At 66.9% G+C, this 52816-nt stretch carries 63 protein-coding genes and 2 pseudogenes (2 of these 65 only partly in view); 15 read left to right on the top strand and 50 right to left on the bottom strand.

Annotation, left to right across the window (positions count from 1 at the left end; all coding sequences use genetic code 11):
• The 3 genes in view from rarD to ACP7AI_RS13000 are tightly spaced (at most 17 nt apart) and all read left to right on the top strand, a layout consistent with a single transcriptional unit that may run on beyond the window.
• A protein-coding gene (rarD, locus tag ACP7AI_RS13010) for an EamA family transporter RarD (protein WP_426167998.1) crosses the window boundary here: on the top strand, nt 1–436 show its final stretch. The gene continues 452 nt to the left of window position 1, outside the view; 436 of the gene's 888 nt are visible here — the last part of the coding sequence; its start codon lies beyond the left edge, outside the window; it ends in the stop codon at nt 434–436.
• 9 nt (nt 437–445) lie between these two features.
• Nucleotides 446–1726: a UDP-N-acetylglucosamine 1-carboxyvinyltransferase gene (gene murA, locus ACP7AI_RS13005; RefSeq protein ID WP_426167996.1), complete on the top strand. Its 1281-nt coding sequence runs from the start codon at nt 446–448 to the stop codon at nt 1724–1726.
• A 17-nt stretch (nt 1727–1743) separates the two neighbouring features.
• Nucleotides 1744–2154 carry a DUF2948 family protein gene (locus tag ACP7AI_RS13000; protein ID WP_426167994.1) on the top strand — a complete coding sequence of 137 codons (411 nt, stop codon included), beginning with the start codon at nt 1744–1746 and terminating at the stop codon, nt 2152–2154.
• Between the two features lie 35 nt (nt 2155–2189).
• Here the strand turns inward: ACP7AI_RS13000 and ACP7AI_RS12995 are convergent, their stop codons facing one another.
• The 8 genes from ACP7AI_RS12995 to radA all read right to left on the bottom strand — a co-directional run bounded on the left by ACP7AI_RS12995 (nt 2190) and on the right by radA (nt 10477).
• Nucleotides 2190–2807 carry a hypothetical protein gene (locus tag ACP7AI_RS12995; protein WP_426167992.1) on the bottom strand — a complete coding sequence of 206 codons (618 nt, stop codon included), beginning with the start codon at nt 2805–2807 and terminating at the stop codon, nt 2190–2192.
• A gap of 83 nt (nt 2808–2890) precedes the next feature.
• Nucleotides 2891–3892 (bottom strand): NADP-dependent oxidoreductase, encoded by a 1002-nt coding sequence (locus tag ACP7AI_RS12990; protein ID WP_426167990.1) that lies wholly within the window; start codon nt 3890–3892, stop codon nt 2891–2893.
• Nucleotides 3893–3969: 77 nt separating this feature from the next.
• The gene (locus tag ACP7AI_RS12985; RefSeq protein WP_426167988.1) at nt 3970–5772 is read right to left on the bottom strand and encodes a monovalent cation:proton antiporter-2 (CPA2) family protein; all 1803 of its coding nucleotides are present in this window, start codon (nt 5770–5772) and stop codon (nt 3970–3972) included.
• Complete coding sequence (locus tag ACP7AI_RS12980) at nt 5773–6207, bottom strand: iron-sulfur cluster assembly scaffold protein (protein WP_426167986.1); 435 nt, start codon at nt 6205–6207, stop codon at nt 5773–5775.
• Nucleotides 6208–6247: 40 nt separating this feature from the next.
• Nucleotides 6248–6991: a DUF4163 domain-containing protein gene (locus tag ACP7AI_RS12975; protein ID WP_426167984.1), complete on the bottom strand. Its 744-nt coding sequence runs from the start codon at nt 6989–6991 to the stop codon at nt 6248–6250.
• Between the two features lie 71 nt (nt 6992–7062).
• On the bottom strand, nt 7063–8379 hold the full coding sequence (gene cysS / locus ACP7AI_RS12970) for a cysteine--tRNA ligase (RefSeq protein WP_426167982.1): 1317 nt from the start codon (nt 8377–8379) through the stop codon (nt 7063–7065).
• Nucleotides 8379–9017, bottom strand: a complete 639-nt coding sequence (locus tag ACP7AI_RS12965) for a CvpA family protein (protein ID WP_426167980.1) — start codon at nt 9015–9017, stop codon at nt 8379–8381. Before ACP7AI_RS12965 ends, cysS begins: the two co-directional genes overlap by 1 nt.
• A 65-nt stretch (nt 9018–9082) precedes the next feature.
• Nucleotides 9083–10477 carry a DNA repair protein RadA gene (gene radA / locus ACP7AI_RS12960; RefSeq protein WP_426167978.1) on the bottom strand — a complete coding sequence of 465 codons (1395 nt, stop codon included), beginning with the start codon at nt 10475–10477 and terminating at the stop codon, nt 9083–9085.
• A 131-nt stretch (nt 10478–10608) separates the two neighbouring features.
• Here radA and ACP7AI_RS12955 point away from each other — a divergent pair, with 131 nt between their 5' ends.
• Complete coding sequence (locus ACP7AI_RS12955; RefSeq protein WP_426167976.1) at nt 10609–12111, top strand: M20/M25/M40 family metallo-hydrolase; 1503 nt, start codon at nt 10609–10611, stop codon at nt 12109–12111.
• Between the two features lies 1 nt (nt 12112).
• On the opposite strand, the gene ACP7AI_RS12950 is transcribed toward ACP7AI_RS12955, so the two are convergent.
• Nucleotides 12113–12433 carry a polyhydroxyalkanoic acid system family protein gene (locus ACP7AI_RS12950; protein WP_426167974.1) on the bottom strand — a complete coding sequence of 107 codons (321 nt, stop codon included), beginning with the start codon at nt 12431–12433 and terminating at the stop codon, nt 12113–12115.
• A gap of 117 nt (nt 12434–12550) precedes the next feature.
• On the opposite strand from ACP7AI_RS12950, the gene ACP7AI_RS12945 reads away from it, so the two are divergent.
• Complete coding sequence (locus ACP7AI_RS12945; protein ID WP_426167972.1) at nt 12551–14854, top strand: patatin-like protein; 2304 nt, start codon at nt 12551–12553, stop codon at nt 14852–14854.
• Between the two features lie 15 nt (nt 14855–14869).
• On the opposite strand, the gene ACP7AI_RS12940 is transcribed toward ACP7AI_RS12945, so the two are convergent.
• Nucleotides 14870–15808, bottom strand: a complete 939-nt coding sequence (locus ACP7AI_RS12940; protein ID WP_426167970.1) for a choice-of-anchor A family protein — start codon at nt 15806–15808, stop codon at nt 14870–14872.
• Nucleotides 15809–16080: 272 nt separating this feature from the next.
• A complete protein-coding gene (locus ACP7AI_RS12935) occupies nt 16081–16797 on the bottom strand; it encodes a hypothetical protein (protein WP_426167968.1) in 717 nt (238 codons plus the stop codon).
• Nucleotides 16798–16879: 82 nt separating this feature from the next.
• Here ACP7AI_RS12935 and ACP7AI_RS12930 point away from each other — a divergent pair, with 82 nt between their 5' ends.
• Both ACP7AI_RS12930 and ACP7AI_RS12925 read left to right on the top strand, forming a co-directional pair.
• On the top strand, nt 16880–17269 hold the full coding sequence (locus tag ACP7AI_RS12930; protein WP_426167966.1) for a hypothetical protein: 390 nt from the start codon (nt 16880–16882) through the stop codon (nt 17267–17269).
• An 87-nt stretch (nt 17270–17356) separates the two neighbouring features.
• Nucleotides 17357–17941 (top strand): PEPxxWA-CTERM sorting domain-containing protein, encoded by a 585-nt coding sequence (locus tag ACP7AI_RS12925; protein ID WP_426167964.1) that lies wholly within the window; start codon nt 17357–17359, stop codon nt 17939–17941.
• Here the strand turns inward: ACP7AI_RS12925 and ACP7AI_RS12920 are convergent.
• Both ACP7AI_RS12920 and ACP7AI_RS12915 read right to left on the bottom strand, forming a co-directional pair.
• A pseudogene (locus ACP7AI_RS12920) lies at nt 17929–18006 on the bottom strand (PEPxxWA-CTERM sorting domain-containing protein); the annotation flags it as partial. The gene ACP7AI_RS12925 and the pseudogene ACP7AI_RS12920 sit on opposite strands and share 13 nt — an antisense overlap.
• A gap of 111 nt (nt 18007–18117) precedes the next feature.
• Nucleotides 18118–19167, bottom strand: a pseudogene (locus ACP7AI_RS12915) (PQQ-dependent sugar dehydrogenase); the annotation flags it as partial.
• Nucleotides 19168–19386: 219 nt separating this feature from the next.
• Between ACP7AI_RS12915 and ACP7AI_RS12910 the strand changes: the two are divergent.
• The 6 genes from ACP7AI_RS12910 to ACP7AI_RS12885 all read left to right on the top strand — a co-directional run bounded on the left by ACP7AI_RS12910 (nt 19387) and on the right by ACP7AI_RS12885 (nt 25379).
• Complete coding sequence (locus tag ACP7AI_RS12910) at nt 19387–19962, top strand: F0F1 ATP synthase subunit delta (RefSeq protein WP_426167962.1); 576 nt, start codon at nt 19387–19389, stop codon at nt 19960–19962.
• A gap of 1 nt (nt 19963) precedes the next feature.
• Complete coding sequence (gene atpA / locus ACP7AI_RS12905) at nt 19964–21496, top strand: F0F1 ATP synthase subunit alpha (RefSeq protein ID WP_426167960.1); 1533 nt, start codon at nt 19964–19966, stop codon at nt 21494–21496.
• Nucleotides 21497–21603: 107 nt separating this feature from the next.
• Nucleotides 21604–22497 carry a F0F1 ATP synthase subunit gamma gene (locus ACP7AI_RS12900; protein WP_426167958.1) on the top strand — a complete coding sequence of 298 codons (894 nt, stop codon included), beginning with the start codon at nt 21604–21606 and terminating at the stop codon, nt 22495–22497.
• A gap of 12 nt (nt 22498–22509) precedes the next feature.
• Nucleotides 22510–23958, top strand: coding sequence for a F0F1 ATP synthase subunit beta (atpD, locus tag ACP7AI_RS12895; protein WP_426167956.1), 1449 nt, complete (start codon nt 22510–22512; stop codon nt 23956–23958).
• A 106-nt stretch (nt 23959–24064) separates the two neighbouring features.
• On the top strand, nt 24065–24442 hold the full coding sequence (locus tag ACP7AI_RS12890; RefSeq protein ID WP_426167954.1) for a F0F1 ATP synthase subunit epsilon: 378 nt from the start codon (nt 24065–24067) through the stop codon (nt 24440–24442).
• Nucleotides 24443–24518: 76 nt separating this feature from the next.
• A complete protein-coding gene (locus tag ACP7AI_RS12885) occupies nt 24519–25379 on the top strand; it encodes an enoyl-CoA hydratase-related protein (RefSeq protein ID WP_426167952.1) in 861 nt (286 codons plus the stop codon).
• On the opposite strand, the gene ACP7AI_RS12880 is transcribed toward ACP7AI_RS12885, so the two are convergent.
• The 4 genes from ACP7AI_RS12880 to ACP7AI_RS12865 all read right to left on the bottom strand — a co-directional run bounded on the left by ACP7AI_RS12880 (nt 25354) and on the right by ACP7AI_RS12865 (nt 29160).
• Nucleotides 25354–26184: an SDR family NAD(P)-dependent oxidoreductase gene (locus ACP7AI_RS12880; RefSeq protein ID WP_426167950.1), complete on the bottom strand. Its 831-nt coding sequence runs from the start codon at nt 26182–26184 to the stop codon at nt 25354–25356. The genes ACP7AI_RS12885 and ACP7AI_RS12880 overlap by 26 nt on opposite strands.
• Nucleotides 26184–26498 carry an REDY-like protein HapK gene (locus ACP7AI_RS12875; RefSeq protein WP_426167948.1) on the bottom strand — a complete coding sequence of 105 codons (315 nt, stop codon included), beginning with the start codon at nt 26496–26498 and terminating at the stop codon, nt 26184–26186. The genes ACP7AI_RS12880 and ACP7AI_RS12875 overlap by 1 nt, the downstream gene beginning before the upstream one ends.
• Before the next feature lie 10 nt (nt 26499–26508).
• On the bottom strand, nt 26509–27813 hold the full coding sequence (locus ACP7AI_RS12870) for an amidase (RefSeq protein WP_426167946.1): 1305 nt from the start codon (nt 27811–27813) through the stop codon (nt 26509–26511).
• Nucleotides 27814–27888: 75 nt separating this feature from the next.
• Nucleotides 27889–29160, bottom strand: a complete 1272-nt coding sequence (locus ACP7AI_RS12865) for an MmgE/PrpD family protein (protein ID WP_426167944.1) — start codon at nt 29158–29160, stop codon at nt 27889–27891.
• A 159-nt stretch (nt 29161–29319) separates the two neighbouring features.
• On the opposite strand from ACP7AI_RS12865, the gene ACP7AI_RS12860 reads away from it, so the two are divergent.
• Both ACP7AI_RS12860 and ACP7AI_RS12855 read left to right on the top strand, forming a co-directional pair.
• Entirely contained in the window at nt 29320–30051 is a 732-nt protein-coding gene (locus tag ACP7AI_RS12860) for a GntR family transcriptional regulator (RefSeq protein WP_426167942.1), read from the top strand.
• A gap of 81 nt (nt 30052–30132) precedes the next feature.
• Nucleotides 30133–30672 carry a hypothetical protein gene (locus tag ACP7AI_RS12855; RefSeq protein WP_426167941.1) on the top strand — a complete coding sequence of 180 codons (540 nt, stop codon included), beginning with the start codon at nt 30133–30135 and terminating at the stop codon, nt 30670–30672.
• A gap of 55 nt (nt 30673–30727) precedes the next feature.
• Here the strand turns inward: ACP7AI_RS12855 and ACP7AI_RS12850 are convergent, their stop codons facing one another.
• The 33 genes from ACP7AI_RS12850 to fusA form a co-directional block, all read right to left on the bottom strand.
• Entirely contained in the window at nt 30728–31453 is a 726-nt protein-coding gene (locus ACP7AI_RS12850; protein WP_426167939.1) for a DUF4136 domain-containing protein, read from the bottom strand.
• 98 nt (nt 31454–31551) lie between these two features.
• The gene (gene trpS, locus ACP7AI_RS12845) at nt 31552–32547 is read right to left on the bottom strand and encodes a tryptophan--tRNA ligase (protein WP_426167937.1); all 996 of its coding nucleotides are present in this window, start codon (nt 32545–32547) and stop codon (nt 31552–31554) included.
• Entirely contained in the window at nt 32544–34112 is a 1569-nt protein-coding gene (murJ, locus tag ACP7AI_RS12840; RefSeq protein WP_426167935.1) for a murein biosynthesis integral membrane protein MurJ, read from the bottom strand. Before murJ ends, trpS begins: the two co-directional genes overlap by 4 nt.
• Before the next feature lie 137 nt (nt 34113–34249).
• Entirely contained in the window at nt 34250–34744 is a 495-nt protein-coding gene (gene secB / locus ACP7AI_RS12835) for a protein-export chaperone SecB (protein WP_426167933.1), read from the bottom strand.
• Between the two features lie 77 nt (nt 34745–34821).
• The gene (rplQ, locus tag ACP7AI_RS12830) at nt 34822–35235 is read right to left on the bottom strand and encodes a 50S ribosomal protein L17 (protein ID WP_426167931.1); all 414 of its coding nucleotides are present in this window, start codon (nt 35233–35235) and stop codon (nt 34822–34824) included.
• Nucleotides 35236–35443: 208 nt separating this feature from the next.
• Entirely contained in the window at nt 35444–36490 is a 1047-nt protein-coding gene (locus tag ACP7AI_RS12825) for a DNA-directed RNA polymerase subunit alpha (RefSeq protein WP_426167929.1), read from the bottom strand.
• 108 nt (nt 36491–36598) lie between these two features.
• Nucleotides 36599–36988 (bottom strand): 30S ribosomal protein S11, encoded by a 390-nt coding sequence (gene rpsK, locus ACP7AI_RS12820; RefSeq protein ID WP_152577529.1) that lies wholly within the window; start codon nt 36986–36988, stop codon nt 36599–36601.
• A 57-nt stretch (nt 36989–37045) separates the two neighbouring features.
• Nucleotides 37046–37414, bottom strand: coding sequence for a 30S ribosomal protein S13 (gene rpsM / locus ACP7AI_RS12815; RefSeq protein ID WP_426167926.1), 369 nt, complete (start codon nt 37412–37414; stop codon nt 37046–37048).
• Between the two features lie 290 nt (nt 37415–37704).
• The gene (locus tag ACP7AI_RS12810; protein WP_426167924.1) at nt 37705–38352 is read right to left on the bottom strand and encodes an adenylate kinase; all 648 of its coding nucleotides are present in this window, start codon (nt 38350–38352) and stop codon (nt 37705–37707) included.
• Nucleotides 38349–39704, bottom strand: a complete 1356-nt coding sequence (gene secY, locus ACP7AI_RS12805; protein WP_426167922.1) for a preprotein translocase subunit SecY — start codon at nt 39702–39704, stop codon at nt 38349–38351. Before secY ends, ACP7AI_RS12810 begins: the two co-directional genes overlap by 4 nt.
• A gap of 126 nt (nt 39705–39830) precedes the next feature.
• Nucleotides 39831–40382 carry a 50S ribosomal protein L15 gene (gene rplO / locus ACP7AI_RS12800; RefSeq protein WP_426167921.1) on the bottom strand — a complete coding sequence of 184 codons (552 nt, stop codon included), beginning with the start codon at nt 40380–40382 and terminating at the stop codon, nt 39831–39833.
• Nucleotides 40383–40455: 73 nt separating this feature from the next.
• Entirely contained in the window at nt 40456–40635 is a 180-nt protein-coding gene (gene rpmD, locus ACP7AI_RS12795) for a 50S ribosomal protein L30 (protein ID WP_426168346.1), read from the bottom strand.
• Between the two features lie 53 nt (nt 40636–40688).
• A complete protein-coding gene (rpsE, locus tag ACP7AI_RS12790; protein ID WP_426167919.1) occupies nt 40689–41414 on the bottom strand; it encodes a 30S ribosomal protein S5 in 726 nt (241 codons plus the stop codon).
• 3 nt (nt 41415–41417) lie between these two features.
• On the bottom strand, nt 41418–41771 hold the full coding sequence (rplR, locus tag ACP7AI_RS12785; RefSeq protein ID WP_426167917.1) for a 50S ribosomal protein L18: 354 nt from the start codon (nt 41769–41771) through the stop codon (nt 41418–41420).
• Entirely contained in the window at nt 41771–42304 is a 534-nt protein-coding gene (rplF, locus tag ACP7AI_RS12780) for a 50S ribosomal protein L6 (protein WP_426167915.1), read from the bottom strand. The genes rplR and rplF overlap by 1 nt, the downstream gene beginning before the upstream one ends.
• A gap of 3 nt (nt 42305–42307) precedes the next feature.
• Nucleotides 42308–42706, bottom strand: a complete 399-nt coding sequence (gene rpsH, locus ACP7AI_RS12775; protein WP_426167913.1) for a 30S ribosomal protein S8 — start codon at nt 42704–42706, stop codon at nt 42308–42310.
• Nucleotides 42707–42716: 10 nt separating this feature from the next.
• Entirely contained in the window at nt 42717–43022 is a 306-nt protein-coding gene (gene rpsN, locus ACP7AI_RS12770) for a 30S ribosomal protein S14 (protein WP_426167911.1), read from the bottom strand.
• Between the two features lie 3 nt (nt 43023–43025).
• Nucleotides 43026–43607, bottom strand: a complete 582-nt coding sequence (gene rplE, locus ACP7AI_RS12765) for a 50S ribosomal protein L5 (protein ID WP_426167909.1) — start codon at nt 43605–43607, stop codon at nt 43026–43028.
• Nucleotides 43600–43923 carry a 50S ribosomal protein L24 gene (gene rplX, locus ACP7AI_RS12760; RefSeq protein WP_426167907.1) on the bottom strand — a complete coding sequence of 108 codons (324 nt, stop codon included), beginning with the start codon at nt 43921–43923 and terminating at the stop codon, nt 43600–43602. Before rplX ends, rplE begins: the two co-directional genes overlap by 8 nt.
• On the bottom strand, nt 43923–44291 hold the full coding sequence (gene rplN, locus ACP7AI_RS12755) for a 50S ribosomal protein L14 (RefSeq protein WP_152577513.1): 369 nt from the start codon (nt 44289–44291) through the stop codon (nt 43923–43925). Before rplN ends, rplX begins: the two co-directional genes overlap by 1 nt.
• A 37-nt stretch (nt 44292–44328) precedes the next feature.
• Nucleotides 44329–44565, bottom strand: coding sequence for a 30S ribosomal protein S17 (gene rpsQ, locus ACP7AI_RS12750; RefSeq protein WP_426167904.1), 237 nt, complete (start codon nt 44563–44565; stop codon nt 44329–44331).
• Nucleotides 44566–44568: 3 nt separating this feature from the next.
• Complete coding sequence (gene rpmC / locus ACP7AI_RS12745; protein ID WP_426167902.1) at nt 44569–44787, bottom strand: 50S ribosomal protein L29; 219 nt, start codon at nt 44785–44787, stop codon at nt 44569–44571.
• 4 nt (nt 44788–44791) lie between these two features.
• On the bottom strand, nt 44792–45223 hold the full coding sequence (gene rplP / locus ACP7AI_RS12740) for a 50S ribosomal protein L16 (RefSeq protein WP_426167900.1): 432 nt from the start codon (nt 45221–45223) through the stop codon (nt 44792–44794).
• Nucleotides 45224–45233: 10 nt separating this feature from the next.
• Nucleotides 45234–45929 carry a 30S ribosomal protein S3 gene (gene rpsC / locus ACP7AI_RS12735; RefSeq protein ID WP_426167898.1) on the bottom strand — a complete coding sequence of 232 codons (696 nt, stop codon included), beginning with the start codon at nt 45927–45929 and terminating at the stop codon, nt 45234–45236.
• Complete coding sequence (rplV, locus tag ACP7AI_RS12730) at nt 45929–46321, bottom strand: 50S ribosomal protein L22 (RefSeq protein WP_426167896.1); 393 nt, start codon at nt 46319–46321, stop codon at nt 45929–45931. The genes rpsC and rplV overlap by 1 nt, the downstream gene beginning before the upstream one ends.
• Nucleotides 46321–46599 carry a 30S ribosomal protein S19 gene (gene rpsS / locus ACP7AI_RS12725; protein WP_426167894.1) on the bottom strand — a complete coding sequence of 93 codons (279 nt, stop codon included), beginning with the start codon at nt 46597–46599 and terminating at the stop codon, nt 46321–46323. Before rpsS ends, rplV begins: the two co-directional genes overlap by 1 nt.
• A 6-nt stretch (nt 46600–46605) precedes the next feature.
• Nucleotides 46606–47442 (bottom strand): 50S ribosomal protein L2, encoded by an 837-nt coding sequence (gene rplB / locus ACP7AI_RS12720; protein WP_426167892.1) that lies wholly within the window; start codon nt 47440–47442, stop codon nt 46606–46608.
• Between the two features lie 4 nt (nt 47443–47446).
• Nucleotides 47447–47764: a 50S ribosomal protein L23 gene (locus tag ACP7AI_RS12715; protein ID WP_426167890.1), complete on the bottom strand. Its 318-nt coding sequence runs from the start codon at nt 47762–47764 to the stop codon at nt 47447–47449.
• Nucleotides 47757–48380 carry a 50S ribosomal protein L4 gene (gene rplD / locus ACP7AI_RS12710; RefSeq protein ID WP_426167888.1) on the bottom strand — a complete coding sequence of 208 codons (624 nt, stop codon included), beginning with the start codon at nt 48378–48380 and terminating at the stop codon, nt 47757–47759. Before rplD ends, ACP7AI_RS12715 begins: the two co-directional genes overlap by 8 nt.
• Before the next feature lie 5 nt (nt 48381–48385).
• Complete coding sequence (gene rplC / locus ACP7AI_RS12705; protein WP_426167886.1) at nt 48386–49138, bottom strand: 50S ribosomal protein L3; 753 nt, start codon at nt 49136–49138, stop codon at nt 48386–48388.
• A gap of 97 nt (nt 49139–49235) precedes the next feature.
• A complete protein-coding gene (gene rpsJ, locus ACP7AI_RS12700; RefSeq protein WP_426167884.1) occupies nt 49236–49550 on the bottom strand; it encodes a 30S ribosomal protein S10 in 315 nt (104 codons plus the stop codon).
• A 148-nt stretch (nt 49551–49698) separates the two neighbouring features.
• On the bottom strand, nt 49699–50889 hold the full coding sequence (gene tuf / locus ACP7AI_RS12695) for an elongation factor Tu (protein WP_426167882.1): 1191 nt from the start codon (nt 50887–50889) through the stop codon (nt 49699–49701).
• 105 nt (nt 50890–50994) lie between these two features.
• On the bottom strand, nt 50995–52816 hold the 3' portion of the coding sequence (gene fusA / locus ACP7AI_RS12690) for an elongation factor G (protein ID WP_426167880.1). Its footprint extends 251 nt past the window's final position; 1822 of the gene's 2073 nt are visible here — the last part of the coding sequence; its start codon lies beyond the right edge, outside the window — the gene reads right to left on this strand; the stop codon is at nt 50995–50997.

Genomic DNA, 52816 nt, shown 5'->3' with positions numbered 1-52816 from the left:
GGTCAGCCTGGCGCTGGCGCTGTCGTTCGCGCTCTACGGCCTCATCCGCAAGCAGGCCGCCGTCGATGCGATCACCGGCCTGTTCGTCGAAACCGCCGTGCTGGCACCGCTGGCGCTCGGCTGGCTGCTGACTCGGCCCAGCGGCGGTCTCGACCTGCCGCCGGCGACCGTCGGCGTGCTGGCGGCGGGCGGCCTCGCCTCGGTGTTGCCGCTGATGCTGTTCGGCTTTGCCGCGCGCCGGCTGAAGCTGTCGACCATCGGCCTGATGCAGTATCTGGCGCCGACGATGGTGTTCCTGCTGGCGGTGTTCCTGTTCGGCGAAACGCTCGACCCGTGGCGGCTGGTGGCCTTCGGCTGCATCTGGCTGGGTCTTGCCATCTACAGCGCGTCGCTGCTCCGCCCGGCGCCGCTTTCCATCGTGCGGGACACTCGCTAGACCCGAAACATGGATCAGATCGTCATTCGCGGTGGCCGCCCGCTCAAAGGCCGCATTCCCATCTCCGGCGCCAAGAATGCCGCCTTGACGCTGATGCCCTGCGCGCTGCTGACCGACGAGCCGCTGACGCTGCGCAACCTGCCGCGCCTCGCCGATATCGATACTTTCGGCCACCTGCTCAACAACCATGGCGTGTCGACGACGATCGAGGGCACCCATCCGGAGGAGTTCGGCCGGGTGATGACGCTGCGCGCCAACCGTATCACCTCGACGGTCGCGCCCTATGATATCGTCAGGAAGATGCGCGCCTCCATCCTGGTGCTGGGCCCTCTGCTGGCCCGCGCCGAGGAGGCGACGGTGTCGCTGCCCGGCGGCTGCGCCATCGGCAACCGGCCGATCGACCTCCACCTGAAGGCGCTCGAGCATCTCGGCGCCGAAATCGAGCTCGCCGCCGGCTATGTGAAGGCGACTGCAAAAGGGGGCCTGCCCGGTGGCCGCTATGTCTTCCCGCTGGTCAGTGTCGGCGCCACCGAAAATGCCGTGATGGCAGCCGTCCTCGCCCGCGGGCCGTCGATCCTCGAAAATGTCGCCCGCGAGCCCGAGATCGTCGACCTGTGCAACTGCCTCGTCGCGATGGGCGCACAGATCGACGGGATCGGCACCGAGACCCTGCGTATCGAAGGCGTGCGCGACCTGCACGGCGCCACCTATGCTGTCATGCCAGATCGCATCGAGGCCGGCAGCTATGCCTGTGCCGCGGCGATCACCGGCGGCGAGGTCGAACTCGTCGGCGTGTCGGAATCGGTGCTCGGCTCGACGCTCGAATCGCTGCGCGAGGCCGGCGTCGAGATCACCCCGACCAAGGGCGGCCTGTCGGTGAAGCGCCTCAACGGTCTCCACGGCGTCAACATCTCGACATCGCCCTACCCCGGCTTCCCGACCGACATGCAGGCGCAGTTCATGGCGATGCTGACGGTCGCCGACGGCGCCTCGTTGCTGACCGAGACGATCTTTGAAAATCGCTTCATGCACGTGCCCGAATTGGCGCGCATGGGCGCCGATGTGACGGTGCGCGGGCGTTCGGCCGTGGTGCGCGGCGTCGGCGCGCTGCACGGTGCCCAGGTCATGGCGACCGACCTGCGCGCTTCGATGAGCCTGGTGCTTGCCGGGCTGGCGGCATCGGGCGAAACCACCGTCAGCCGTGTCTATCACCTCGACCGCGGCTATGAGCGGCTGGAGGAAAAGCTGTCGGCGGTGGGCGCCGATATCGAGCGCATCTCCGACGGTTGATGCGCGTAAGACCCGGCATGTCCCTTCCCGACGAACGTTTGACCCTGCTCGGCCAGGATGCCGGCGACCTGCCGGCGCTGTCGGCACTGCTGCAGGATGCGACGGTACGGGTGCCCGATGTCGGGTTCGACCGCCGGTCGCGGCGGCTGGCGATCATCCTCAACCGCTATCGCTGGGAAGCCGGCGGCGGCAGCCGGGTGCGGGCGGCGCTGCGGCTGGAGACGGTGACCGCGGTGCATCGGCAGCATTGGCCGGCGACGACGGACGCGGTGCTCGACCTGCTGGCGCTGACGCAGGACGGCGATTTCCTGGTGCTGACCTTTGCCGGCGGGGCGGCACTGCGCGCCCGGGTGGAGGTCGTCGAAGTCGTGCTCGAGGATATCGATGCGCCTTGGGCGACGACCCGCCGGCCACAGCACGCGCCATAGAAAATCCCCCGGCATCGCTGCCGGGGGTTCGTCGATCACTGTTGCGTCGTGACCGTGGTGGTCGTCTTCGTCGCCGGCTTCTGCGTCGTCTTGCGATAGGTCTTCTTCGTCTGCGTCACCGCGGCGGGCGCTGCCACCGTCGCTGCGCTGGCGACGGTCGTCGTCGTTGTGGTGGTCGGCGGCGTTGGGGCGACGACGGGAGGGGCGACGACGGGGGCCTGCATCGCCATGTCGGCGCGGGCATTGGCCAATGCGGCCTGCTCGGCAGCGGCGGCGGCCGACTGCTGGGCCGCAGCGGCGGCGGCTTCGGCATTGCCGACGGCAGCGCTGGCGGTGGCAGCCTTGTTGTTATTGGTCATCGCGATGGCCTGGTCGGCGAGGATCGCCGCCTGGTTGGCAGCGGCGACCGATTCCTCCTTCTTGCCCTTCGACAGCAGATATTCGGCGTCGTTCAGCGTCGCCTTGGCGCGGGTCTGCAGGCCGAGCGCCTCACCCGAGGCGCCGATCGAATCGCCGGCCGAAATCTTGCCGCGCGCTTCGGCGATGGCCTTTTGCGCATTGTCCTTCTGGCCGGCATGGGCGACGCCCGGCAGGGCCAGGGCGAGCGTGGCCGAGATGGCGATGCCGCGCATGATCTGATTGATAGAACGCATGGAATGTTCCTTCCGTAACCGTATTGGTCGCGGCAGAAACAATTGCCCGGCGGTGCTGGTTCCGCCGGGCGTTCACACAAACCTTACAGTTTGACCAGCATCTTGCCGGTATTGCCGCCCGAAAACAGGCCGGCAAAGGCATCGGGCGCCTTGTCGACGCCGTCCATAACCGTCTGCTCCCAGGCGAGCTTTCCGTCGGCGATCCAGCCCATCATGTCCTTCAGGAACTGCGGGCGCAGCGCGGCGAATTCGGTGACGATGAAGCCGCGGATGCGCAGCGACTTGCCGACGACCTGGATGATGTTGCGCGGGCCGGGGGTCGGCTCGGTGTCGTTGTAGCTGGCGATCATGCCGCATTCGGCGAAGCGGGCGCCGGGGCGTGCCATTTCGATGGCGACTTCCAGATGCTCGCCGCCGACATTGTCGAAATAGACGTCGATGCCCTTGGGCACCGCGGCGCGGACCGCATCGAGCAGGTTGCCGCAGGTCTTGTAGTTGATGGCATGGTCGACGCCGTGCGCGCGCAGCCAGTCGCACTTGGCATCGCTGCCGGCGGTGGCGACGACGGTGCAACCCTTGATCTTCGCCACCTGGGCGACGACCGAGCCGACGGCGCCGGCGCCGCCCGAGACGAACACCGTGTCGCCTTCCTTGGGCTGGCCGATCTCGAGCAGCCCGGCATAGCCCGTCAGCCCGGGCATGCCGAGGACGCCGAGGAACGCCTCGTCGGGAACATTGGCGACGCGCGGCAGCCGCTCCAGCGTCGATGCCGGCGCAGTGAAGGCCTCGCGCCAGCCGAAGAACGACGACACCAGGTCGCCCTTGGCAAAGCCTTCGGCATTGGATTCGACGACTTCGCCGAGCGCACCGCCCTGCAGGACTTCACCGACCTGGAACGGCGGTACATAGCTGGGGCGGTCGTACATGCGGCCGCGCATGTAGGGATCGACCGACATCCAGGTGTTGCGGACGGTGACTTCGCCGGGACCGGGCGCCTTCACATCGACGGTCGCGACCTCGAAATTGGCGGCGGCGGGCGTGCCGACGGGGCGCGACACGAGGCGGATTTCGCGGGACTGGGTCATGCTGAGGCTCCTTGGCGCCGATCTGGCTGCGAGCCGGGTCTAGCCCGACCGCCGGGGCGCGTCACCCCACCGCAACGTCAGGCTTCCTCCATCGGGATTTCGCCGAGCGCCACCGGATCGAAGTTCAGCCGGCTGCGGATCACCCGGTCCGAACCGGCGGTGGCATCGTCGCTGCACAGCTGCAGGTCGAGCCGTTCGGCATCGCGGCGTCGGAATTCGGCCTCGATGGCGTCGATGACCCCGATCGGGGTGCCAAGTGTCGCCAGCGCCTCGCGGCCCATGTGGACGCCGCTGTCGAAGGTTTCGCGCACCACGGTTTCCACCCCGGCGCGGCGCAACGCCAGCAGATGCGTGCGGTCATAGGCACGGGCGAGGATCGGCAATTCCGGCCATTGGTTGCGGATCGGTCCCAAAGTCACTTCGGGATCCCAGGCGCCATCGATGGCAAAGACCAGCAGGCCGGCCTGGTCGATGCCCGAGGCGCGCAGGATATCGATGCGCCGGCCGTCGCCGAAATAGACCTTGGCGCCAAAGCGCTGCGACACCTCGATCAGCTCCGAATCGAGATCGATCGCCGTCACCTCGATGCCGCGAGCGCGCAGCATCTGGCCGATGACCTGCCCGAACCGCCCCGAACCGACGATGACGGCGCGGCCATCGACGCCATCGCCGTGCAGCGCGGTCTCGGGGCCGGCGGGCTGGTCGACAGTGCCCGCCGGCGGCTGCAACCGCGAGGCGAGCAGGACCAGCACCGGCGTCAGCGCCATCGACACGGTGACAACCGCGCCGAACAGTTGCGCGGCCGCATTGGTGATCAGCAGGCCGCGCTGGGCCTCGGCGAACAGCACGAAACCGAACTCGCCGCCCTGGCTGAGCAGCAGGCCCATCTGAAAGGCGCGGGTCGCGCCGGTGCCGAAGCCGATCGCCAGCGCAAAGACGATCAGCGTCTTCAGCGCCATCACGCCGACGACCAGCGCCAGCACCAGGGCCCATTGGTCGCGCACGATGGCGAGGTCGAGCGACATGCCGATGGCCATGAAGAACAGCCCGAGCAGCAGCCCGCGGAACGGCTCGATATCGGCCTCCAGCGCATGGCGATACGGCGATTCGGCGAGCATGACGCCGGCGACGAAAGCGCCGAGCGCCATCGACAGGCCGAGAGACGCCATCAGCAGCGCACTGCCGAGCACCGACAGCAGCGCCGCAGCCACGAACGCCTCGCGCGCGCCCAGCGTCCCGATGATGCGAAACACCCAGGGCAGCACGAAGCGCCCGACGACGATCAGGAAGACCAGCGCCGCCACCGTCATCGTCGCCAGCTGCCAGCCCGGCGGGGCGTCGGGATCGGGCACCCGGCTGAGCGCCGCGACGATCGTCAGCAGCGGCACGATGGCCAGATCCTGGAACAGCAGCACCGAAAAGCTGCGTTCGCCAAAGGCCGTACCGGTGATGTTGCGTTCGTTGAGCAGCTGCATGACCAGCGCCGTCGACGACAGGCCGAGAGGCAGGCCGACGACGAGCGCCGCCTGCCACGACAGGCTGGTCAGCAGCATGATCAACCCGGTCAGCGCCAGCCCGCACAGGATGACCTGGGCGGCGCCGAGGCCGAAAATGTCACGCCGCAGCGCCCATAATCGCGACGGTTGCAGCTCCAGCCCGATGACGAACAGCAGCAGGACGATGCCGAATTCGGCGAACTGCAGCACGCGTTCGGGCTCGGTCACCAGCCCGAGCAGTGACGGCCCGATGATGATGCCGGCGGCAAGGTAGCCGAGCACGGCGCCGAGCCGCGCGCGGATGAACAAGGGCACGAGCACGACGCTGGCGCCGAGGTAGACGACCGCTTCGGGCAGCAGCGCCGGGACGTGCGGCGATGCCACCTAGGCTGTAACCGGGGCGGCAACGCGCGCCGCGGCGATCGCGGCGTCGAAGGCCAGCAGGATCGACGGATGCCGGGCGCGGTGCGGTCGCGCCGGGGCAAAGACGTCGAGGCCGGGCCATGCGGGCGGCGCGTCGCGGCGGCCGGCGAGCCAGTCGGCAAGTTCGGCGCGGGCGCCGTCGAGCGCGGCCAGGTCCTTGCCGACGATCTCCGCGCCCACCAGCGTCGCCGCGGCCTGGCCGAGCGCGCAGGCGCGGACCTCCTGGCCATGGCGGGCGACGCGGCCGGCGGTATCGAGGTCGATGTCGGCGGTGACCTTGCTGCCGCACACCGGCGACACCTTGGTGGCGGTCCCTTGCGGGTCGTTCAACCGCGCCGCACCGGCGGTATCGGCGGCAAGGCGCAGGATGCGGCTGTTGTAGAGCGTTTCCGACATGCCACCGATATAGGGCCTGGCGCGCCGGCTGGCGAGGGTGTCAGCCGCCGTCGCCGAACAGATCGCTGCGATAGGCGGGCTTGACGAGCGACTTGACCGCATCGGGCCATGGCAGGGTGATGAGGTACGAGCCCTCGGCATAGGAGCCGGCGACATAGGGGCCGAGCAGGACGCGCAGTTGCGCGGCGCGGGTGCCGAATTCCCCCCAGGGAACGATCGGCTGCTCCGCCAGCTTGGGGCAGCTCGCGTCGGGGCCGGCGCTGCCGATGCGGCGCTTCTGCTCCTCGGCCAGCGCGCGGCAGAACTGCGGCTCGATCAACCGTCGGGCGCGCGGCCAGTCGGTGAACAGCGCGTCGATCGGGATCGCCCGCCGCGCCTGCTTGTCCCAGATCCTTGCCATGTAACCGGTGTTGCCGTGCGCGCCGCCGGTATAGGCATAGGTCATCCCCGCCAGCGCCAGCAGCCGCGGCGTGTCGGCGGCGAGCGACCAGTCGGTGACGAAATCATAGGGCCGGAAGGGAAAGCCGTCCTTCCTGGCGCCGGCGGCATCGTTCGCCGCATCGGCGCGGGCCTTGGCGGCATCCTTCAGTGCGGTCGCGCGCAGCTGCTGGAGCAGCGCCGGCTGGGTCGCGGCCTCCGGGGCTGCCCGCCACCGCCAGCCGAGATTGGGCGACACCTGGCGGATCAAGAGGTCCGATGCCGGGATGGAGCGTGGGGCAGCCCGCGGCGCTGCCAGCACCGGCGTGGCAAGCAAGACGGCAGCAAGCAGGCAACGCACGAGCATCGAAAACCCCCCGGATATCGCTGTACAATACATGGCCGCGAGGGCGGGCGATATCCCTCCGGCAGATGAGGCTATGTGCGCCGCCAGGTCGTGCCGCCGGGGCCGTCCTCCAGCACGATGCCCGCAGCGGCGAGCTCGTCGCGGATGCGATCGGATTCGGCGAAGTTTCTGGCGGCGCGGGCGGCGGTGCGGGCGGCCACCTGCGCATCGATGCCGGCGTCGACTGCCTGCGACCGCGGCATGCGAAAGCCGAGCAGCGCCAGCGAACCGGCGAGCCCGGCAAAGTCGCCATCCCTGTCGAGCGCCGCCAGCGCTGCCATTGCCGCCGGCGTGTTCAGGTCGTCGGCCAGCGCCGCGACCACGCTGGGGTGGGCGTCGGCCTCGCGACCGGCAACGTCCGTGTCGAGGCGTCGCTGCCAGCGCTCCCATGTCGCGCGGCTCCGCGCCAGCAGCGCCTCGGTCCATTCCAGCGGCTGCCGGTAATGCGCGCTGAGCAGCGCCAGGCGCAGCACCTCGCCATGCCAGCCCTGCGCCAGCAAGTCGTCCACCCCCATCACGTTGCCGAGCGATTTCGACATCTTGTCGCTGCCGCCCATGTTGAGAAAGCCGTTGTGCATCCAGATCCGCGCCAGCGGCGCACCGTCATGGGCGCAGGCGGATTGCGCCAGCTCGTTCTCGTGATGCGGAAAGATCAGGTCCTGGCCGCCGCCGTGGATGTCGATGGTCGTGCCCAAGGCTTCGGAGATCATCGCCGAGCATTCGATGTGCCAGCCGGGGCGGCCGCGACCCCAGGGCGAGTCCCAGCCGGGCTGGTCGTCGCTCGACGGCTTCCACAGCACGAAATCGGCCGGCGACTGCTTGTACGGCGCGATCTCGACCCGCGCGCCGGCGATCATCTCGTCGAGCGGCCGCCGCGACAGTGCGCCATAGCCGGCAAAGCTCGGCACGTCGAACAGCACATGGCCCTCGGCCACATAGGCATGGCCCTTGGCGACCAGCGTCTGCATCATCGCGATCATCGCCGGGATGCTGGTCGTCGCGTGCGGGGCGATGTCGGGCGGCTCTACGCCGAGCGCACCCATGTCGGCGAGGTACCAGTCTTCGGTGCGGCTGGTGATCTCGCCGATCGGCACGCCTGTCGATGCGCTTTCGGCGATGATGCGGTCGTCGATATCGGTGATGTTGCGGGCGTACAGCACATGATCGGCGCCATATTCGTGGCGCAACAGCCGGCGCAGCACGTCGAACACCACCGCCGGCCGCGCATTGCCGATATGGGCGCGCGAATAGACCGTCGGCCCGCAGACATACATCGTCACCCGGGCCGGATCGGCCGGGACGAGCACGTCCTTCTGCCGCGTCAGCGTATTGTACAGGCGGATCGGCATCAGATCGGCGTCGACGGGGTCGACTTTTCCTGCTGGTCGAGCAGCCGGTCGAGCGCGCTGCGGTCCGCCGGCGCATAGCCGGAGCCGTCGCGACGCAGGCCGGCATGCGGATCGTCGATCGCCGCGGTATCAGGGGCGACGCGGCGATGTTCCTCGACGAAATCGACAAGCGCCTTCGATACCATCGCCAGCGTCGGCGCCGTCTGTGCCTTGGCCAGCCAGTCGGGCGACGGTTCACCCGGGTCGATGGTGTCGAAGGTGAGGTTGACGAGGAGGAAGACCAGCGCCGCCGCCAGCACGCCCTTGGCGGCGCCGAAGCCGAGGCCGAGCACGCGGTCCACAGGCCCGACCACCGACGCCCTGGTACTCCGCGACAGCCGGCCGCCGAGGACGCGGACGAGTATGAAGGCGCCGAGGAACAGCACCACCAGCGTCAGGATGGCAGCGCCCGATTCGGTGCTGACCATGCCCAGCGCGATGGCCTTTGCCGGGGTATAGAAAAACCGCACTGCCATGATGCCGGCCGCCCAGGCCAGCAGCGAGACCATCTCGCCGACAAAACCGCGCGCCAGCCCGGCCAGCGCCGCCAGCACGACGAGGATAAGAACGATGATGTCGAAGCTGGTCAGCGCATCCATTATGCTCGCGCCTTAGCCGACATTGTCCCGCCGCTCAAAGAAGTTCCGAACGCCGCCCGGCGCGGTCATTCCGGCGCCAGCCGGTCGACCAGCGCCGCCAGCGTCGGCAGCGCCTCGACCCGCAACGCGCCGCTCGCCGTACCCTTGGGGGCAAAGGCCGAGCGGAAACCGAGTTTCGCCGCTTCCTTCAGGCGCAATGTCGCCAGCCCGGCGGGGCGCAGTTCACCCGACAGCGCCACCTCGCCAAAGGCCACGCAGTCGCCGGGCACCGCCCGATCGGTCAGCGCCGAGATCAGCGCCGCGGCGACGGCCAGGTCGGCGGCCGGATCCGACACCTTCAGCCCGCCGGCGACGTTCAGATAGACCTCGTGGTTGCCGAACCCGAGCCCGCAGCGCGCCTCCAGCACCGCCAGCAGCATCGACAGCCGGCCCGAATCCCAGCCGACGACGGCGCGGCGCGGCGTCGCGCCCGACGGCAGGCGCACGACCAGCGCCTGGATTTCGCACAGCACCGGGCGCGTGCCCTCCATGGCCGGGAAGACGACGGCCCCGGTGACGGCGCTGTCGCGATCGGTCAGGAACAGCGACGACGGGTTGGTGACCTCTTCCAGCCCCTCGGCGCCCATGGCGAACACGCCGATCTCGTCGGTGCCGCCGAACCGGTTCTTGACCGGCCGCAGGATGCGATACTGATGGCTGCGCTCGCCTTCGAAATAGAGCACGGTGTCGACCATGTGCTCGAGCACCCGCGGCCCTGCCAGCTGGCCGTCCTTGGTGACATGGCCGACGAGGATCAGCGCGGTGCCGGTGGTCTTGGCATAGCGGATCAGCTCCTGCGCGCTCGCCCGCACCTGGCTGACGGTGCCGGGCGCACCCTCCAGCGTGTCGCTGTGCATGGTCTGGATCGAATCGATGACGAGCAGCGCCGGCGGCTTGCCGGCGGAAAGCGTCGTCAGGATGTCGCGGACATTGGTTTCGCTGGCGAGTTGCACATCGGCGCGCGCCAGCCCGAGCCGGCGGGCACGCAGCCGGACCTGGTCGGCGGCTTCTTCCCCCGACACATAGGCGACGGCATGGCCATCGCGCGCCATGCGGCCGGCGGCCTGCAGCAGCAGCGTCGACTTGCCGATGCCCGGGTCGCCGCCGATCAGGATGACGCTGCCTGGCACCAGCCCGCCGCTGCCTGCCGCCGGCCCGCCGACGGTGCCCCCGAGCGCGCGATCGAGCTCCCCGATGCCGGTCGACAGCCGGTCGGGCAGCGCGACATCATCGGCCAGCGACGCCATTTCGAACTTGCGCCCGCCGCCCGCCAGGGAATGCTTGGCGGCAAAGGGCGTCGCTGCGGGTGTCGCCTCGGCCTGGATGGTGTTCCAGCTCGAACAATCGCCGCACTGGCCCTGCCAGCGGCTGTTGACGGCACCGCAGGACTGGCAGACGTAACGGGTGGCGGCGCGGGCCATGGCGGCTCCGTAACGGGGAACAAGGCAGGAACATAGAGCGGGCTTGCCGGCGCCGCAAGCCTTGACGCCGCCGCTTGACGCCCTGTCGCGACGCGCCCGATAAGCCGCTCGGCTTTTGGGGTGAAACAGCGATGCGGATTTGGCACACGGCACTGGCGCTGTTCATCGGCGGGCCAGCGCTCGCTGCGCCGTCGGCGCTGGCAGCCGATATCGCCAAATGGCGCGACAGCCATGCTGAGGCCGTCGTTACCCAGCTTGCCGACATGATCGCCATCGACAGCGTCGCCGCCAGCCCGGCGGGCCTGCAGCGCCAGGCGGACATGCTGGTCGCGGCCCTGGCGGCGCGCGGGTTCAAGGCGCAACTGCTCGACGGCAAGGGCGGCCCGCCCGTCGTGTTCGGCGCGCTCGCCACCCCGGGCGCGCGCCGCACCGTGGTCTTCTATGCCCATTACGATGGCCAGCCGGTGGTGGCGGCGCAATGGGCGACGCCGCCGTTCGATCCGGTGATGCGCGACGCGGCCGGCAAGAGCGTCGCCTGGCGCGGTGCGAAGCTCGATCCCGAATGGCGGCTGTACGGCCGCGGCGCCGGCGACGACAAGGCGGCGATCGCGGCTTTTCTCGCCGGCTTCGATGCCGTCAGGGCAAGCGGGCGCAAGCCGAGCGTCAACATCAAGGTCGTCTGGGAGGGCGAGGAGGAGGCCGGCTCACCGCACCTCGAATCGGTGCTGGCGGGCAACAGGGCGCTGCTGGCGGGCGACCTGTGGCTGATCGGCGACGGCCCGGTCCACCAGTCGCGGCGGCCGCTGGTCAGCTTTGGCGCCCGCGGTGTGATGGGTCTGGAAATGACGATCTATGGCCCGGGGCGCGCGCTGCACGACGGCCATTACGGCAATTGGGCGCCGAACCCGGCGGCGATGGCGGCCAATCTGGTGGCCGCCATGCGCGACGACGACGGCAATATCCTGATCCCCGGCTTCGCCGACGATGTGCGGCCGCTGTCTGCCGCCGAAGCCGCGGCCATCGCGGCGCTGCCGCCGGTCGAGGCCGAGCTGAAGCGCAGTCTGGCGCTGGGCCGCAGCGAGGGCAAGGACGGCCTGACGCTGAGCACCATGCGCCCGGCGCTGAACGTCCGCGGCCTCGGCGCCGGCCAGACCGGCGCGGCCGCGGCCAACGCCATCCCGACGCAGGCGGTCGTCTCGCTGGATTTCCGGCTGGTGCCCGGCCAGACGCCGGTCGGCGTGCGCCGCAAGGTCGAAACCTTCCTCACCGCCCGCGGCTGGACGATCACCGATCGCGAGCCCGATTCCGCGGCGCGGGCGGCCAGCCATCGCCTCGTCCGCCTCGGCTGGGAAATGGGCTATCCGGCGCTGCGTGCCGACATGACGACGCCCGTCGCCCGGGCCGTCATCGCGGCGGCGCAATCGGCCACCGCGGCGCCCGTCGGCGTGTTGCCGATGATGGGCGGCAGCGTGCCATTGCACATGTTCGACACGGTGTTCGGTGCGCCGATCATTGGGCTGCCGATCGCCAACCACGACAACAACCAGCATGCCGCCAATGAAAACCTGCGGCTGCAGAACCTGTGGGACGGGATCGGCGCCTATGCGGCGATCATCGGCGGGCTCGACTGGTAACCTAGCTTTTGCCCGGCGGCAGCAGCAGCTGGCTGCCCTTGCTGCGCACCGCCGACGCGATGGCGCCGCCCAGGAATGACAGCATGCCGGGCAAGGCAAAGCTGACCCGCACGAGACTGTCCTCGACATCGATGGTGGCGGTGACGCCCTGCCCCATCGCGGTCAGGTCGATGACCAGCTGGTCCTCCACCGGCCAGCGCGTCTCCAGCGCGGCGACTCCGCCGGGGATATGGCGGCCAAGGTCGCCGACATTGTCGCGCAGGCGCTGCCTTGCGACGGCGCGGCCGAGATTGTGCGGAATGTCGACGGTGGTGATGGCCATCATGCCGATATGGGGGTGCCTTCGCCGTCGGCAATCCCCGCGGTACGCAACACCGCCGCACTGCTGCCGCTATCGAATGCGACGAGAGCCACCTGTGATGAAGAGGGAGGGGGGACGATGCGCGAAAAGGAACTCCGCCTCGCCCTCGTCTGCTACGGCGGCGTCAGCCTCGCGGTCTACATGCATGGCATGACCAAGGAGGTGTGGAAGCTCGCCCGCGCCTCCATGCGCCGCCGCGCCGTCAGCGCCGACCTGCCGCCGGCCGATGATTCGGAAGGCGTGTACCTCGCGCTGCTGGAGGAACTGGCGCCGAAGCTCGACCTGCGCATCCTTGTCGACATCGTCGCCGGCGCCTCGGCCGGCGGCATCAACGGCATCCTGCTCGCCCAGGCGATCTCGCAGGGGCACGACATGGAGCCGCTGCGCGACCTGTGGCTCGCCGGCGCCGACAGCGACAAACTGCTCGAACCCGAAGGTGCCTCCACCCGCTTTTCGAAATGGTGGGCGTCGCCGCTGGTCTGGTGGGCGCAGGGCAAGGGCCTGGTCATGGACGACCTGCAGGAGCCCGGCGCACGCACCGAAGTTTCGGCGAAACTGTCGCGACTGATGCGGTCGCGGTGGTTCACGCCGCCATTCTCGGGCGAGATCTTCACCGCCCTGCTGCACGATGCGCTGGTCGCCATGGCGGCCGGTACGCGGACGCCGCCGCTGATCCCGCCGCTGCAGCCGCTCGACCTGTTCGTCACCGTCACCGACTACCATGGCGCGCCGGAAAAACTGCGGCTGCACTCCCCGCCGGTCATCATCGAAAACGAGCATCGCCTGGTCATCGGCTTTACCGACGAAGGCCCCGGGGCCGACGGCCAGCGCCATCTCGCCGAACTGCCCGAACTGGTGTTTGCGGCGCGGGCCACGGCGTCGTTCCCGGGTGCCTTTCCGCCGGCGCGGGTCGGTGAAGTCGATCGCGTCATCGCCGCGCGCGGCACCGCCTGGCCGGGGCGCGCGCTGTTTCTGGCGCGCATCTTCCCCGGTCGTGCCACCCCCGACACGGCGACGCTGATCGACGGCGCGGTGCTCAACAGCCGGCCGTTCGGTCCGGCGATCGAGGCGCTGGCCCGCCGCCCGGCGCACCGCGAGGTCGATCGCCGCTTCGTCTATGTCGATCCGAAACCCGGCATGCACGGCGACCAGCCGCTCGATTCGCCGGTCCTGCCGGGGTTTTTCGCCACCGTGCTGCGCAGCCTCGCCGATATTCCGCGCCAGCAGCCGATCAACGACAATCTCGCCGCCATCGATGCACTGTCGGCGCGGGTTCGCCGGCTGCGCTATGTCGTCGACGGCATGACGCCGGAGGTCGACGCCGCGATCGAGCGTGCCGCGGGGCTGCGCGTCTTCATGTTCAAGCCGACGCGCGAACGCCTCGCCGACTGGCGATCGCGCGCCCAGAGCCAGGCGGCGCGCGAGGCCGGCTATGCCTATGCCGCCTATGGCCAGCTGAAGATGGCGCAGATCGTCGAGGCCCAGGCAGTCCGGCTGGCGATGCTCGGCGGCGTTGCGCTCGAAGCGGTGCGCAGTGCCGTCTGGCGCCATGTCCGTACGCTGGGCCTCGACGATCCGGCGCAGGCCATGGCCCGCGGCGGTGCCGGCTCGGATTATGTCGCCTTCCTGCGCAATTTCGACCTGGAGTTCCGGGTGCGGCGGCTGCGCTTCATGATCCGCCGCGTCAACACGCTGGCCGGCACGACGTCCGACGATGCGGCGCGGCAGGCGCTCGAAATCGTCAAGACCGGGCTCTACGCCATACTGAACCCGCATCTGAAGCGCCGGCAGTCGACGTTTTTCGGCCCCGACATGCGTGCCGCGGCGGCTGCGGTGATCGAGGATCCGGCGGCGGCGCTGGCGGCATTGGCGCAGGCGCTCGACCTCCGCACGCTCGATGGCGACAGCGACGAGGCGCTGGTCGACCTGTTCGCGCGGCCCTGGCCGCGCGAGCTGCGGCGGCCGCTGCTCAGCAGCTATCTGGGGTTTCCGTTCTTCGACATCGCGATGCTGCCGCTGTTGCAGGGCGACGGCATCGACGAGTTCGACGAGATCAAGGTCGACCGATTGTCACCCGAGGACGCGCTGTCGCTGCGCGCCGCCGGCGGGGGCACGCTGAAGGGCTCGCAGTTCAACGCCTTCGGAGCGTTTTTCAGCCGCGCCTATCGCGAGCATGATTATCTGTGGGGCCGGCTGCACGGCGCCGAGCGGATGATCGACATCGTCTGTTCGGCGCTGCCCGATGGCGCCATGCTGTCGCCCGAACGGCTGCGCGCACTGAAGTACCGGGCCTTTGCCGCGATCGTCACCGCCGAACGGCCGTTCCTGGGCGAAGTCAGCCCGCTGCTCGACGCGCTCGACGCGGCGATCGCCGACGGCTGAGCCGGCGCTCCCGAGTCAGGCCGCGATGGCGCGCAGGCGGCGGCGCTGGGCCGCGCCGACCATCCCGAAGCCGGCGACCATCAGGAACCAGCTCGCCGGCTCCGGCACCGTGCTGCCGGCGCCATCGGAGACGGGGTCGCTGATGGCAAAGCCGCCGTCACCGGCGATGTTGGCGCCGGCGCCGTGGAAATTGCCGACCGCAGCGCTGCCGCGAATGATGCCGCCGTTCTGGGTGAGCGTTGCCAGCGGCGCCAGCAGCGAGGCGCCGAGATCGATGCCGCCGAAACCCAGCGTCGCCGCATCGACGAAATTGAACACCACGTCGGCGACCGCGTAATTGCCGCGATCGAAACTGAAATGGTCGCCGAAATTGCTGCCGACGACGTTGATGATCGCCAGCGATCCGGTGGCGCCGACGAGCCGCAGCGCATAGACGCTCTCGAGCTCGGCCGTCGTCAGCGTGAAGACATCGGTGCCGATGGTCGTTGCGCCCGACAGGGTGCCGGCACCGTAGAGGCTGGCGAAGCTGCCGGTCGCCGCCAGCGCGCCATAACTGCTGGACAGGTCGAGCAGGCCATTGCCGATTGCCCCGAAGTCGACCGTACCGCCCTGTGCAAAGCTGCCGCCCGGAGTCTTCGCCTGGGTGTACTGGCCACTGCCGTTGGTGCCGCCGTAAACGACATTGCCATGGCGGAGCGTCGAGTTGTCATAGGCGATGTTGCCGCCGACGACGACGACGTCGCTGCCGTTGCGGTCCGCCGTCAGACGCGTGCCGATGGCGGTCGAATTGATCACGGCGTTGCCGGCGACCGCGACGCCGGTGCCATAGTTCGAGCCGCCGGCATCGGTGTAGTCGCCGAGCGTGAACACCGAATAATCGATCCGCGTTGCGGCGGCGGCGGGAACGGCGGCCGCGACGAGGACGAGCGCGGTCGCGAACTGGCGGAAGGACATGGAAATTCCTGAGATCGGGTGAGGCCGGCATCGCACGCGGCTGGGGGCAGACGCGTCCATGGGGGTTGGGGCGTTTGCACGCCACGATGCCTTGCCAGTCGTCTAACGACAGGCTCGTTTTTACACAATAGTAATAATTTGCAATTGGCAGAATAAAGTGTGATTTCAGCGGCTAAACAACCCTATATGAACGGTCGCGCAATTTTATTGCGTCACCAGCATCAAGAGATCTGCAATTTCTTTGTTCACCGCCAGTGCGGTAGTCGTTCCGATCAGCCGGTAACGCCCGGCCGCCGCTGGATGCGCTGCAGGCGCAGGTAGTGAACGATGATCGCCATGCCGGCGACCGTCGGTAGCGCCCAGAGCACCGGGTTGAAGGCGTGCGCCGGCAGCAGCTCGACCAGCCCCACCGACAGGAAGGCCGTGTAGGCGGCGATGCCCGTCGCCACCATCGCCTTCAGATGTTCGGGGATATAGTCGCCGCGCGCCGGATCGGGCCGGAACATATAGGCCAGGTAGGTCAGCGTGGTGCCGAAGCCCAGCACCGACACCCCGACCATCAGCGGCTGTCGCAGCATGACGCCCTGGACAGCGCAATTGACCGCGGCGACCAGCACCGCGACCTGGAGCGTCACCATCGTCCAGTGCCGATTGGCGGCATGGTCACGCTTGTTGGCGACCATCTTGAGGCCATAGCGCGTCATGCTTATCGTCAGCAGCGCCAGATAGATCATCATCCAGCCGAACAGCCCGCGATACAGCGCCTCGTCGGTCAGTCCCGGGTGCATCGCCAGCGGCCAGCGCAGCGACAGCAACCCCATGCCCAGCGCCATATAGCCGGCGGCGTAGATGGCGGCAGTAAAGGCGGCGCCCCAGCGGCGATGGGCAGGCCCGCCCTTGCGCGTTGCCACGGCGCCCCAGAAACTCGCCAGCGCCACGATGCCCGCCCCGACATGGACGGCCAGTACCAGGGTGAACAACCACGGCATGAGCTGCGAAAAATCCCCCCCCGCGAAATTGTCGTGACATTGTGCCAACGACCGATGCTCTGCAAGGCCTTGGGGACCCAGGATGACGCGCGCCGTGACCGCCGGACTTGCCTATTTCGTCGCGGTGTTTGCCATCGGCTTCGCACTCGGCGCGCTGCGGGTCGACATTGTTGCGCCACGCCTCGGCGCGCTGGCGGCAGTGATGCTGGAGGTGCCGGTCATGCTGGCGCTGGCGTGGCCGATCTGCGGTGCCCTCATCCGCCGCCATCGGGTCCCGCATGGCCTCGCCCCGCGACTGGCGATGGGCGCGACGGCGTTCGGCATCCTGATGCTGGCCGAAACGGTGCTCGGGGCCATGCTGTTCGGCCAGGACCTGGCGACGCAGGCGGCGCATCTCGGGACCGCCGCGGGCCTGGCGGGGCTGGCCGGGCAAGTGCTGTTCGCGGCGCTTCCGTTGCTGCATCGCGGATAGTTTCGCCGGCGTTTCTGCCTGCGTCGACGGCCGGCCCGGCCGCGTAGCTGCAAGGCGGGGCGGCACAACGACACAAAGGACCTTGTGATGCGCATTTCCCTTGCCTGCGCCGCGCTGGCGCTGGCCACCCCGACGGTCGCCTCCGCCGCCGTCGTGACCGTCGCCACCAATCAGGATTTTTCGGCGGCGCCGTTCAACTATGATTTCGGCGGCGGCAACACGATCAGCTTCTCGATCGTCGATCCGGGGTCCTTCGCCTTCGATCCGGCCGGCGTCGCGACGGGCGGCACGACGCAGGTGCTCAGCCTCGGCGCGCCGTTCTTCAATCCGCCGCGGCCGACATCGTTCTTCACCGATCGTGGCGGCAGCATCGGCGCCGACAGCCTGGGCGTGTTCGCCGGCTATGCGACGCCGGCGGCGATCCCCTTCTCCATCGTGCGCGGCATCATCGGGCTGCGCTTCGACCTCGGCAACGGCTATCAGTACGGCATCGCCGACCTCGCCGGCGGTCAGCTGTTCGGCATCCGCTATGAAACCGTGCCCGGCGCATCGATCGCCATCGGTGCCATCAGCGCCGCCGCAGTCCCCGAGCCGGCAAGCTGGGCGCTGCTCGTCGCCGGCTTCGGCCTCAGCGGTGCTGCCTTGCGCAGACGGCGCGCGGCTCTCGCCTGACGCCTTAGCGCCGCCCCCACCAGGCCAAAGCCGGCGAGCAGCATGGCCCAGCTCGCCGGCTCAGGTGCCGACAGCGCCGTGGGCACCGCCAGGGCGGCCAGCGACGAGCGCTGGCCGCCGAGCCGGAAGATGCGGCCGTCATAGGCGACGATGTACAGGTTGCGGTTGCCGTCCTCGCCGAACGACGCGATGTTGACCGGGCCGAACGGGGCGAACAGGCTGGTCAGGTCCTGCAGGTCACTGCCATCCTGGTTGATCGACCACAGCTTGCCCGACACGAAGTCACCGAAGACATAGCGATCGTCGAGCCCGACAAGGCCGCGAAAGCCGCGAAAGACATAGCCGCCGGTGATCGACTGGCCGAGGCTGCGGCCATAGCTGAACACCGGCGCCGTCGTGCCGGCGGGAATCGCATCGCCGACACCGGGTGTCGGCAGATTGCCCTCCAGCGGCCGCCAGCCAAAGTTTTGCCCTGCGGTGCCGGCAGCGATGCGGTCGACTTCCTCGAACGCACTCTGGCCGACGTCGCCGATCCAGATGTTGCCCGTCGTCCGGTCGATCGAGGCGCGATAGGGATTGCGCAGGCCATAGGCGTAGACCTCGGTGCCGAACGGGTTGCCAACCGGGACTGCATAGTTGCGCAAGGGGTCGGCGGGGTAGGCGTCGCGCCCGACATCGATGCGCAGGATCTTGCCGAGCAGCGAAGCCTTGTTCTGGGCATTGTTGCGCGGATCGTTGGCCGAGCCGCCGTCGCCGAACGCGACGTAAAGATTCTTGTCGGCGCCGAAGCCGATCCAGCCGCCGTTATGGTTGTCGAACGGCTGTTCGACGCGCAGCACGACTTGCGGCGCTTCGATGCGCACGCGCGGATCGGTATAGCGCCGGATCTCGCTGACCAGCCGCCCATTCACCCGCGCCGTTACGTTGACATAGAAACGCCCGTTGCTGCGCGGATCGAAGGCAAAGCCGAGCAGGCCCTTTTCGCCGCCCGTGACGATGTCGGGCACGGTGAAGAACGTCCGCTTGACCTTGGTGCTGCGGTCCTGCGCGATGATGCGGCCGCCCTGTTCGGCAATATAGACGGTATTGCCGCCGCCGGTAAGGAACACCGGCTGGTCATAGCCACTGTCGAACAGCGACAGGTTGAGCGCGGTGGCCGGCGTCGCGACGGCGAGAAGCGACGGCAGGGCGAATCGAATGGCGGCGGACAACCGGACGAGCGTCATGGCCTGAACCTTTCTCACGCGCCCCCAGCCGCTTGAAACTACACGCTCCAGGTTGATAAATGGTACGCTGTCGTGCCGTGGCACGGCCATGTTGCCCTGCAACATTTTCGACCGCTGCCTTGCAACATTCGTGGCCTCGTGCTAGCCGCCGCCGCGTCTGAAGGGCCACAAGCCCTCGATATTCTATTGCCGCAACCTCTTGTCGCTGGACCCTGTCCGTTGGAACCAACATCTGCAATCGCCGCGGCCAGTGTGGCGCTGGGCCTGTCGGGTCGTTATGCGACGGCGCTGTTCGACCTTGCGGTCGACGGCAAGGCACTGGAGACGGTGTCGGCGAGCCTCACCACGCTGAAGGATGCGCTCGGCCATTCCGATGACCTGAAGACGCTGACCACCAGCCCGATGGTCAGCCGCAAGGCCGCTGCCGCCGGCATCGCCGGTGTGGCCGGCTCGCTCGGTCTCGACAAGCTGACGACGTCGTTCCTCGGCGTGCTGGCGCAGAACCGCCGCCTTGGTTCGCTGCCGCATGTCATCCGCGACTTCCAGGCGCTCGCCGCCGCCCGTCGCGGCGAAATCACCGCCCGCGTCACCGCGGCGCACCCGCTCACCGCCGAGCAGCAGCAGGCACTGAGCGCAAAATTGAAGGCCGGGATGGGGCGCGACGTCGCGCTCGACATCACGGTCGACCCCGCCATCCTCGGCGGCCTTGTCGTCCGCGTCGGTTCGCGGATGATCGATTCCTCGTTGAAGACCCGGCTCGATTCGCTCGGCCAGGCACTGAAGGGTTCAAATTAAGATGGATATCAACGCCGCCGAAATTTCGCGGGTCATCAAGGACCAGATCGCCAATTTCGGCAACGACGCCGAAGTCAGCGAAGTCGGCCAGGTGCTGTCGGTCGGTGACGGTATCGCCCGCGTCCATGGCCTCGACAATGTCCAGGCCGGCGAGATGGTCGAATTTCCCGGCGGCATCAAGGGCATGGCGCTTAACCTCGAGGCCGATAACGTCGGCATCGTCATCTTCGGCAGCGACAGCGGCATCAAGGAAGGCGACACCGTCAAGCGCACCGGCACCATCGTCGACGTGCCGGTCGGCAAGGGCCTTCTCGGCCGCGTCGTCGATGGCCTCGGCAACCCGATCGACGGCAAGGGCCCGCTGGTCGACGTGACCCGCAGCCGCGTCGAGGTGAAGGCGCCGGGCATCATCCCGCGCAAGTCGGTCAACGAGCCGATGCAGACCGGCCTCAAGGCGCTCGATGCGCTCGTCCCCGTCGGCCGCGGCCAGCGCGAGCTGATCATCGGCGACCGCCAGACCGGCAAGACCGCCGTCGCCATCGACACCTTCATCAATCAGAAGGCGATCAACGCCGCTGCCACCGACGATTCGAAGAAGCTGTTCTGCATCTATGTCGCCGTCGGCCAGAAGCGTTCGACCGTCGCCCAGATCGTCCGCGCACTCGAAGAGAATGGCGCGATGGAATATTCGATCGTCGTTGCTGCAACGGCTTCCGAGCCCGCGCCGCTGCAGTTCCTGGCGCCCTACACCGGCTGCACGATGGGCGAATATTTCCGCGACAACGGCATGCACGCCGTCATCGTCTATGACGACCTGACCAAGCAGGCGGTCGCCTATCGCCAGATGTCGCTGCTGCTGCGCCGCCCGCCGGGCCGCGAAGCCTATCCCGGCGACGTGTTCTATCTCCACTCGCGCCTGCTCGAGCGTGCGGCCAAGATGAACGACGCCAACGGCAATGGCTCGCTGACGGCGCTGCCGATCATCGAGACCCAGGCCGGCGACGTGTCGGCGTACATCCCGACCAACGTCATCTCGATCACCGACGGCCAGATCTTCCTCGAAACCGAACTGTTCTTCCAGGGCATCCGCCCGGCGATCAACGTTGGCCTGTCGGTCAGCCGCGTCGGCTCGGCCGCGCAAACCAAGGCGATGAAGAAGGTTGCCGGCACCATCAAGCTGGAGCTGGCCCAGTATCGCGAGATGGCGGCGTTCGCCCAGTTCGGTTCGGACCTCGACGCCTCGACGCAGCGGCTCCTCAACCGCGGCGCCCGGCTGACGGAACTGCTCAAGCAGGGCCAGTACAAGCCGATGCCGTTCGAGGAGCAGGTGGTTTCGATCTTCGCCGGCGTCAATGGCTTCATCGATACCGTGCCGGCCAAGGACGTGACCCGTTTCGAACAGTCGCTGCTCGCGCATGTCCGTGCCGATCATGCCGGCATTCTCGACAGCATCCGCACCTCCAAGGACCTGTCGGCCGATACGACCGCCAGCCTGAAGGATGTCGTCGGCAAGTTCGCCAAGACGTTCGCGTAACCTGCTTCTGTCGTCATCCCGGGCTTGACCCGGGACCCAGCTTTCTTGCTGGCGCCGACAGAGGAAAACTGGGTCCCGGGTCAAGCCCGGGATGACAGAAGGACAAGATGGCAAGCCTCAAAGCCCTGAAGAACCGCATCACCTCGGTGAAGTCGACGCAGAAGATCACCAAGGCGATGAAGATGGTCGCCGCGGCGAAGCTGCGCCGAGCGCAGGAAGCCGCCGAGGCCGCGCGCCCCTATTCGGAGCGCATGGCCGCCGTGATGGCGTCGCTGGGCAGCCGGGTTACCGTCGGCCCCGAATCGCCGCGCCTGCTCGCCGGCACCGGCAAGGACCAGGTGCACCTCCTCGTCATCGCCTCGTCGGAGCGCGGCCTTGCCGGTGGTTTCAACACCAACATCGCGCGACTGGCGCGCAAGACGATGGAAACGCTCCTCGCCGAGGGCAAGACCGTCAAGCTGCTGTTCGTCGGCAAGAAGGCGCGCGCGCCCTTCATGCGGACCCACAAGGAGCTGATCATCGGCTATATCGACCAGAGCCACATCAAGAACGCCGCCTTTGCCGATGCCAAGGCGATCGCCGACGACATCACGTCGCGGTTCGAGGCCGGCGAGTTCGACGTTGCCCACCTGTTCTTCGCCCGTTTCCGTTCGGCGCTCGTCCAGGAACCGACCGAGATCCAGCTGATCCCCGCCGCGCTGCCGACCGTGGCCGCCGTGGAGGCCAAGCCGAGCGATGCCGCGCCGGCCTCGATCGAATACGAGCCCGACGAGGAAGCCATCCTCGCCGAGCTGCTGCCGCGCAACCTCGCCGTCCAGGTGTTCCGCGCATTGCTCGAGAACGCAGCGTCTGAGCAAGGCAGCCGCATGACCGCGATGGACAATGCGACCCGCAACGCCGGCGAGATGATCAAGAAACTCACCATCACCTATAACCGCACGAGACAGGCCGCGATCACCAAGGAATTGATCGAGATCATCTCGGGCGCCGAAGCGCTTTAAGGAGCACGCCACATGGCCAATACCACCAACAACATCGGCCGCGTATCGCAGGTCATCGGCGCCGTCGTCGACGTGCATTTCGATACCGACCTGCCGGCCATCCTGTCGGCGCTGGAGACGAAGGTCGGCGGCAATCGCCTGGTCCTCGAAGTTGCCCAGCATCTCGGTGAAAACACCGTCCGCACCATTGCCATGGACGCCACCGACGGTCTCGTCCGCGGCCAGGAAGTCGTCGACACCGGCTCGCAGATCCGCGTTCCCGTCGGCCCGGCGACGCTCGGCCGCATTCTCAACGTCATCGGCGAGCCGATCGACGATCGCGGTCCGGTCAATGCCGAAACCACCATGCCGATCCATGCCGAGGCACCGCTGTTCATCGACCAGTCGACCGAAAGCTCGATCCTCGTCACCGGCATCAAGGTCATCGACCTGATCGCCCCCTATGCCAAGGGCGGCAAGATCGGGCTGTTCGGCGGCGCCGGTGTCGGCAAGACCGTGCTGATCCAGGAGCTGATCAACAACATCGCCAAGGGCCATGGCGGCACCAGCGTGTTCGCCGGCGTCGGTGAGCGCACCCGCGAAGGCAACGACCTTTACCACGAGTTCCTCGAAGCCGGCGTCATCGCGTCGGACGCCGAAGGCAACCCGATCTCGGAAGGCTCCAAGGTCGCGCTGGTCTTCGGCCAGATGAACGAGCCCCCCGGCGCCCGCGCCCGCGTCGCCCTGTCCGGCCTCACCAACGCCGAATATTTCCGCGATGTCGAAGGCCAGGACGTGCTGTTCTTCGTCGACAACATCTTCCGCTTCACCCAGGCCGGTTCGGAAGTGTCGGCGCTGCTCGGTCGCATCCCGTCGGCGGTGGGCTATCAGCCGACGCTCGCCACCGACATGGGCGCGCTCCAGGAGCGTATCACCTCGACCAACAAGGGTTCGATCACGTCCGTTCAGGCGATCTACGTGCCTGCCGACGATCTCACCGACCCGGCGCCGGCGACCTCGTTCGCCCACCTTGACGCCACGACGACGCTCAGCCGCTCGATTGCCGAACTCGGCATCTACCCGGCCGTCGACCCGCTCGATTCGACCAGCCGCGTGCTGGAGCCGCGCACCGTCGGCGAAGAGCATTACAACGTCGCGCGTTCGGTCCAGGAAGTGCTGCAGAAGTACAAGTCGCTGCAGGACATCATCGCCATTCTGGGCATGGACGAGCTGTCGGAAGAGGACAAGCTGGTCGTGTCGCGCGCCCGCAAGATCCAGCGCTTCCTGTCGCAGCCCTTCCACGTCGCCGAAATCTTCACCGGCACGCCGGGCGTCTTCGTGAAGGTCGAGGACACCATCAAGGGCTTCAAGGCCATCGTCGCCGGCGAATACGACCACCTGCCCGAAGCCGCCTTCTACCTCGTCGGCACCATCGAGGACGCCGTCGCCAAGGCCCAGAAGCTGGCCGCCGAAGCCGCGTAACAACCTCCCCTCCCTTTCAAGGGAGGGGCCGGGGGAGGGTGAGTCCCGCCCCCAGGACACCCACCCCCAACCCCTCCCTTGAAAGGGAGGGGGGAAGAAGCAGAAAATGGCCGATCTTTTCCACTTCGAACTCGTCTCGCCGGAACGCCGGCTGGTGTCCGGCACCGCGGCCATGGTCGTCGTGCCGGGGTCCGAAGGCGACTTCGGCGTGCTGCCCGGCCATGCCCCGCTGATGAGCACCATCCGCCCCGGCGCCATCGCCATCTACGAGGCCGATTCGAACACGCTGACCCGCCGCATCTTCGTCGACGGCGGCTTTGCCGAGGTCAACGACCAGGGCCTGACCATTCTCGCCGAGGCCGCAATCCCGGTCGGCGATATCGACCCGGCCGAGGTCGCGACGCAGCTCGCCGCGGCGCGCGCCGCCAATGACGAAAAGGCCGTCGAGCGACTGGAAGCCATGCAGGCCGCAGTCGTCAACTGATCACCTGACACACTGGGCAGGTAGCGCCTGCCCACCACCGGCCGACAATGCTCCGCAACCAGCGGAGACGGTCGCCATGCCCAATACCATCGAGCTTGTCGCCGAGGGCCCGCTGTTGTGGGTGCGCCTGAACCGCCCCGACGCGATGAACGCCTATACCAACGAGATGGGCGCCGAGCTGACGGCCGCCTTCGACGCCGCCGACGCCGATGACGCCATCCGCGTCGTCATCCTGACCGCCCGCGGCCGGGTGTTCTGCGCCGGTGCCGATGTCTCGGCCGGCGCCGGCAGCTTCGACACCGACGCTGGCGCCGGCGCCGGCAACTTCGGCAGCGGCGATGGCCGTGACAGTGATTTCGTCCGCGCCATGATGAACTGCCGCAAGCCCTCCGTCGTGGCCTTCAACGGCTCGGCCGCCGGCGTCGGGCTGACGCTGACCCTGCCTTGCGACATCCGCATCGCCGCCGACACCGCGAAATTCGGCTTTGTCTTTGCCCGCCGCGGCCTGGTGCCGGAGGCCGGCTCCGCCTGGTTCCTGCCGCAGCTCGTCGGGCTGCCCCAGGCGCTGAAATGGTGCCTGACCGGCAGCCTGTTTCCGGCCAGCGAAGCCCTTGCCAAGGGGCTGGTCAGCGAGGTCTGCGCGGCCGATGCGCTGGAGGATCGCGCCCGGGCGCTGGCGCTGGAGATCGCCGAGAACTGCGCCCCGGTGTCGCTGGCACTGACCCGGCGCATGCTGTGGCAGTTCGGCCCGCAGGCCGACCCGCGCGGCGCGCTGGCGGTCGATGCCGCGATCAACATCGCCCGCGGCAAGACCGGCGATGTCCATGAAGGCGTGACGGCCTTCCTCGAAAAGCGCCCGCCGCAGTTCCCCGGCACCCTCGCCGACGACATGCCGGCCACCGACTGGTGGGTCAGTGCATCTCCTCGCCGCCACTGACGTTGATCGCCTCGCCGGTGACATAGACGGCGTCCGCCGACGCCAGCCAGGCGCAGGCCGCCGCCGTGTCGCTGGCCAGCCCCGGCCGACCGAGCGGGTTCTTCGCCCGCATGTTGGCGAGATAGGCCTCGACCGAATCGAAGCCCAGAAGCCGCGAGAAATATTCGTTCTGCGCGGCGCCCAGCCCGGTGGTGACATGGTTGGGGCAGACGGCGTTGACGGTGATGCGGTGCGGGCCGAGCTCGACGGCGTTCGACCGCGTCAGCCCGACCATGCCGTGTTTCGACGCGACATACGCCGCCATGTGCGGAAAGCCCGACTTCGCCGCCTGGCTGGCGATGTTGATGACGCGCCCGGCAATGCCGTCGTCGCCCGGCCCTTGCGCGATGAACTGGCGCGCCGCCGCGCGGCTGCACAGGAACGCGCCCTTCAGATTGACATCGAGCACCCGGTCCCAGTCGTTGCCCGACGTGTCGAGCAGCGGCTTCATGACGAAACCGATGCCGGCATTGTTGACCAGCATGTCGATGCGTCCGAACGCCGCCACCGTCGCCGCGACCAGCGCCTCGCACTGCCCCTCGTCGGCGACATCGCACGGCTGCCACAGCACCTTGCCGCCGCGCGTCTCCAGATCGGCGACGACCTCGCCCGCATCGGTGGACGACGCCAGCCCCGCACCGCCGGACCCGATGTCGGACACGACGCAGGTCGCGCCCTCATCGGCGAAGCGCTGCAAGATGGCCTGGCCAAGCCCCCTGGGCCGCCCCGACCCGGTAGCGACGACGACCTTCCCCCCGAAGCGCATCAGCCCTCCATCATCAGTTCGGTCGTCATGAACACGGCATTGTCGGCAAAGTTCGCCAGCTCGGCGCCGAGCTGGCTGACGAGGTCGCCCGCGCAGTCCTTCTGGAACTCGTCCATATGGGTGATGTCGAGGATCTCGACATATTGGTAGGGCGGCGCGCTGTCGGCAAACAACAGGCCGGTGGTGCGATAGACGTTGAAATCCTTGACCGAAACCAGCGACCGCACGCCGGGCATGTCGCTTTTCGCGGCCCATTCCTCATAGTCGGCGGCAGCGACACCGGGCTTCAGATTGAACAGGGCGATGATGCGCATGATGGTCCTTTCAGGCGAAATCGGCAGGGAAACGATAGGCGGCGAGGATCGTATCAAGCCGCGCGGCAAGCGCCAGCAGCGATGATTCCGACCCCGCGCGGCCGATGAGTTGCACCGCCACCGGCAGCCCGGCCGCGTCGACGCCGGCAGGCAGCGACAGCGCCGGCAGCCCGGCAATGTTGGCGATGGCGGTGAAATCGGCCTGGGTGTTCGGCGTCCGGCCATGGGCGAAGGCGGCCTGCGGCGTCGTCGGCAGCAGCACGACATCATGGCTGGTAAGGACGCGGTGCAGCGTTTCGGCGGCGTGCGCCATGGCGGCCTCTCCCGCGGCAACCGTTGCGGCCGGCGCGGTCGTGCCGAAATCCATCGCCGCGTCGAAATGCTTGCTGGTGTCGCCGCTGCGGCGTTCCGCGGCGAAGGTCTCTGCCGCCTCCCGTGCCGATTCGATGAAGCCGCCCAGCCGCGTGCCGGCCAGGTCGAGCCCCGGCGTGTCGACAGTTTCGACCACCAGCCCCAGCCCGCGCAGCGCCATCATCGCCGCCGTACAGGCGGCGCGGACGGCGGGCTCCATCTCGTGAGCATCGACGCTCGACAGCATTGCCACCCGGCCCATGGGCGCTGCAGCGGTGCCCGGGGACAGCGCCGCGAACACCGCGCCGAGATCGGCGACCGACCGCGCCAGCGGGCCGATCGAATCGAGCCGGCGGCACAGGAATACCAGCCCGTCGTCGGGCAGCAGGCCGTTGGTCGGCTTCAGGCCATAGACGCCGTTGTACGCCGCCGGGATGCGGATCGATCCCAGCGTGTCGGTGCCCAGCGCCGCGGCGCACAGCCCGCCGGCGACGGCAGCGCCCGACCCGCCGCTTGATCCGCCCGGCGTGCGACCGGCGCCGTGCGGGTTTTCGGTGCGGCCGAACGCCGGGTTGTCGGTGGTCGCGCCCAGTGCCGCCTCGTGCATGTTGAGCTGGCCGATGATGACGGCGCCGGCATCGCGCAGCAGGCGCACGACGGCAGCATCGCTGGTCGCGATGGCGTCGCGGCGCCCCTCCACCCCGGCAGTGGTCGGCCAGCCATCGACATCGATATTGGCCTTGATGCCGATCGGCACGCCTTCCAGCGGTCGCGCCTCGCCGCGGTCGATCAGCGCTGCCGACCAGGCCGCATCGACCCGGGCGCGATCGGCATCGACATGGGTGAAGGCCCGCAAGCGCGGGTCCAGCCGGGCGATGCGATCGAGGTAATGTTCGGTCACCGCCACGGCATCGGCGGCGCGCAGCTCGGCGATCGACAGGCGGTGGATTGCGATTTCAGCCATTGTCAGCGCCCTTCATCGACAATCCGATCTGCCGGCATTGCGGCCCGGGGGCACGATGGTCAAACGTCACCGCCATCATATCGTTGCCGCCACCCCGCTCAGCAGGGTCAGCGAATCGAGCGTCGGCGATGGACCAGCCGCCAAGCCCCGCGCGAATGCCAGCTTTTCGGCATGGGCGGCCGGCGTCAGCGCGTTGGCGGGGCTGCCGAGCGTCGCCGGCACGGTGACATCCCGCCGGCTGCCGTCCGTCAGCGTCAGGGTGAACGCCTGCGGCGCCAGGGCATTGGGGTCGGGATTGCCGTCGACCACCACCGTCAGCCGCGCGCCGAGCGCCCGCAGCGCCGGATCGGCAAAGCTGTCGGGCGTGAAGCGACGCGGATCGATGCGGCCATCGGTCAGCATCAGCGCCACCAGGAACGGCAGGCACAGGCGCGCATAGGCGGTCGTCATGTCGTCGACCCAGGGCCGCCCGACCAGCCGGGCGATCAGCGGCGGCACCCGTGCCTCGATGGCGGTGATATCGCCGGCCAGCACGCTCAACGTCGCATGGCTGGCGCGGCCCGAGGGCCAGGGCTTGATGCTGACCTCCGTCGTCCGCCAGACAATGCCCAGCGTCGCCATCGCCACCGCCGGGTCGCCGTCGTCGAACAACGGAAAATAGCCGAAGGGGCCGACCAGCGCATCGTGCGGCCCGGCCAGGCCGATGCCGACCAGGTCGACGGCGGTGATCGCCGCGCGCGCCGCCGCGGCCACCTGCAACGGCAGCGCCAGCGAGCCTTCGACATGCGCCTGCATCGTGCCGGCGCACTGGGCATGGGCAAGGCCGAGGACATCGGCAAAGCGTACCGGCGGCACGCCGGCAATGCGCGCACAGGCCAGCGCTGCGCCGATCAGCCCGGCCGTAGCGGGGCGAAAGAAGCGCAACGGCCCGGTTGCCGCCACGCCCAGCGCGCAGGCGATTTCCACCCCCACGACCAGCGCCGCCAGCGCGTCCTCCCGCTCCACCGCGCGGCCATGGCACGCCGACAGCAGCGCCGCGGTGACGACGCTCATGGCGTGGACGACGGCCGGTTCGTGCACCGCATCCCATTCGAGGCAGTGTATCTGGTACCCGTTGACGAAGGCTGCGCCCGCCGCGGACAGGCAGGCGGTGCGGCCCAGGATCGGCACGACGCCGCTGCCCCAGCCCCGGGCCGCCGCCAGCACCGCATCGGCGCCCGGCGCCGTCGATCCGGCGGCGCCCACCGCCAGCGTATCGTCGAGCAGCATCAGCGCCGCGGCGCGCACCGCGGGCGGCAACTGGATCGGGCCCGCGGCGAATGCCAGCAGATCGGTGGTCGCGGTCATGCCGGTGGTATCATCCGGTCGGGCGACGAAGGCATGTGCGGCAAACTGCGATTCCCGTGCGGCGATGGATCGGGCCGCTGCGCCGGCCCGGATTGTCCGGACATGTTGCGGAGTCGGTGGCCATCAATCAAGGTGGCAGCGCAGCAGCAAAGGAACCGCGTGACGCTTGATACTTCCCCGGCCGGGCCGCGCTACCTGCAGGTGGCCGACGATTTGCGCGCCGCCATCGCCGCCGGCCATTTCGCCGAAGGCGCCCAGCTGCCGACCGAAAGTGCCCTGTGCGATCGTCACGGCGTGTCCCGGTTCACCGTCCGCGAGGCGCTGCGCCGGCTGCAGGACGAAGGCCTGATCCGGCGCCGGCGCGGGTCCGGCACCATCGTCGACACCGTCGGCAGCGTGCTGCGCCAGCCGATGTCGGACGTTGCCGAGCTGCTGCAATATGCAGCCGACAGCGAATTCACCTTCGAACGCCGCGGCACGGTGACGCTGTCGAACGCCCAGGCGACCGATTTTGCCATGCCGGTGGGCAGCCGCTGGGTGCTGCTGTCGGGGATCCGCCGCCTGACGTCTGGCGGCGTCGCGCTTGCGGTCGTCGATGTCCACGTCAATCCCGCGCTGGAGCCCCATGTCGCGGGCCTGCAGCCCGGGCGACAAACGCTGTTCGCCCAACTTGGCACCGCTGCCGGCTTTCGCATCGGACGCGTCGACCAGGATATTCGCGCGCTTGCCGCCGGCAGCCGCGAGGCCGCCGCGCTCGGCATCGCCCGGCGTGCGCCGCTGTTGCGCATCGTCCGCAGCTATCGCGACGACAGCGGGCGGGTGGTGCTGTTCTCGGTCTCGTCGCACCCGGGCGACCGCTTCACCTATTCGATGCACATCGACCAGGCCTGACCGTCCTTTTGCGTTCCGTCGACGGCGGAAACACCGTAAGCAGGCGCAAAGCTGTTGGAGAGCAAGGCAATGCGGGCGAAGATGACCCTGGTACTGGCCCCGGTCCTGGCGACCGTCATGGCCATGTCGGCGGGCGGGCTTTCGGCACAGCCGACGGCTTCGGTGCAGGCCAGTCCGGCGCCGACCACGCCTATCGAGCCGGCGGCGACAACGACGATCATCGGCGCACCGGATGCGCCGGTGCGCAGCACGTTGAAGCCGACACCCGGCGCCGGCGACGGCACGCGTCCGCGGCAGCGGCTGGTGACGGTGTTCGGCACCGAGGAATGCCCAAAGCCGACGTCGGCGGACGAGATCGTCGTCTGCGCGCGCCTGCCCGATTCCGAAATCTACCGCATTCCGAAACAGCTGCGCGCCGCCAACAACGCGCGTGTCAGCCCATTCCAGGCCAACCGCAACCTGTTGCTCGGCGACTCCAGCGGCGGCGCCGGCGGTGCGATCGGCAGCTGCTCGGTCATCGGCGGCAGCGGCTTTGTCGGTTGCACGAAGAACGACGTCGATGCCTGGGCGCGGGATCGTACCACGCGCATGGGCGCCACCGAAGAGGTACCGCCGCAATAAGGCAAGGGCGCCACCCGGGGTCGGGTGGCGCCCTGGCCGTTGCCGTGCCAGCCGGTCAGCGCAGCGGCTTGATCGTCGCCGGCCGCGCCGGCTGGGCCGGATCGAACTTCACCGCGACGGTCTCGCCGCTGTTGCCCGGGAAATTGGCAAAGATCGCCGTCACGAGATTTGGTACCAGCTTTGTCAAATTGTTCGACGTGCTGATGGTTTCGGCACGACCTTCGAACACGCTGGCCTTGTCGGCGGTGCGGACGATCTTCATCGCCAGCTGGCTGTTGTACTGCGTCACGGAATAAACCTCGGGGCCCCAGCCACCGCCCCAGCCACCACCGCCCCAACCGCCGAAGCCGCCGCCCCAATAGGGGTTCCAGCCCCAGCCGCCGAAGCGGCCATAACCGCCGCCCCAACCGCCCCAGCCGCCACCCCAGCCGCCGCCCCAACCGCCATAGCCGAAACCCGGACGGGTCTGGACCTTTTCACGCGGCGGGCCGACATTGTAATCGAGCTGCACGGCCAGGCTGGCCTGGGCCGGGCTTGCCGCCTCGACGAAGCCGTTGGCAAGCAGGCGCTGGCGCACCAGATTGGCATAGGTGGCGAATTCGAGCCCACCGGCCTTGTCCGGATCGCGCGATTCGATGACGAAGCTCTGCCCCGACGGGGGCGGCAGCTGCGAGAACCGCGCAACGCGCGCCTCGAATGTCGGTGCGCAGCCGGCGACGAGCGCCAGCGCGGCTATTGGCAATATGGCCTTGCGCGCAAGACCGCGTCGGAACATGGACATCGCGAACCCTTTTGAATTATCTACGCAATAGGTGGGATGTAGGTTGCACCGTTTCAAGTTAATCGCGTGTGAACTCGGCCAGCGCCGGCTGCGGCAGATCAGCCACTGAAGCCGACGGCGCGATGCACCGCCGCCAGCACCGGCTCTGCGATGGCCCTGGCCCGTACCGCACCCTGCGCCAGAACGACGTCGATCGCCGTCGTGTCGCGGCGCAAGTCGTTGAATCGGGCAGTGATCGGCGCCAGTACCGCGACGGCGGCATCGGCGAGCGCCGGCTTGAAGGCGCCAAAGCCCTGGCCGCCATATTGCGCCAGCACTGCGGCGACGCTGCTGTCGGTCAGCGCCGCCATGATGCCGACCAGATTGGCCGCCTCCGCGCGTCCCGCCAGCCCCGCGACCTCACTCGGCAGGACCTCTGCATCGGTACGCGCGCGCTTGATCTTCTGGGCGATGGTGTCGGCGTCATCGGTCATGTTGACGCGGCTGGCGTCGCTGGGATCGGACTTCGACATCTTGGCGTTGCCGTCGCGCAGCGACATGACCCGCGTCGCCGGCCCCTGGATCACCGGTTCGGGCAGCGGAAACAGCTCGACACTCATGTCGGTGTTGAACTTCTGGGCGATATCGCGCGCCAGTTCCAGATGCTGTTTCTGGTCGTCGCCGACGGGAACATGGGTCGCCTGATAGGCCAGGATGTCGGCGGCCTGCAGCACCGGATAGGTGAACAGCCCGACGCTCGCGCCCTCGCGGTCTTTGCCCGACTTTTCCTTGAATTGCGTCATGCGGTTCAACCAACCCATGCGCGCCGTGCACATCAGCACCCAGGCCAATTCCGCGTGCACCCGCACTTGGCTTTGCGGGAACAGGATCGACCGCGCCGGATCGATGCCGCTGGCCAGCAGCGCCGCGGTCATGTCGCGAATGCCGGCGCGCAGCGTCGCCGGGTCCTGCGCCACGGTGATGGCGTGCAGGTCGACGACGCAATAGATGCATTCATGGGCATCCTGCATCGTCACCCAGTTGCGGATGGCGCCGAGGTAATTGCCGAGATGCAGGTTGCCCGTTGGCTGGATGCCGGAAAAAACACGGCTCATGTGCGGCCTTTTCGTGAAAACTGGGCCCGAAGCTCGGCAACGGTGAAGATGCGCAGGGCCCGCGCCGCGGCAAGATAAGCGATGCCGCCGGTGCCGAGCAACACCGCCAGGCTGGCGATGCGGGTAACGAGATTGCCGCCCAGCCACGGCGCCAGCACGATGCCGAGGCCGATGAGGACGGCGACCATCACCAGCGTCGCCGCCAGCAGCCGCGGTAGCGTGCGCCGCAGCCGCGCATCGACCTGGAAATGCCCGCGATGGCGCAGCACCGCCCAAAGCGCGATGGCGTTGACCCAGGCCGCCGCCGCCGTCGACAGCGCGATGCCGACATGGCCGAAACGCCAGATCAGCAGCAAGTTGCCGGCGAGGTTGACCAGCATCGAGGCGACGGCGATGCGCACCGGCATCTTCGTGTCCTGCCGGGCGTAAAACCCCGGGGTCAGGACCTTGATCAGCACATAGGCTGGCAGCCCGAGCGAAAAGGCCGCGAGCGCATCGGCGGTGGCGCGGGTGTCGGCGGGGGTAAAGCGGCCGTGTTCGAGCAGCGTGCGGATGATCGGATCGGCCGACACCGTCAGCGCCGCCGCCGCCGGCAGGGTGAGCAGCAGCACGAGTTCGATGGCGCGGTTCTGGGTGTGCGCGGCGGCGTCGGTGTTGCCGCCGCCCAGTTGCCGCGACAGCGCCGGCAGCAAAGCCGTGCCGACGCCGATGCCGATCAGGCCGAGCGGCAACTGGTTGAGGCGATCGGCATAGTAGAGAAAGCTGACCGCCCCTTCCGGCAGGAAGCGCGCCGCCAGCGCTGTCGAGATCAACAGGTTGAACTGCACGGCGCCGGCGCCCAGCGCCGCCGGGCCGATGATGCGCAGCAGCTGGCGGACCTTCTCGCCGAGCCGGGGCGTCCGCAGCCGCAGTCGGATATCGGCCCGCAGGCACGACCACAGCAGCCAGGCGAATTGCAGGATGCCGGCAATGGTGACGCAGGCCGCCTGCACTCGCGCGCTTTCCACGTCGTCGGCACCGTGAAACAGCAGCAGCCCGGCGATCAGCGCCAGGTTGAGCAGGATCGGCGCCGCGGCGTTGACCCAGAAGCGCCCGATCGAATTGAGAATGCCGCCCATCAACGAGACGAGACTGATCAGCAGCAGATAGGGAAAGGTCAGCCGGGTGAAATCGACGGCGAGCGCAAATTTTTGCGGGCTGGCGTCGGGAAATCCGCCGGTCAGTGCCCAGACGATCGGCCCGGCGGCGATGACCATCACCATGGTGAAGATCACCAGCGCCGGCAGCAGCACCGCCAGCACATCCTCGGCAAAGCGCTTGGCATTGGTCATGTCGCCGGCGTCGGCGCCGACCTGGCGGTTGAACATCGGCACGAAGGCAGCGGAGAACGCGCCTTCGGCGAACAGCGCCCGGAACAGATTGGGCAGGCGAAAGGCGATCAGAAAGGCATCGGCGGCCATGCCGGCACCGATATAGCGCGCCATCAGCACGTCGCGGACAAAGCCGGCGATGCGGCTGACGAGGGTCAGGCCGCCGATCGTCGCGGTGGCTTTGACCAGGTTCAACGTGCAGTGGCCCGGAGCGCAGCGCGCCGAGAGGCGCAAGCGCGGCCGGCGGGGCGGCAGAGACCTCTGCCGAACCCGTCCCCCGCACTTGGCGACGTCACGACGCGGCTTTGCCGCGGCGCTTTGCGAATATCAGCTCAGGCATTCCCGACCTGCGCCCCTTGGGCACCCTGCTGCTGCGCCATGTAAAGCGAAGCAAAGTCGATCGGGTCGAGCATCAGCGGCGGGAAACCGCCGTCGCGGACCGAATCGGCGATGATGCGGCGGGCGAACGGAAAGATGATCCGCGGCGCCTCGATGATCAGGAACGGCTCGAGCGCTTCCTCGGGCACATTGGCAAGGCCGAAGAGGCCAGCGTAGAGCAGGTCGACGACGAACGCGACGGTGTCGCCGGTCATCGCCTTGGCGCTGATCTTCAGCTCGACTTCATAGACATTGTCGCCGCCGCGCTTGGCGTTGACGCTGACGTTGACGTCGATGCGCGGCTGTTCGGTCGACTGCAGCGACGACGGCGCGTTCGGATTTTCGAACGACAGGTCCTTGACGTACTGGGTCAGGATCGAAACCTGCGGCAGCTCCTGCATGCCGGCGTCGAAGCCGTTCTCGGTCGGCAGAGTGTTGTCGTCAGCCATGGCTGGTTCCTTAGACGCAAAGGGAAAGGGAAAAGCGCGGGCTGGCTAACATCGCGTCAGCGCCCGCGCAATCCGGATCAATCCTCGCCGTCGAAGCTTTCGACCGGGCCCGAATCCTGGCCCTTGGCACTGGTATCGCGATCGACGAACTCGACGATGGCCATCGGCGTCGCATCCGAACGGCGGATGCCGGCCTTGATGATGCGGACATAACCGCCCTGGCGGTCGGCGTAGCGGCTGGCCAGCGTATCGAACAGCTTGATCAGCTGCTCGTCGTCACCTAGGCGGGCATGCGCCAGCCGGCGGTTCGACAGGCCGCCGTGCTTGGCGAGCGTGATCAGCTTTTCCATGTACGGGCGGATCTCGCGCGCCTTGGGCAGCGTCGTCTTGATCTGCTCATGCTTGACGAGGCTGGCGGCCATGTTGCGGAACATCGCCAGGCGATGGCTGGTCGTGCGACCGAGCTTGCGATGGGCGTTACCGTGACGCATGTTTTTCACTCCGTTCGATAGGGGGCCGTGTCAGGTACCCCGGATCAGGCTGATGACAGGGCCAGCCAAACACCCCTTCTTCTGCATCGCGCCGCGGCAAAGCCGCGTCGTGACGTCGGACGAGTTCGGCGGAGGTCTCCGCCGCCTCGCCGGCCGAGCTTGCGCAAGTCCGCGTCTAACGCTTCGCGTTAGCCGCGGGCCGCGCTGCTCAGAATTCCTGCTCGAGCTTCTTGGCCATCTCTTCGATATTCTCCGGCGGCCAGCCCGAGATTTCCATGCCCAAACGCAGGCCCATGTGGCCGAGCACTTCCTTGATCTCGTTGAGCGACTTGCGGCCGAAGTTCGGCGTGCGCAGCATCTCGCTCTCGGTCTTCTGGACCAGATCGCCGATGTAGATGATGTTGTCGTTCTTCAGGCAGTTGGCCGAACGCACCGACAGTTCCAGCTCATCGACCTTCTTCAGCAGGAAGCGGTTGATGACGGTGTTGTCGTCGACTTCGATCGGGCCGCCGGTGGCGACCGGGGCGGGCGCCGCGGCGACGCTGTCCTCGAAATTGACGAACAACTGCAGCTGGTCCTGGAGGATCTTGGCGGCATAGGCCAGCGCATCGTCCGGGGTCACGGTGCCGTCTGTTTCGACCTGGATGGTCAGCTTGTCGTAATCGAGCTCCTGCCCGACGCGGGTATTGTCGACCTTGTAGCTGACCTGGCGCACCGGCGAATACAGCGCATCGACCGGCACCAGGCCGATCGGCGCATCGGCCGGGCGGTTGGCGCTGGCGGGGACATAGCCCTTGCCGGCCTCGACGGTCAGTTCCATGTTCAGCGTGGCGCCGTCATCCAACGTGCAGATGACCAGATCCTTGTTGAGGACCTCCATGTCGCCGGTGACGTTGATCTGGCCGGCGGTGACTTCGCCCGGGCCGGTCGCCGTCAAATGCACACGCTTGGGCTGATCGCCCTGCATGCGGATGGCGACCTGCTTGATGTTGAGCACGATGTCGGTCACGTCTTCGCGAACGCCGGTCAGCGACGAGAATTCGTGCAGCACACCGTCGATCTTGATGGCGGTCACGGCTGCACCCTGCAGCGACGACAGCAGCACGCGGCGCAGGGCATTGCCGAGCGTCAGGCCGAAACCGCGCTCCAGCGGCTCGGCGACGAAGCTGCCCTTGCGGCGACTGTCGGCGCTCGGCCGGGCCTCGAGCCGATTCGGCTTCTTCAGTTCGGTCCAGTTCTTGGCGATCACTGCCACAGGCTCACCTCATCATTGGAAAGGGGCGGATCGTCACCCGCCCGTCCCCGTCATTAAAAATTGTGCAAATCCGCGCCACGGGGAGAGGCGCGGCCGAAACCGCCAGGGTCAGACCCGGCGACGCTTCGGCGGACGCACGCCGTTGTGCGGGATCGGCGTCACGTCACGGATCGCAGTGATCTGGAAACCCACGGCCTGCAGGGCGCGCAAGGCGCTTTCGCGACCCGAACCCGGGCCGCGCACTTCGACTTCCAGCGTCCGGACGCCATGTTCGGCGGCCTTCTTGCCGGCGTCCTCGGCGGCCATCTGCGCCGCGAACGGCGTCGACTTGCGGCTGCCCTTGAAACCCATGGTCCCGGCCGACGACCAGGCAATCGCATTGCCCTGGGCATCGGTAATGGTGATCATGGTGTTGTTGAAACTGGCGTTCACATGGGCAACGCCCGACGTGATGTTCTTGCGCTCGCGGCGCTTGATGCGTGCAACTTCGCGTGCCATCGAAAAATCCTAATCCGTATCGTCGATCTGGGAGAAAAAGCGTAAGGCCCCGGGGCCTTACTTCTTCTTGCCGGCGATCGGCTTAGCCTTACCCTTGCGGGTACGCGCGTTGGTGTGGGTGCGCTGGCCGCGAACGGGCAGGCCGCGACGGTGACGCAGGCCGCGATAGCAGGCGAGGTCCATCAGGCGCTTGATGTTCATCGCCGTCTGGCGGCGAAGATCACCCTCGACCGTGATTTCCTTGTCGATCTTTTCGCGAATCGACAGGACTTCCGAATCGGTCAGGTCCTGGACGCGGCGTTCGACCGGGAAGCCCAGTTCGTCGGCGATGCGCTTGGCGGTGGTACGGCCGATGCCGTGGATGTAGGTCAGCGCGATCTCAACGCGCTTGTTGGTCGGGATGTTAACACCCGCAATACGTGCCACAGATTATTTCCTTCCAAGCTCCACAGGGTGCGCTGGGCAGGCACCCCATCTCAAAGCAAGAACCGGACGGCCGGAACGGCCGCCGGGTCAGTGATCCGGTCAATCGGAAAAGGGCTGCTAGCCGGGGAGAGCGGCAGAGTCAAGGGCGAAGCACCGCGAGCGCGCGTGCCGCGCGCCGACAGGCGCAAGCCCGGCCGGCGAGGCGGCCGGCAACACCGGCCGAACCCGTCCGACGTCAGCATGGGCTTTGCCCATGCCCTGCCCTTCAACCGCTACTGCGGCACCCGCCTTCAGCGATCCAGCACCGCATCGATACTTGCCGCCACCGCATCCATGTCCGCCATCCCGTCGACCCGGTCGACCAGCCCGCGCGCCTCGTAATGCGGCAGGATCGGCGCGGTCTTGGCGCGATATTCACCCATGCGGGTCCGCACCGTATCGGCGTTGTCGTCGGGCCGGCGCTTGAACTGCGTCGATCCACACATGTCGCAGACGCCTTCGACGCGGGGCTGCTTGTGGCGGTCGTGATAACCCTCACCGCACTGGGCGCAGGTGAAGCGCCCGGTGATGCGATCGACCAGCGCGTCCTCGTCGACCTCGAGCTCGATGACGTGATCGAGGTGCAGGCCCTTGTCGGCCAGCATCGCATCGAGCGCCAGCGCCTGGACATCGGTGCGCGGATAGCCATCGAGAATGAAGCCCCGCCGGGCATCGTCATGGTCGAGCCGTTCCGACAGGATGCCGTTGACGATATCGTCGGACACCAGCCCGCCCGATTCCATTACCGACCTGGCCTGCAGGCCGACGGGTGTTCCAGCAGCGACGGCGGCCCGGAGCATGTCTCCGGTAGAAAGCTGGACAAGTCCCCGTTCTTTGACGAGTCGGCTTGCCTGGGTCCCCTTCCCCGCGCCGGGCGGACCCAGCAAGATCAAATTCAACGGCGCGCTCCCCCACGGAGTTTGGATTTCTTTATCAGACCCTCATATTGATGCGCGAGCAAGTGGCTCTGGATCTGCGCGACCGTATCCATGGTCACATTGACGACGATCAGCAGCGACGTGCCGCCCAGCGCCAGGCCGGTGCCGAGCCGCGCCGACAGGAATTCGGGCAGCAGGCAGATGATGGTCAGATAGGCGGCGCCGACGACGGTGATGCGGGTCAGCACGAAATCGAGATACTCCGACGTCCGCACGCCCGGCCGGATGCCGGGGATGAAGCCGCCGTATTTCTTCAGATTCTCCGCCGTCTCCTCGGGATTGAAGACGATGGCGGTGTAGAAGAACGCAAAGAAGATGATGCCGGCGGCGTACAGCAACATGTACAGCGGCGCGCCGTGCTGCAGCGCCGTCGTGACGGTCAGCAGCCATTCCGGCCCGCTGCCGCCCTGCGCCGCGAACTGCGCGATGGTCAGCGGCATCAGCAGCAGCGACGAGGCGAAGATCGGCGGGATGACGCCGGCGGTGTTGAGCTTCAGCGGCAGGTGCGAGCTGTCGCCCTGAAAGGTGCGGGTGCCGACCTGGCGCTTGGGATACTGGATCAGGATCCGCCGCTGGGCGCGCTCCATCAGGCAGATGAAGGCGACGGTGAGCAGCGCGATCAGGCCGACCAGCACCACGGCGACGGGTGACAGGGCGCCGGTGCGGCTCTGTTCGAACAGCTGGCCGATGGCGGTCGGCAGATGGGCGACGATGCCGGCCATGATGATCAGCGAGATACCATTGCCGATGCCGCGGCTGGTGATCTGCTCACCCAGCCACATCAGGAACATGGTGCCGCCGATCAGCGTGATGACGGTGGTGGCGCGGAAGAAATAGCCGGGGTCGATGACCGCCGACACGCCCTGGCCGGCCCCCCAGCTTTCGAGGCCGACGGCGATGCCATAGCCCTGGATCGCGGTCAGGAACACGGTGCCGTAGCGGGTGTACTGGTTCAGCGTCTTGCGGCCGGTGTCGCCTTCCTTCTTCAGGGCCATGAAGCTCGGCACCAGCGAGGTCAGCAGCTGCACGATGATCGACGCCGTGATGTACGGCGTGACGCCGAGCGCGATCAGCGACATGCGCTCGAGCGCGCCGCCCGAGAACATGTTGAAGAAGTCGAGGACACCACCCTGGGTCTGGCTGAACAACGAGTTCAGCGCCGTCGGGTCGATGCCGGGCAACGGCACGAACGAAACGAGGCGGAACACGACCAGCGCGCCGAGCGTGAACCACAGCCGCTTCTTGAGCTCGGTGGCCTTGGAGAAATTCGCGAAGCTGAGGTTCGCGGCCATGCTTTCGGCGGCTGACGCCATAGTCCTACCCGATCTTCAAGCCGGCGACCTGCCGGGGCTGAAACGGCGAAACGCCGCGCAAGGCCGTTAGATAGGCAATGCGCGGCGTTTCTACCATGTGTCTTTTTCCGCCGATGCGGGGCTGCTTTATTTGGCAGCCTTGAGCGCCGCAGCCTTGGCTTCGCGGGCGACGGCGCGGGCCGCCTTCTGCTCGTCACGGCTCAGCGGCTCGGGCTTGGGCGCCGGCAGTTCGACGCTGCCACCGGCGGCTTCGACAGCGGCCTTGGCGGCGGCGCTGGCGCCGGCAACCTTGAGGTTGACCTTGGCGGTCAGCGCGCCCTTGGCAAGCAGGCGGACACCGTCACGGGCGTGCGTCAACACCTTGGCATCGAGCAGAGCCTGGGTGTCGATGACCTTGGCGGTGTCGAGCCGGCCGGCGTCGATCATCAGCTGCAGCGTGCCGAGGTTGATCTCGGCATAGTCCTTGCGGAAGATGTTGTTGAAGCCACGCTTCGGCAGCCGCATGTGCAGCGGCATCTGGCCGCCTTCGAAGCCCTTGATCGACACGCCCGAGCGCGACTTCTGGCCCTTCTGGCCGCGGCCTGCGGTCTTGCCGACGCCGGAGCCGATACCGCGGCCGACGCGGACGCGGCTCTTGCGGGCACCGGGATTGTCGTGGAGGTCGTTGAGTTTGGTCATGGAATGCACTCGCTTTCGCTTTGGGCGCGCAGGGATGGAAATGCCGTCCCGGTTGCCCAGGACGGCAGGGAGATCAGGCCGCTTCGACCTTAAGCATGTGCGCCACCTTGGCGATCATGCCGCGGACCGACGGCGTGTCCTCGAGGACGCGCGACCGATGCATCTTGTTGAGGCCCAGGCCGACGAGCGTCGCCTCCTGGTCCGGCGCACGGCGGATCGGCGAACCGATCTGCGTGACCTTTACCTTGGTCACGGTCGGGGCGACGGGCGCCTCGGTCTTGGGGGCTTTGGCCATCCTATGCGTCCTTATGCGACCGCTTCGGCTTCAGCTTCGGCGACACGCGCCGAAACGTCACCACGGCGCGCCATCAGATCGGCAATCTTCTTGCCGCGCCGCTGCGCCACCGACTTGGGGCTGGTCTGTTCACTGAGCGACGCGAAGGTCGCGCGGATCATGTTGTACGGGTTGTTGGTGCCGACCGACTTGGTCACCACATCGGCAACGCCGAGCGCTTCGAAGACGGCGCGCATCGGGCCGCCGGCGATGATGCCGGTGCCCTGGGCGGCCGAGCGGACATAGACCTTGCCGGCGCCGAAATGGCCGTAGCCATCATGGTGCAGGGTACGGCCGTCACGCAGCGGCACGCGGATCATCGCCTTCTTGGCAGCAGCGGTCGCCTTCTGGATGGCTTCCGGCACTTCGCGTGCCTTGCCATGGCCGAAACCGACCCGGCCCTTGGCATCGCCGACGACGACGAGCGCTGCAAAGCCGAAACGCTTGCCGCCCTTCACCGTCTTCGAGACGCGGTTGATGTGAACCAGCTTTTCGACCAGTTCCTCGCCGCCGGCCTCGACCGGGTTGTTGCCGTCACGACGACCGCGACCGCGATCGCGATCATTGCCGCCGCCCGGGCCGCGACCACGACCGCCGCCGGGACCACCGGGGCCGCCGCGACCGCGACGTTCGCCACCAGGACCGCCACCAGGGGCGCCGCCACCGGGAGCACCGGCGTTCTGAATTTCGTCAGCCATTGCTTAAAACTCCAATCCGCCTTCGCGGGCACCATCGGCCAGCGACTTGACGCGGCCGTGGAAGATGAAACCGCCACGATCGAAGACGACCGCCGAAACGCCGGCAGCCTTGGCCCGCTCGGCGAGGCGCTTGCCCACGGCCGCTGCGGCATCCTTGGTCGCGCCGGTGACGTCGCGGACATCCTTTTCCAGCGTCGAGGCCGCGGCCACCGTCACGCCGCGGGCATCGTCGATGACCTGGGCATAGATGTGCTGCGACGTGCGATGGATCGACAGCCGCGGACGCGCGCCGCTCTTGGCACGCAGGGCGGTGCGAACGCGCCGACGGCGCTGATCGAAAAGCGAAAGCTTGGCCATTACTTCTTCTTCCCTTCCTTGCGGAAGATAACCTCGCCGCGGTACTTGATGCCCTTGCCCTTGTAGGGCTCCGGCTTGCGCCAGCGGCGAATCTCGGCAGCAACCTGCCCGACACGCTGCTTGTCGTTGCCGGTGATCTCGACCGTCGTCTGGTCGGGCGTCTTGATCGTGATGCCTTCCGGGATCGCGAAATCGACATCATGGCTGTAGCCGAGCTGCAGCTTCAGGTTGGAACCCTGGACCGAGGCACGATAGCCGACGCCGGTGATTTCCAGCACCTTGGTGAAGCCCGTCGAAACGCCGGTCACCAGGTTCGAAACCAGCGTGCGCTGCATGCCCCAGAAGGCACGGGCGCGCTTGGTCTCGTTGGCCGGGTTAACGCCGATCTCGGCATCGCTGATGTCATAGGCGATGTCGTCCGACATCGGCATGGTCAGGACGCCCTTGGGCCCCTTTACCGACAGGATGCGGTCTTCGATGCTGGCGGTGACTCCGGCCGGAACCGGCACCGCCTTCTTTCCGATGCGCGACATGGCTTAAAACACCTGGCAGAGGACTTCGCCGCCGGCATTCTGCTCACGCGCTTCCGCGTCGGACAGAACACCCTTTGGCGTCGAAACGATGACGATGCCGAGGCCATTGCGGACCCGCGGCAGTTCGGTGGCGCCCGAATAGACGCGGCGACCGGGCTTCGAGACACGGGCGATGTGCTGGATCGCCGGCTTGCCTTCGAAATACTTCAGGTCGATGCGCAGCGCGGCGGCGGCTGTGCCGCCATCGGCTTCGGAATAGCCACGGATATAGCCTTCGCGCTGCAGCACGTCGAGGACGCGGGCACGCAGCTTGGAGGCCGGGGTGAGGATCGAATCCTTCTTGGCCTGCTGGCCATTGCGGATTCGGGTGAGCATATCACCAAGGGGGTCGGTCATCGACATTCAGATGTTCCTACCAGCTCGACTTGGTCACGCCGGGAATCAGGCCCTTGTTGGCCAGTTCGCGGAGCATGATGCGCGAGAGCTTGAACTTGCGATAATAGGCGCGGCTGCGGCCGGTGAGCTCGCAACGGTTGCGAACCCGCGTCGGATTGGCGTTGCGCGGCAGTTCCGCCATTTTCAGGCGGGCCATCAGGCGCTCGGCATCGTCGCGGCTTTCATCGTTGGCGATGGCCTTCAGCACGGCGAACTTGCCGGCATACTTCACCACCAGCGCCTTGCGATGCTCGTTCTTGTTGATCGAGGAGAGCTTAGCCATGCGTCAGGCCGCCTTCTTGTCTTCGGTGAGGCCGATGAACGGGAAACCGAACGCCTTCAGCAGCGCGCGGGCCTCGTCGTCGGTCTTCGCCGTCGTGGTAACGATCACATCCATGCCGCGGACACTGTCGATCCGGTCATAGTTGATTTCGGGAAAGATGATCTGTTCCTTCAGGCCCATGGCGTAGTTGCCACGACCGTCGAAGGACTTGGGGTTCAGCCCGCGGAAATCGCGAACGCGCGGCAGGGCCACGGTGATCAGGCGATCCAGGAACTCGTACATCTTCTCGCGGCGCAGGGTGACCTTGCAACCGATGGGCATGCCTTCGCGAAGCTTGAAGGTCGCGACCGACTTCTTGGCCTTGGTGATGACGGGCTTCTGGCCCGCGATCAGCGCCATTTCCTCGGCGGCCTTGTCGACTTTTTTCTTGTCCTGCGTGGCTTCGCCGACACCCATGTTGATGACGATCTTGTCGATCTTGGGAACCTGCATCAGGTTCTTGTAACCGAACTGCTCGATCATCTGGGCGCGGACCTTGTCCACGTACAGTTGCTGCATCCTGGTCAGATTTGCTGCATCAGCCATCGATCAACTCTCCCGACCGCTTGGCGACACGCACCTTGCGACCATCTTCCAGAACCTTGAAACCGACACGGGTCGGCTTTCCGGTTTTCGGGTCCTCGATCGCAACCTTGGAGATGTGGAGGGGCGCTTCGATGCGCTCCAGCCCACCCTGGGGGTTGGTCTGCGAGGGTTTCTTGTGGCGGGTCATCATGTTGACACCGCCAACGATGACCTTGCCTTCCTTGGGCATCGCCTTGGTGACTTCACCATGCTTGCCCTTGTCCTTGCCGGACAGAATGACGACCTTGTCGCCCTTCTTGATCTTCGCGGCGCTCATTACAGCACCTCCGGCGCAAGGCTGATGATCTTCATGTGACCAGACGCGCGCAGCTCGCGCACCACCGGCCCGAAGATACGGGTGCCGATCGGCTCCTCGTTCTTGTTGATCAGCACGGCGGCGTTGCCGTCGAAACGGATGACCGAGCCATCGGCGCGCCGGATGTCCTTGGCAGTACGAACGACGACGGCGCGATGCACGTCACCCTTCTTTACCTTGCCCTTGGGCTGCGCTTCCTTGACCGACACGACAATGACATCGCCGACGCCGGCGAACCGACGCTTCGATCCGCCCAGCACCTTGATGCACATCACCCGCTTGGCACCGCTGTTGTCAGCGACGTCCAGGTTCGTCTGCATCTGGATCATGTGTTCGATCCTTCACTCAAATTGCGAGAAGCGGTCATCAGCCGACCTTCTCCAGAACTTTCCAGGTCTTCAGCTTGGAAATCGGGGCACATTCCTCGATCCGCACCGTGTCGCCGGCCTTGATGACATTGCCCTCGTCATGGGCATGATATTTCTTCGAACGACGGATGATCTTGCCGTAGACCGGGTGCGCAACCTTGCGCTCGATCAGGACGACGATCGTCTTGTCACCCTTGTCGGACACGACCGTGCCCTGGAGGACGCGTTTCGGCATAACTCAGGCTCCCTGCGCCGGCGCGGCGGGCTTGCGGCCCGCCTGCAGCGTCTTGATGCGCGCGATGGTGCGGCGCACCTCACGAATACGGCCCGGCTTTTCCAGCTGGCCGGTGGCCGCCTGGAAACGCAGGTTGAACTGCTCGCGCTTCAGCTCGCCAAGAGCCGTCGCGAGCTGATCGTCGGTCTGGACCATCAGGTCCGAATGCTTTGTCTGTGCCATCTTATTAACCCTGCGCCTCGACGGCTTCGCCCAGGCGGACGACCATCTTGACCTTGATCGGCAGCTTGGCTGCCGCACGCTCGAAGGCACCGGCCGCGACATCGTGCGGAACGCCATCGAGTTCGAACATGATCCGGCCCGGCTTGACACGCGCCACCCAGAATTCCGGGTTGCCCTTGCCCTTGCCCATGCGGACTTCGGCGGGCTTCGACGTGACCGGCACGTCCGGGAAGATGCGGATCCACAACCGGCCGGCGCGCTTGATGTGGCGCGAGATGGCACGGCGGGCGGCCTCGATCTGGCGCGCGGTGATCCGCTCGGGTTCCATCGCCTTCAGGCCGAAGGAGCCGAAGTTCAGCGCAGTGCCGCCCTTGGCGTCGCCATGGATGCGACCCTTGAACTGCTTGCGAAACTTGGAGCGCTTTGGTTGCAACATTTCAAATACCTCAGCGAGCCGGACGCACGCCGGAGGTCTGCGATTCCATCATCAGACGGTCCTGCGCCATCGGGTCATGCCCCAGGATCTCGCCCTTGAAGATCCAGACCTTGATACCGCAGACGCCATAGGCGGTGTGCGCCTGGGCTTCCGCGTAATCGACATTGCCGCGCAGCGTGTGCAGCGGCACCCGGCCCTCGCGATACCATTCGGTGCGCGCGATTTCCGCGCCGCCGAGACGGCCCGAGCAGGTGATCTTGATGCCTTCGGCGCCGAGACGCAGCGCCGACTGCACGGCGCGCTTCATGGCGCGACGGAAAGCGATACGGCGCTCGAGCTGGTCGGCGACGCCCTGGGCGACGAGCTTGGAATCGACTTCCGGCTTGCGGATCTCGACGATGTTCAGCGACACGTCGCTGCGGGTCATGCCGGCGATCTGCTTGCGCAGCTTCTCGATGTCCGCACCCTTTTTGCCGATGATGACACCCGGGCGGGCGGCATAGATCGACACGCGGGCGAGCTTGGCCGGCCGTTCGATGACGACCTTGGAGATGGCGGCCTGGGCGTGGTTCTTGACGATGAACTCACGGATGCGCAGGTCCTCAAGCAGCAGACGACCATAGTCGTCGCCCTTGGCGAACCACCGGCTGTCCCAGGTACGGTTGATCTGCAGGCGCAGACCGATCGGGGAGGTTTTGTGACCCATTATGCGTTCTCCGCCGCATCGTCGCCCATTTCGCGCACGACGACGCGAAGGCGGCTGAACGGCTTTTCGATGCGGGCGGCGCGGCCACGGGCACGCGGGGTGAAGCGCTTCATCACCAGTGCCTTGCCGACGCTGGCTTCCTTGACGACGAGAGCATCGACATCGAGGTTGTGGTTGTTCTCGGCATTGGCGACGGCGGACGCCAGCACCTTGCGCACGTCGACAGCCATCGCCTTCGTTGAAAACGACAGGATGTTCAGCGCCTCGCCGACCTTGCGGCCGCGGATGAGGCCGGCCACCAGGTTCAGCTTGTAGGCCGAGCCACGGATCGAGGTCGCGACGGCAAGCGCCTCGCGATCACCGACGCGGCGGGGGGATTTCGGCTTCGACATCAGCGCTTGCCCTTCTTGTCGGCAGCGTGGCCGGGGAAGTTGCGCGTCGGCGCGAATTCACCCAGCTTCATGCCCACCATGTCCTCGTTGACCGAGACCGGGATGAACTTCTTGCCATTGTAGACATTGAAGGTGAGGCCGACGAACTGCGGCAGGATCGTCGAACGGCGCGACCAGGTCTTGATCGGACCCCGCCCACCGCCGCCAGCCTGCGCGGCTTCGGCCTTCTTCAGAACGTTCAGATCCACAAAGGGACCCTTCCAGACGGAACGGCTCATCTGGCCTTACCTCTTCTTCTTGGCGTGACGCGAACGGATGATCATCCGGTCGGTCGACTTGTTCGAACGCGTCTTGGCGCCCTTGGTCGGCTTGCCCCATGGCGTGACCGGGTGACGGCCGCCCGAGGTCCGGCCTTCACCACCACCATGCGGGTGGTCGACCGGGTTCTTGGCGACGCCGCGCGTCAGCGGGCGGTGGCCCAGCCAGCGGTTGCGACCGGCCTTGCCCAGGTTCTGGTTGCTGTTGTCCGGGTTCGACACGGCACCGACCGTGGCCATGCAATCCGAACGCACATAACGCTGCTCGCCCGAATTGAGGCGGATGATGACCATGCCGCGGTCGCGACCGACGACCTGGACGAAGGTGCCGGCGGCGCGCGCCAGCTGGCCACCCTTGCCGGGCTTCAGCTCGACATTATGGACAATGGTGCCGACCGGCATCGAGCCGATTTCCATGGCGTTGCCCGGCTTCACGTCGACCTTCTTGCCGGCGGTGACGACATCGCCGACCGCGAGACGCTGCGGGGCGATAATGTACTGCTGGTTGCCGTCGGGGTACTTCACCAGGGCGATGAAGGCGGAGCGGTTGGGATCATATTCGAGACGCTCGACCGTCGCGACGACATCCCACGTGCGACGCTTGAAGTCGACCATGCGATACAGCTGCTTGTGACCGCCGGCGATGCCGCGCGCGGTCGCATGGCCCATGTTGTTGCGGCCACCCGACTTGCGCAGACCTTCGGTCAGCTGCTTGAGCGGACGACCCTTGAACAGGCCCGAGCGGTCGACGAGCACAAGACCGCGGCGGCCCGGGCTCGTCGGATTGAAACTCTTCAATGCCATCGGATCAGATCCCCGTGGTCACATCGATACGGTCGCCGTCGGCGAGCGTGACGATGGCCTTCTTCTCGTCGCTGCGACGATATTCCTTGCCCTTCCAGCGCTTGGTCTTGCCCTTCTGGATGAGCGTGTTCACGCTGAGCACCTTGACCGAGAACAGCGCCTCGATGGCGGCCTTGATCTCGGGCTTGGAAGCACCATTGGCGACCTTGAACACAACCTGGTTGTATTCGCTGACCAGCGTCGACTTTTCGGTGATCACCGGCTTCACCACGATATCGTAGTGCTTCAGGTCGATCGGCTTGGTGGTGTCTGGCTTAGCCATTGACCCGGGCCTCCAGTGCCGTGACGGCAGCGCGGGTCAGGACCAGCGTGTCGTGATTGAGAATGTCATAGACGTTGGCGCCGATCGCCGGCAGCACGTCGATGTGCGGAACGTTGCTGGTCGCCTGGCGGAAGCCCGTGTTGACTTCGGCACCGTCGATGAACAGGCCCGACGTGATGCCGAGGCCGGCCATGACCGTCAGGAACGCCTTGGTCTTGGCTTCACCGATGGTGAAGTCCTCGAGAACGATCAGCTTGCCTTCGGCGGCCTTGACCGACAGCGCGGTCGCGAGGCCGAGGGTGCGGATCTTCTTGTTGAGACCGGGATTGAAGTCACGGACGCGGGGACCATGGGCCTTGCCGCCGCCGATGAACTGCGGCGCGGCGCGGTTGCCGTGGCGGGCGGTACCGCCGCCCTTCTGGTTGCCGAGCTTCTTGCCGGTGCGCTTCACGTCCGAACGCTCGCGGGCCCCACGCGCGGTGGCGCGGCGCTTTTCGAGCTGCCAGGTGACGACGCGATGCAGGATATCGAGCCGCGGTTCCTTGCCGAAAACGGCATCCGACAGTTCGATCTCGCCGGCATCAACCGCGGCCAGGGTTTTGACCTGAACCTTCATGTGCCTCAGGCCTCCGTGTTTTCGGTGGTGTCGTCAGCCGCGGTCTCGACGACCTGCGGGGCGACATCATCATTGGCAACTGCCGACATCTTCAGCGACGCCGGATAGGGCGCATCGGCGTGACGCGCGACCTTGACCGCGTCCTTGATCAGCAGCCAGCCGCCCTTCGAACCCGGCACCGAGCCGTGGACGAACAGAAGACCGCGCTCGACGTCGGTCGATACGATTTCGAGGTTCTGCTGGGTGCGCTGCTTGTCACCCATGTGGCCGGCCATCTTCTTGCCCTTGAAGACCTTGCCCGGATCCTGGCGCTGACCGGTCGAACCCAGCGAACGGTGCGAGACCGAGACGCCGTGGGTGGCGCGCAAACCGCCGAAGCCCCAGCGCTTCATGCCGCCCTGGAAGCCCTTGCCCTGCGTGACGCCGGTGACGTCGACGAGCTGGCCGGCGACGAAATGGTCGGCCGACAGGGTGGCACCGGTTTCCAGCAGCGCGTCTTCCGACACGCGGAATTCGGCGACCTTGGCCTTGGGCTCGACTTCGGCCTTGCCGAAATGGCCGCGCTCCGGCTTCGTGGTGTTCTTGGCTTTCTTGGTGCCGGCGCCCAGCTGGACAGCGACATAACCGTCGGTGTCGGTGGTGCGGACAGAAATAACCTGATTGTTCTCGAGAGCGAGGACCGTGACCGGCACATGCCGACCATCATCGCGGAAAATCCGCGTCATCCCCATCTTCTTCGCGATCACGCCTGTGCGCATGACCAATTCCTTTCTCATCAGAGGCCCCGACCCTTATGGGTGGGGGCTTGCCGGCCCGATGGTGGGCCAAAGTTCGCTCCGCGTATTTTGGTTCGGCTTACTTGCCGAGCTTGATTTCCACGTCGACACCGGCAGCGAGGTCGAGCTTCATCAGCGCGTCCACCGTCTGCGGGGTGGGATCAACGATATCGAGAAGACGCTTGTAGGTCCGGACTTCGAACTGCTCGCGGCTCTTCTTGTCGACGTGCGGCGAGCGGTTCACGGTGAACTTCTCGAAACGCGTCGGCAGCGGGATCGGGCCACGGATGGCAGCACCGGTGCGCTTCGCCGTGTCGGCGATCTCGCCCGTCGCCATGTCGAGGACACGGTGGTCGAAAGCCTTCAGGCGGATGCGGATGTTCTGCGTGTCCATGGAACTTCTACGATCACTCTATTCAAAAGTTCAAGACCGGCACTGCCCGCAATCGCGGCGGGATGCACCGGTCAGAAAATCGATGGCTTTGGAAAATCGACAGGCTCGACGAATCGGGCCGCTCCCCAAAGGAAGCGGCCCTATAGCCTTACTTTATGATGTTCGCAACCACGCCGGCGCCGACGGTACGGCCGCCTTCACGAATGGCGAAGCGCAGGCCCTGGTCCATGGCGATCGGAGCGATCAGCTTGACCTTCAGCTGGACGTTGTCGCCCGGCATGACCATCTCGGTGCCTTCCGGCAGCTCGACGGTACCGGTGACGTCGGTCGTGCGGAAATAGAACTGCGGGCGATAGTTGGCAAAGAACGGCGTGTGACGGCCACCCTCGTCCTTCGACAGCACGTAAACCTCGGCCGAGAACTCGGTGTGCGGCTTGATCGAGCCCGGCTTGCAGAGCACCTGGCCGCGCTCGACGTCTTCACGGCCGACGCCGCGGAGCAGCGCGCCGATGTTGTCGCCGGCCTGGCCCTGGTCGAGCAGCTTGCGGAACATTTCGACGCCGGTGCACACCGTCTTGCGGGTGTCCTTGATGCCGACGATCTCGATTTCTTCACCAACCTTGACGATGCCCGATTCGACACGGCCGGTGACGACGGTGCCACGACCCGAGATCGAGAACACGTCCTCGATCGGCATCAGGAACGGACGATCGAGCGGACGCTCCGGCTGCGGGATGTAATCATCGACGGTCTTCATCAGCGCCAGCACGGCGTCATGGCCGATGTCGTCGCGCTTGCCATCGAGGGCGCACACGGCCGAACCCTGGGTGATGGGGATGTCATCGCCCGGGAAGTCGTACTTCGAGAGCAGCTCGCGGATTTCCATCTCGACGAGCTCGAGGATCTCGGCGTCGTCGACGAGGTCGACCTTGTTCATGAAGACGACCATGGCGGGCACGCCGACCTGCTTGGCGAGCAGGATGTGCTCGCGGGTCTGCGGCATCGGGCCATCGGTGGCCGACACGACGAGGATCGCGCCGTCCATCTGGGCGGCACCGGTGATCATGTTCTTCACATAATCGGCGTGGCCCGGGCAATCGACGTGGGCGTAGTGGCGGGCGGCGGTCTCGTACTCGACGTGCGCCGTCGAGATGGTGATGCCGCGCTCACGCTCTTCCGGCGCCTTGTCGATGTTGGCGTAGGACGTGAAGGTGGCGCCGCCGGTTTCGGCCAGCACCTTGGTGATGGCAGCCGTCAGCGAGGTCTTGCCATGGTCGACGTGACCGATGGTGCCGATGTTGCAGTGCGGCTTGTTCCGCTCGAATTTTGCCTTACCCATGGCCGTAAACCTCTTTCTCGTGAATTCTGTTTCGTTTTTCGTGATCGCCTATGGCCGAATCAGCGCCACCGGAAGGGGCGCTGACTAGCGGTACACAGGAATAAATCAAGCCAGTTTCAGCTTGATCTCCTCGGCCACGTTCGAGGGTACTTCCTCGTAATGGCTGAACTGCATCGTGTACTGCGCCCGGCCCTGGCTCATCGAGCGCAGCTGGTTCACGTACCCGAACATGTTCGCGAGCGGCACCTGGGCCTCGATGACCTGGGCATTGCCGCGCGTATCGGTGCCCTGGATCTGGCCCCGGCGCGAATTGAGATCGCCGATGACGTCGCCCAGATAATCTTCCGGGGTAACGACCTCGACCTTCATCACCGGCTCGAGCAGCTTGATGCCGGCCTTGGTGGCGGCTTCGCGCATGCCACCGCGACCGGTGATCTCGAACGCCAGCGCCGACGAATCGACGTCGTGATAGGCGCCGTCGTACAGCGTCGCGACGAAATCGATGATCGGGAAGCCGATCAGCGAGCCCGAGGCCGCAACTTCGCGGATCCCCTTCTCGACCGACGGGATATATTCCTTGGGAATATTGCCGCCCTTGACGTCATCCTTGAAGATGATGCCCGAACCACGCTCGCCGGGTTCGACCGAGAACTTGATGCGGCCGAACTGGCCGGAGCCGCCCGACTGCTTCTTGTGGGTATAGTCGACATCGACCTTGCGGGCGAGCGATTCACGATAGGCAACCTGCGGCGCGCCGACATTGGCCTCGACCTTGAACTCGCGGCGCATGCGGTCGACGAGGATCTCGAGATGGAGCTCGCCCATGCCCTTGATGATGGTCTGGCCCGATTCCATGTCCGAGGTGACGCGGAACGACGGATCTTCCTGTGCCAGGCGATTGAGCGCGATGCCCATCTTTTCCTGGTCGGCCTTGGTCTTGGGCTCGACGGCGACTTCGATGACGGGGTCCGGGAACTCCATGCGCTCGAGGATGATCGGCTTCAGCGGCGCGCACAGCGTGTCGCCCGTCGTGACGTCCTTGAGGCCGACCAAGGCGACGATGTCGCCGGCATAGGCTTCCTTGATGTCCTCGCGGTTGTTGGCATGCATCAGCAGCATGCGGCCGATCTTCTCGCGCTTGTCCTTGACCGAGTTCATCACCGTCGAGGCGGCTTCCATCTTGCCCGAATAGATGCGGGCAAAGGTCAGCGTGCCGACGAACGGATCGGTCATGATCTTGAAGGCCAGCGCCGAGAACGGCGCGTCGTCCGACGCTTCGCGGATCTCGTCCTCGTCCTTCAGGTTGATGCCGTGCATCGGCGGAATGTCGAGCGGGCTCGGCAGATAGTCGACAACGGCGTCGAGCAGCGGCTGCACGCCCTTGTTCTTGAACGCCGAACCGCACAGCACGGGAACGAACGCGAACGCCAGCGTGCCCTTGCGGATCAGCGCCTTCAGCTCGGCGGTCGTCGGCTCGGTGCCTTCGAGGTACGATTCCATCAGGGCATCGTCCTGCTCGACGGCCATCTCGATCAGTTCCGAGCGGGCGACGGCGGCGGCATCCTTCAGGTCATCGGGAATGTCCTTGTATTCGAACTTGGCGCCCAGCGATTCCTCCAGCCAGACGATGGCGCGGTTCTCGACGAGATCGACGAGGCCGATGAAATCACCCTCGAGGCCGATCGGCAGGTACAGGACGGCCGGGCGGGCGCCCAGGCGATCCTTGATCATCTGCACGCAGCGATCGAAATTGGCGCCGGTGCGGTCAAGCTTGTTGACGAAGCACATGCGCGGCACCTTGTACTTGTCCGCCTGGCGCCACACGGTTTCCGACTGCGGCTCGACACCGGCCACGCCATCGAAGCACGCGACGGCGCCATCGAGCACGCGCAGCGAGCGTTCGACCTCGATGGTGAAGTCGACGTGG

The sequence above is a fragment of the Sandarakinorhabdus sp. DWP1-3-1 genome, assembly GCF_049896705.1.
GTDB lineage: Bacteria > Pseudomonadota > Alphaproteobacteria > Sphingomonadales > Sphingomonadaceae > Sandarakinorhabdus.
The sequence above is the reverse complement of the archived record's forward strand: the minus strand, read 5'-3'. Positions and strand labels throughout refer to the sequence as shown.

What these genes read in the sequence shown, in the direction of transcription:
- murA (WP_426167996.1), top strand. Translation starts at nt 446, where the DNA reads ATGGATCAGATCGTCATTCGCGGTGGCCGCCCGCTCAAAGGCCGCATT.
- ACP7AI_RS13000 (WP_426167994.1), top strand. Translation starts at nt 1,744, where the DNA reads ATGTCCCTTCCCGACGAACGTTTGACCCTGCTCGGCCAGGATGCCGGC.
- ACP7AI_RS12995 (WP_426167992.1), bottom strand. Translation starts at nt 2,807, where the DNA reads ATGCGTTCTATCAATCAGATCATGCGCGGCATCGCCATCTCGGCCACG.
- ACP7AI_RS12990 (WP_426167990.1), bottom strand. Translation starts at nt 3,892, where the DNA reads ATGACCCAGTCCCGCGAAATCCGCCTCGTGTCGCGCCCCGTCGGCACG.
- ACP7AI_RS12980 (WP_426167986.1), bottom strand. Translation starts at nt 6,207, where the DNA reads ATGTCGGAAACGCTCTACAACAGCCGCATCCTGCGCCTTGCCGCCGAT.
- ACP7AI_RS12975 (WP_426167984.1), bottom strand. Translation starts at nt 6,991, where the DNA reads ATGCTCGTGCGTTGCCTGCTTGCTGCCGTCTTGCTTGCCACGCCGGTG.
- cysS (WP_426167982.1), bottom strand. Translation starts at nt 8,379, where the DNA reads ATGCCGATCCGCCTGTACAATACGCTGACGCGGCAGAAGGACGTGCTC.
- ACP7AI_RS12965 (WP_426167980.1), bottom strand. Translation starts at nt 9,017, where the DNA reads ATGGATGCGCTGACCAGCTTCGACATCATCGTTCTTATCCTCGTCGTG.
- radA (WP_426167978.1), bottom strand. Translation starts at nt 10,477, where the DNA reads ATGGCCCGCGCCGCCACCCGTTACGTCTGCCAGTCCTGCGGTGCCGTC.
- ACP7AI_RS12955 (WP_426167976.1), top strand. Translation starts at nt 10,609, where the DNA reads ATGCGGATTTGGCACACGGCACTGGCGCTGTTCATCGGCGGGCCAGCG.
- ACP7AI_RS12950 (WP_426167974.1), bottom strand. Translation starts at nt 12,433, where the DNA reads ATGGCCATCACCACCGTCGACATTCCGCACAATCTCGGCCGCGCCGTC.
- ACP7AI_RS12945 (WP_426167972.1), top strand. Translation starts at nt 12,551, where the DNA reads ATGCGCGAAAAGGAACTCCGCCTCGCCCTCGTCTGCTACGGCGGCGTC.
- ACP7AI_RS12940 (WP_426167970.1), bottom strand. Translation starts at nt 15,808, where the DNA reads ATGTCCTTCCGCCAGTTCGCGACCGCGCTCGTCCTCGTCGCGGCCGCC.
- ACP7AI_RS12935 (WP_426167968.1), bottom strand. Translation starts at nt 16,797, where the DNA reads ATGCCGTGGTTGTTCACCCTGGTACTGGCCGTCCATGTCGGGGCGGGC.
- ACP7AI_RS12930 (WP_426167966.1), top strand. Translation starts at nt 16,880, where the DNA reads ATGACGCGCGCCGTGACCGCCGGACTTGCCTATTTCGTCGCGGTGTTT.
- ACP7AI_RS12925 (WP_426167964.1), top strand. Translation starts at nt 17,357, where the DNA reads ATGCGCATTTCCCTTGCCTGCGCCGCGCTGGCGCTGGCCACCCCGACG.
- atpA (WP_426167960.1), top strand. Translation starts at nt 19,964, where the DNA reads ATGGATATCAACGCCGCCGAAATTTCGCGGGTCATCAAGGACCAGATC.
- ACP7AI_RS12900 (WP_426167958.1), top strand. Translation starts at nt 21,604, where the DNA reads ATGGCAAGCCTCAAAGCCCTGAAGAACCGCATCACCTCGGTGAAGTCG.
- atpD (WP_426167956.1), top strand. Translation starts at nt 22,510, where the DNA reads ATGGCCAATACCACCAACAACATCGGCCGCGTATCGCAGGTCATCGGC.
- ACP7AI_RS12890 (WP_426167954.1), top strand. Translation starts at nt 24,065, where the DNA reads ATGGCCGATCTTTTCCACTTCGAACTCGTCTCGCCGGAACGCCGGCTG.
- ACP7AI_RS12885 (WP_426167952.1), top strand. Translation starts at nt 24,519, where the DNA reads ATGCCCAATACCATCGAGCTTGTCGCCGAGGGCCCGCTGTTGTGGGTG.
- ACP7AI_RS12880 (WP_426167950.1), bottom strand. Translation starts at nt 26,184, where the DNA reads ATGCGCTTCGGGGGGAAGGTCGTCGTCGCTACCGGGTCGGGGCGGCCC.
- ACP7AI_RS12875 (WP_426167948.1), bottom strand. Translation starts at nt 26,498, where the DNA reads ATGCGCATCATCGCCCTGTTCAATCTGAAGCCCGGTGTCGCTGCCGCC.
- ACP7AI_RS12870 (WP_426167946.1), bottom strand. Translation starts at nt 27,813, where the DNA reads ATGGCTGAAATCGCAATCCACCGCCTGTCGATCGCCGAGCTGCGCGCC.
- ACP7AI_RS12865 (WP_426167944.1), bottom strand. Translation starts at nt 29,160, where the DNA reads ATGACCGCGACCACCGATCTGCTGGCATTCGCCGCGGGCCCGATCCAG.
- ACP7AI_RS12855 (WP_426167941.1), top strand. Translation starts at nt 30,133, where the DNA reads ATGACCCTGGTACTGGCCCCGGTCCTGGCGACCGTCATGGCCATGTCG.
- ACP7AI_RS12850 (WP_426167939.1), bottom strand. Translation starts at nt 31,453, where the DNA reads ATGTCCATGTTCCGACGCGGTCTTGCGCGCAAGGCCATATTGCCAATA.
- trpS (WP_426167937.1), bottom strand. Translation starts at nt 32,547, where the DNA reads ATGAGCCGTGTTTTTTCCGGCATCCAGCCAACGGGCAACCTGCATCTC.
- secB (WP_426167933.1), bottom strand. Translation starts at nt 34,744, where the DNA reads ATGGCTGACGACAACACTCTGCCGACCGAGAACGGCTTCGACGCCGGC.
- rplQ (WP_426167931.1), bottom strand. Translation starts at nt 35,235, where the DNA reads ATGCGTCACGGTAACGCCCATCGCAAGCTCGGTCGCACGACCAGCCAT.
- rpsK (WP_152577529.1), bottom strand. Translation starts at nt 36,988, where the DNA reads ATGGCACGCGAAGTTGCACGCATCAAGCGCCGCGAGCGCAAGAACATC.
- secY (WP_426167922.1), bottom strand. Translation starts at nt 39,704, where the DNA reads ATGGCGTCAGCCGCCGAAAGCATGGCCGCGAACCTCAGCTTCGCGAAT.
- rplO (WP_426167921.1), bottom strand. Translation starts at nt 40,382, where the DNA reads ATGACCAAACTCAACGACCTCCACGACAATCCCGGTGCCCGCAAGAGC.
- rpsE (WP_426167919.1), bottom strand. Translation starts at nt 41,414, where the DNA reads ATGGCTGACGAAATTCAGAACGCCGGTGCTCCCGGTGGCGGCGCCCCT.
- rplR (WP_426167917.1), bottom strand. Translation starts at nt 41,771, where the DNA reads ATGGCCAAGCTTTCGCTTTTCGATCAGCGCCGTCGGCGCGTTCGCACC.
- rplF (WP_426167915.1), bottom strand. Translation starts at nt 42,304, where the DNA reads ATGTCGCGCATCGGAAAGAAGGCGGTGCCGGTTCCGGCCGGAGTCACC.
- rpsH (WP_426167913.1), bottom strand. Translation starts at nt 42,706, where the DNA reads ATGTCGATGACCGACCCCCTTGGTGATATGCTCACCCGAATCCGCAAT.
- rpsN (WP_426167911.1), bottom strand. Translation starts at nt 43,022, where the DNA reads ATGGCTAAGCTCTCCTCGATCAACAAGAACGAGCATCGCAAGGCGCTG.
- rplE (WP_426167909.1), bottom strand. Translation starts at nt 43,607, where the DNA reads ATGGCTGATGCAGCAAATCTGACCAGGATGCAGCAACTGTACGTGGAC.
- rplX (WP_426167907.1), bottom strand. Translation starts at nt 43,923, where the DNA reads ATGAGCGCCGCGAAGATCAAGAAGGGCGACAAGGTCGTCATTCTGTCC.
- rplN (WP_152577513.1), bottom strand. Translation starts at nt 44,291, where the DNA reads ATGATCCAGATGCAGACGAACCTGGACGTCGCTGACAACAGCGGTGCC.
- rpsQ (WP_426167904.1), bottom strand. Translation starts at nt 44,565, where the DNA reads ATGCCGAAACGCGTCCTCCAGGGCACGGTCGTGTCCGACAAGGGTGAC.
- rpmC (WP_426167902.1), bottom strand. Translation starts at nt 44,787, where the DNA reads ATGGCACAGACAAAGCATTCGGACCTGATGGTCCAGACCGACGATCAG.
- rplP (WP_426167900.1), bottom strand. Translation starts at nt 45,223, where the DNA reads ATGTTGCAACCAAAGCGCTCCAAGTTTCGCAAGCAGTTCAAGGGTCGC.
- rpsC (WP_426167898.1), bottom strand. Translation starts at nt 45,929, where the DNA reads ATGGGTCACAAAACCTCCCCGATCGGTCTGCGCCTGCAGATCAACCGT.
- rplV (WP_426167896.1), bottom strand. Translation starts at nt 46,321, where the DNA reads ATGTCGAAGCCGAAATCCCCCCGCCGCGTCGGTGATCGCGAGGCGCTT.
- rpsS (WP_426167894.1), bottom strand. Translation starts at nt 46,599, where the DNA reads ATGAGCCGTTCCGTCTGGAAGGGTCCCTTTGTGGATCTGAACGTTCTG.
- rplB (WP_426167892.1), bottom strand. Translation starts at nt 47,442, where the DNA reads ATGGCATTGAAGAGTTTCAATCCGACGAGCCCGGGCCGCCGCGGTCTT.
- ACP7AI_RS12715 (WP_426167890.1), bottom strand. Translation starts at nt 47,764, where the DNA reads ATGGCTAAGCCAGACACCACCAAGCCGATCGACCTGAAGCACTACGAT.
- rplD (WP_426167888.1), bottom strand. Translation starts at nt 48,380, where the DNA reads ATGAAGGTTCAGGTCAAAACCCTGGCCGCGGTTGATGCCGGCGAGATC.
- rplC (WP_426167886.1), bottom strand. Translation starts at nt 49,138, where the DNA reads ATGCGCACAGGCGTGATCGCGAAGAAGATGGGGATGACGCGGATTTTC.
- rpsJ (WP_426167884.1), bottom strand. Translation starts at nt 49,550, where the DNA reads ATGGACACGCAGAACATCCGCATCCGCCTGAAGGCTTTCGACCACCGT.
- tuf (WP_426167882.1), bottom strand. Translation starts at nt 50,889, where the DNA reads ATGGGTAAGGCAAAATTCGAGCGGAACAAGCCGCACTGCAACATCGGC.